This window comes from Streptomyces sp. NBC_01451 (assembly GCF_036227485.1).
GTDB lineage: Bacteria > Actinomycetota > Actinomycetes > Streptomycetales > Streptomycetaceae > Streptomyces.
In genome coordinates this window covers 575,330-632,045 of sequence record NZ_CP109479.1, presented here as the reverse complement: position 1 = coordinate 632,045, position 56,716 = coordinate 575,330, and the positions used below count along the sequence as shown (strand labels likewise).

Here is a 56,716-nt window from a genome sequence, read left to right as displayed (position 1 = left end):
CCGGGTGTAGTCGCGTTCGGCGGGCAGCACGTCCGGTACGACGGCCTGGAAGGTGGGAGTGAACGTGGCCGACGCGGCCTGGAGCAGGAAGATCAGGACGTACACCTGCCACACCTGGTCCACGAACGGCAGCAGCAGTGCGGCCCCGGCCCGTGCGAGGTCCGCCCCGACCAGCAGCGCGCGTCGCGGCAGCCGGTCGGCGACCGCGGCGACGGCCGGTGCGATCGCCACGTACGCCACCATCTTGACGGCGAGCGCCGTGCCGAGCACCGATCCGGCGTCGGTGCCGGCGAGGTCGTAGGCGAGCAGGGCGAGGGCGACCGTCGCCAGGCCGGTGCCGGTCAGGGCGACGATCTGGGCGCCGAGGAGGCGGCGGTAGGTGCGGTTGCGGAGCACGGAGAGCATGCGGCGATCCCTTGGCCGGTCGGGGAGCGGGCGCGGTCCGGCTCCACTGTAGCCATAGGTGCGCACCTGTGCACATGTCGATGCGGGAATCGGTACGCCGACAACCTCGACGGGTCCGTCCTGCCTCTACGCTGAGGTCATGCCAGCTCGCGAGACTCTCCCAACTGCGGCCGACACGCACCTGCGTGCCCCGGACAGCGCGCGTCTCGCGGAGGCGACCGAGGTGTTCGCGCTGCTGTCCGACGCCACCCGGCTGCATCTGCTGTGGCTGCTCGCGCAGGGCGAGTCGGACGTCGGCTCGCTGACGGAGCGGTGCGAGGCGTCGCGGACGGCGGTCAGCCAGCATCTGGCGAAGCTGCGCCTGGCGGGCCTGGTGGAGACGCGGCGCGAGGGGCGGCACGTCCACTACAGCCTGCGGGACGGGCATCTGCGGCGCCTGGTGATGGAGGCGCTGAGCCACGCCGACCACCGGGTCAGCGGTAAGGCGCCGCACGACTGAGGGTCGCCCCGCCGCTGACCCGGCCCTGGGGGTGCCGCCCCCGGACCCCCGTTCGCGCTGAACGCGCTCGTCCTCGACCGCCGGGCGGGCTGAAACACCGGGGGTCCGGGCTGTGTCGGCCTTGCCCGTTGTCGCCTGTTACTCCTGGGCGCCACCCCGGCGTCGTACGGCATAGAACACCGCACCCGCCGCCACGACCACGGCCGCCCCGATGCCGATCCAGGCACCCGCGGACATCCCGCCGTCGTCGCTCGTCGCCTCCGTCGCCTCGGCCGTGGGTGTCGGCGACACGGACGGAGATGCCGACGCGGACGCCGACGGAGACGCGGACGGCGACTCGGACGCCGTCTCGGTCGGCGACGGGCTGACCGGCTTCGCACCCGGCGCCGCGGCCTTCAGCTTGAGCACCGGCGCGGGCTGCTCACTGTTCTCGTCCAGTTCGATCCAGCGGTCGATCTTGCCGTCGCTGTAGGTCTGCAACGACTTGAAGGCGAGTTCCTTCACGTCGGGGAGCTGCCGTACGACGATGGAGTACTCGGCGTTCACACCGGCCTTCAGCGCCGGGCCCTTGATCGTGTAGCCGTCGTCGGCGGTCGTGAACTTCCAGCCCTTGGGGCCCTCGCCGTAGGTCACGTCGCCGGGCGCGATGCCCTTGGGCAGGATCACCCGGACCGCGGCGATCCCCGCGGTGTCGGACTCGGCCTCCGCGTCGAAGGAGATCTCGACGTTCTCCGCGAGAGCCTGGGCCTTGTCGGACTCGACCTCCACGTGGGCGGCGGCGGGCCCGGCGGTGAGAAGGACGAGGGTGCCGGCAGCGGCGACCGCGAGGGTCAGACGCCGCGCGGTGCCGTGCTGGGTGGGGGCAGTGAACATGTGTGTCTCCGGGTCTTTCCGGGCGTGCGGTGGCACGGAGCGTCCGACCTGCGTCGGACCGTTCCGGCAGGGTCAGTTGGCGAGAGCGGGCCACCCCGGCGGAGGCCCCCGCCGTACCACCACGTCCGTGAGGAGCGCGCCCCTGAGCGGCGGTGGCTCCGTCCCGGGTGGGCGGCGCACCCGCGATCCGCGCCGGGTCGGCGCCGGCCGGCCGTCGAGCAGAGCCCGTACGGTGGCGATCCGCGTCAGCACCGCTTCGACGGCCCCGGTCAGGCCGCGTGCCAGCGACCAGCAGGCCGCGTCCGCGCGGTGCAGCAGCACGGCGACGAGTACGGCGGCCACGGCATGCAGGACCGTCATCGCGGCCGAGTGGTGCGACCCCTCGGGCCAGGTCCCGTGGGCGGGCATCGCATGATGCCCGGGCATGGCCGTGGCCGTCATCGCCGGGTGGCGTGAGTGGGCGGCCGACAGCCACACATGCAGTCCGGTCTGCGCCGCCGCGCTCGTCACCACCACCGCGGCGAGCGAACGCGGGCGCCGGGTGCCGACCAGCCCCAGGGCGAGCAGCAGCACCGCCGCCGCCACGCTCGACCGCCACGGGGCGGGTCCCCCGGTGACCAGATGATGCGCGCTGACCCCGAGCACCGTGCCGACGACGGCGAACACCGCGGCCCGGAACACGGGCAGTGGCGCGGAGTGCGTCGTCGGCGTACGGAGCATGGTCATGATCCGCCCATCATCAACCATGCCGTGGCCGGGCAGGGACCGGGTCTCAGGAATTTCTCATTCCTTTCCCACGGAGGTCCCAGGCGTTGGTCACAGGATGGTCAAGTACCCAATGGGGGGTTGGGGTTCCGCACACCGGGGGTCGAGGAGGCACGGTCATGGTCCTGGTCGGTCCGGAAGTACGCCGAGTGGCCCGCGGGTTGAGGCGGCGGGTACGGCAGTTCGCGGAGCCACCTGTGCCGCAGTCGGCCCACCGGCTCGTCCCGGACCCGGTGTTCGTGATCTCCTCCGTGCGCTCCGGCTCCACGCTCCTGCGGGTCCTGCTCAACAGCCATCCGCAGATGCGGGCGCCGCACGAGATGCACCTGCGCACCCTCGCGGTCGACCTCACCAAGCCGTACACCGGCAAGGCCATGGCCCAACTCGACCTCGACCGGAAAGAGTTGGAGTTCCTGCTGTGGGACCGCATCATGCACCGGGAACTCGTGCGCAGCGGCAAGCAGATCATCGTGGACAAGACACCCGGCAACGCGGGCTTCTGGGAGCGGCTGGCGGAGGGCTGGCCGAAGGCCCGGTACATCTTCCTGCTGCGTCACCCCGCGTCGATGGTCACCTCCCTGATCAACAACCGTCCCGACCGCGACCTCGGCGCGACCGTACGGGAGGTGCGCATGTACGTCGAGGCGGTCGAGGCGGCCCGGAACGGGCTGACCGGCCTCACGGTCCGCTACGAGGACCTGACGGAGCGGCCCGAGGCGGTCACCCGGGAGATCTGCGGGTATCTCGGTGTGCCCTGGACGCCGACGATGCTCGACTACCGCAAGGGTGATCACGGCCCCTTCGTGCCGTTCATCGGTGACTGGAGCGAGAACATCAAGTCCGGGAAGATCCAGCGGGCCAGGCCGCTGCCGGACGCCGAGGACGTCCCGGAGGCGTTGCGCGACCTGGCCCGTGCCTGGGGGTATCCCTGTTGATCCGGCCGCGGGCCCGGCGACGGGGGCGGGGCGGGCCCGCACCCGTGCCCGGCGGCCCCGGGCCGGTTGTCACTCGCCGCCGAATGCCTCCAGGATGCGCTCGGCGGCGAGGGTGGCCGTCAACTTGCCTTCCCTGACCTGCTGTTCGAGGCCGGGGGCGACGGCGCGTACCGCCTCGTCGGTGTGCAGACGGCCCAGCAGTTCGTCGCGGACCATCGTCCAGGTCCAGTCGACCTGCTGGTCACGGCGTTTGGCGGCGAGGCGGCCGGTCGAGTCGAGCAGGACGCGGTGCTGTTCCAGGCGGTCCCAGACGGTGTCCAGGCCGGTCGACTCGCGGGCACTGCACGTCAGCACGGGCGGTGTCCAGGCCGCGTCCCTGCCGTGCATCAGCCGCAGGGCGCCCGCCAACTCCCGGGCGGCTGCCTGCGCGTCACGCTCGTGCGGACCGTCCGCCTTGTTGACGGCGAGCACGTCCGCGAGCTCCAGGACGCCCTTCTTGATGCCCTGCAACTGGTCGCCGGTGCGGGCCAGTGTCAGGAGCAGGAACGAGTCGACCATGTTCGCGACGGCGGTCTCGGACTGGCCGACGCCGACCGTCTCCACCAGCACCACGTCGTAGCCCGCCGCCTCCATCACCACGATCGACTCGCGCGTCGCCTTGGCGACCCCGCCCAGCGTGCCCGCGGTGGGGGAGGGCCGGATGAAGGCCGCCGGGTCCACGGCCAGGTGCTCCATCCGGGTCTTGTCGCCCAGGATCGAGCCACCCGTACGGCTGGACGACGGATCGACCGCGAGCACCGCCACCCGGTGCCCGAGCCCGGTCAGCATCGTGCCGAACGCGTCGATGAACGTCGACTTCCCGACCCCCGGCACCCCGCTGACCCCGATCCGCCGGGCCCGGCCGCTGTGCGGGAGCAGCGCGGTCAGCAACTCCTGCGCCAGCGCCCGGTGCTGGGGCCGGGTCGACTCGACGAGCGTGATGGCCCGCGCGACGATCGCCCGCTTCCCGTCGAGCACGCCCTTGACGTACGCGTCGAGATCGATCACAGGTCGTGCCCGAGGTCGGCCGAGAGCCGCTGGACGAGGTCGTACGCCGCGTCCGGGATCACCGTCCCGGGCGGGAACACGGCCGCCGCGCCCATCTCCAGGAGGGTCGGCACGTCCTGCGGCGGGATCACCCCGCCGACGACGATCATGATGTCCTGGCGGCCCTCGGCCGCCAGCTCCTCGCGCAGCGCCGGCACGAGGGTGAGGTGTCCGGCGGCCAGCGAGGACACCCCGACGATGTGGACGTCCGCCTCCACCGCCTGCCGGGCCACCTCGCCCGGCGTCTGGAACAGCGGGCCGACGTCGACGTCGAAACCGAGGTCGGCGAATGCGGTGGCGATCACCTTCTGGCCGCGGTCGTGGCCGTCCTGGCCCATCTTGGCGACCAGGATGCGCGGCCGGCGCCCCTCGGCCTCCTCGAAGGCGTCCACCAGCGCCCGGGTGCGGTCGACGGACGGGGACTCGCCTGCCTCGTTGCGGTACACGCCCGCGATCGTACGGATCTGCCCCGCGTGCCGCCCGTACACCTTCTCCAGCGCGTCGGAGATCTCCCCGACCGTCGCCATCGCGCGGGCGGCGTTCACCGCCAGCTCCAGCAGGTTGCCCTCACCGCCCGCCGCCCGGGTCAGCGCGTCCAGCGCGTCCTGGCAGGCCCGCTCGTCGCGCTCCGCGCGCAGCCGCCGCAGCTTCTCGATCTGCTGGGTGCGTACGGAGGAGTTGTCGACCTTGAGGACGTCGATCTGCTCGTCGGTCTCCACGCGGTACTTGTTGACGCCGATCACCGGCTGGCGCCCCGAGTCGATGCGGGCCTGGGTGCGCGCCGAGGCCTCCTCGATGCGCAGTTTGGGGATGCCCGCGTCGATGGCCTGCGCCATGCCGCCCGCCGCCTCGACCTCCTCGATGTGCTGCCAGGCGCGGCGCGCGAGGTCGTACGTCAGTTTCTCCACGTACGCGCTGCCGCCCCACGGGTCGATGACCCGGGTCGTGCCCGACTCCTGCTGGATCAGCAGCTGGGTGTTGCGGGCGATGCGCGCCGAGAAGTCCGTGGGCAGCGCGAGGGCCTCGTCCAGGGCGTTGGTGTGCAGCGACTGGGTGTGGCCCTGTGTCGCGGCCATCGCCTCCACGGCCGTACGCGTCACGTTGTTGAACACGTCCTGCGCGGTCAGCGACCAGCCCGAGGTCTGCGAATGGGTGCGCAGGGAGAGGGACTTGGCGTTCTGCGGGTCGAACTGCCGTACCAGCTTCGCCCAGAGCAGGCGCGCCGCGCGCAGCTTGGCGATCTCCATGAAGAAGTTCATGCCGATCGCCCAGAAGAAGGAGAGCCGGGGCGCGAACGCGTCCACGTCCATCCCGGCGTCCCGCCCCGCCCGGATGTACTCGACCCCGTCCGCGAGCGTGTACGCCAGCTCCAGGTCGGCCGTCGCACCCGCCTCCTGGATGTGATAGCCCGAGATCGAGATGGAGTTGTAGCGGGGCATCCGCTGCGAGGTGTACGCGAAGATGTCGGAGATGATCCGCATCGACGGCTTCGGCGGATAGATGTAGGTGTTGCGGACCATGAACTCCTTGAGGATGTCGTTCTGGATGGTCCCGGCCAGCTTCTCGGGCGGTACGCCCTGTTCCTCGGCCGCGACGATGTACAGCGCGAGGACGGGCAGCACCGCGCCGTTCATCGTCATCGACACGGTCATCCTGTCCAGCGGGATGCCGTCGAAGAGCTGGCGCATGTCGTAGATCGAGTCGATCGCCACGCCCGCCATGCCGACGTCACCGGTCACCCGCGGGTGGTCGCTGTCGTAACCCCGGTGCGTGGGCAGGTCGAAGGCGACGGACAGGCCCTTCTGGCCGGCGGCGAGGTTCCGGCGGTAGAAGGCGTTCGATTCCTCGGCGGTGGAGAAACCCGCGTACTGGCGGATCGTCCACGGCTGGTTGACGTACATCGTCGGGTACGGGCCGCGCAGATAGGGGGCGGCACCCGGGTACGTCGAGAGGAAGTCCAGGCCCTCCAGGTCACTGCCCGTGTAGAGCGGCTTGACCGCGATGCCCTCCGGGGTCTCCCAGAAGGCCCCGTCCGAGCCGGTGGTCGCCTTGACGGCCGTACGCCAGTCGTCGGCGCCGGCGTGGGCGGTCGGGGTCCCCAGTTCGATTCCGGAGAAGTCGGGGATTCCCATCAGGACGCTCCCATGCGGTCGAGGGTGGCGGTGAGTACGGCGACGGCGTCGCAGCCCGCGAAGACGTACGCGTCGACATCGGTGTACTGCCCGGGACGGCCGGCGAGGAACACGTGCGAGGCACCGGCGGCCTTCAGCTCCGCCGCGACGGCCGCCGCCCGCTCCTCGTACAGCGTGTCACTGGAGCAGAGGCAGGCCTCGGTGGCGCCGCTGTCCTCGAAGGTGCCCTCCGTGACGGGCTCGATGCCGCCCGCCTGGAAGAGGTTCGAGACGAAGGCCGTCCGCGCGCTGTGGGCGGCGGCCGGGCCGATGGCCGCCAGGAAGACGCGCGGCCGGGATCCGGTGGCGGCGAGGTGGGCGTCGGAGCGGGCGCGCAGCGCCTCGTACGCCTCGTCGCGCCGTACCCGGGGAAGTCCGCCGGACGGCGGTACGGGCGCCGGCTCGCGGTCCGGGAGGCGCTCGGCGAGGTTCGGGAACTCGCTGACCCCGGTGATCGGCTCGCGCCGCTTGGCCAGCTTGGCCGAGCGGGCCGCCCAGGTGACGGCCAGCGCCTCACCGAGCCGGCCCGAGCGGAGGGCGGGACCGGGACCGCCCAGGCCCTCGATCCACTGGAAGAACTCCCAGCCCGCGTGGGCGAGTTCGTCGGTGAGCCGCTCCACGTACCAGGAGCCGCCCGCCGGGTCGATCACCCGGGCCAGATGCGACTCCTCGACCAGGATCGTCGAGGTGTTGCGGGCGATCCGGCGTGCGAACGCGTCCGGCAGGCCCAGCGCGTGGTCGAAGGGGAGCACGGTGACCGAGTCGGCGCCGCCGACCCCGGCGGCCAGCGTCGCGACCGTCGTGCGCAGCATGTTCACCCACGGGTCCCGCCGCGACATCATCACCGGCGAGGTCACGGCGTGCTGCACCTGCGCTCCGGCCGCCGGTGCCCCGGACACCTCGGCGACCCGGGACCACAGCCGCCGGGCAGCGCGCAGCTTGGCGATCGTGAGGAACTGGTCGGCGGTGGCCGCGTACCGGAACTCCAGCTGTGCACAGGCCTGTTCGACGGACAGCCCGGCCTCGGTCAGCTCCCGCAGGCAGGCGACGCCGGTCGCCAGGGACGCGCCCAGCTCCTGCGCGGCCGAGCCGCCGGCCTCGTGGTACGGCAGTGCGTCCACGGTCAGCGCGCGCAGCCCCGGGTACTCCTCGGCGCACAGCCGCGCGAGGGCGACGACCGGCGCGAAGGGCAACTCCTCACCGGTGCGGGCCTCGTGGCCCAGCGGGTCGCCGCCGAGATTGCCGCGCGCCGCCTCCTTGGCGACACCCCGCTCCTCGTACAGCCGCAGCAACTCCCGCGCCGCGGGCTCGACTTCCTGTCCGGCGTCGAGAACGACGGGCGCCAGGTCGAGATAGACGCCGTCGAGGGCCCGCGCGAGCGAAGACACCGGGATCGCGTCGGGACCGACGGCCAGCCAGAGCGAGGTGACGCCGTTCTCCAGGTCCGCGAGCACCGGGTCACCGACGAGGGTCGCGTGCCGCTGCCGTACGTCCCAGCCCCCGGCGGTGTTCCCCTCGGGGCGCCCGCCGCGTACGAAGGGGGCGAAGCCGGGGAAGCCGGACTCGGGGGCCTCGTCGTGCGCCGTGTAGAGGGGGCGGACGGTGAGTCCGTCCTCCAGCGCGGTGGACAGCGCGTCCTCGGCTGTCGCGGCGGAGACCTCCTTGCCCGATTTGCGCAGGACGCCTTCCACCAGGCGCTGCCACTGTTCATGGGTCGTGGAGGGGAACTCGGCGGCCAGTGAGAGCCCGTCGTTGGGCAGGACTGTCATGCCCGGATGCTAGGGCAGAGAGGTCCGGCCGCAGCAGAGCGCCAGGCTGTGACCTTGACCTCGGCCGAACTGTGACGTCGGCCTCACGGCGGTCGCGGGCCCCGCGGGGGAGGGTGGGGGAGGCCTCCGTGGCGCTCTCCGGGCGGGATCGTCGCCTGTACCGGCCCGGCGAGTCAATGGGGCGCCGCATCGCGGAGAGGCCGCGGGACGCCGGGCGCCGGGGCCACAATCGACCTCGTCGGACTCGTACGAATCAGAGGGCACACCATGAGAATCCACCTGACCAGCGTCTTCGTCGACGACCAGGACAAGGCCCTGCGCTTCTACACGGACGTCCTGGGCTTCGTGAAGAAGACCGAGGTCCCGTTGGGCGCGGACCGGTGGCTGACCGTGGTCTCGCCCGAGGACCCCGACGGAACCGAGCTGCTGCTGGAACCCTCCGGCCATCCCGCGGTGAAGCCGTACAGGGACGCGCTGGCCAAGGACGGGATTCCGGCCACCGCCTTCGCCGTGGACGACGTGCACGCGGAGTACGACCGGCTGCGCGGGCTGGGCGTGCGATTCACGCAGGAGCCGACCGAGATGGGCCCGGTCACCATCGCGGTGCTGGACGACACCTGCGGCAACCTGATCCAGATCGTGCACCAGGCAGACCAGGCGTAGCGAGAGGGCCGCGGGGGAGCACCGGGCCCGATAATCGGTGGCGGGCGCTGTCGACGCGCGCGACCATGCCCGCATGGATTCGCGCGCGCACGACCCCGAAGCAACGGCGACCCGCTGGACGGTCGCGACCGTCTACGACGACATGTGGGTCGACCCGGACGACGACCCGCGCGAGACGGACACCGAGATCGTCGACGAACGCGGCACGCTGGTCGAGGGCCTGCGCCACTACCGGCTGACCGTCGAAATGAAGTGCGCCGGTCTCGACGCCGAACAGATGGCCCGGCGCTCGGTACCGCCGTCCACGATGTCCCTGCTCGGACTGATTCGCCACCTCACCGAGGACGAACGGCACTTTCGCCGGGTGATGGCCAATGAGGACGTCCCCAAGCTGTACCGCACCGACGACGACCGCGACGGCGACTGGAACGGCGCGGTCGCCGACCCGGCGGTCGTGGAGGCCGCCTGGAAGCAGTGGCGGACGGAGACGGAACTCACCGACCGTTTCGTCGCGGGCGTCGCCGACCTCGGCACCACGAACGCCGGCTTCTCCGACCTGGGCGCCGAGCACGGCGGGCAGCTGCAGCTCCGTGACGTCCTGGCGGCGCACGTCAACGAGTACGCGCGGCACTGCGGCCACGCCGACCTCCTGCGCGAGTGCATCGACGGCCGGGTGGGCCAGTGACCGGCTGACCGGTTCGTCGGTTCACCGACCGGCCGGTGAGACGCGGCGTCGCCGCCGAGAGGGGGCAGGGGAACAACTCGTCGCGCCACCGATGAGTTTCCGCACCAGGATCGGTCGAAAGAGGTGACAGCGTTCCCGCTCCAGGAGGTGTCCCATGACCACCGACGGATTCACCACGTGTCTCTGGTTCGACGGCCAGGCCGAGGAAGCCGCCCACTTCTACGTCTCGGTCTTCAAGAACTCGTCCCTCGGCAGGACCGGCTACTACAACGAGGCCGGCCCCGCGCCCGCCGGCGGCGTCCTGGCCGTCGACTTCGTGGCCAACGGCCAGAAGTTCGTCGCCCTGAACGGCGGCCCGCAGTTCAAGTTCAGCGAGGCCGTCTCCTTCCAGATCTTCTGCGCCGACCAGCAGGAGGTCGACCACTACTGGGCGAAGCTCACCGAGGGTGGCGGCGAGGGCGGCCCCTGCGGATGGCTCAAGGACAAGTACGGACTGTCCTGGCAGGTCATCCCGGACGGCCTGATCGAGATGATCAGCGACCCGGACCCGGAGAAGGCCGTCCGCACCACCAAGGCCATGTACGCGATGGGCAAGCTGGACATCGCGGCCCTGAAGCAGGCGTACGCGGGGGAGTAGGCGGACCCGGCCGGTGCCGAGCCGCCCCCGCCCCGGGCGGCTCAGGCCCGCCGGTCGCCGTGCTCGGCCAGGAGCTCCCTGATCACGTGGCGGGAGTTCGCCGCGAGCACCGGATTCGTGTCCCGGTAGTACGGCAGCTGGATCAGCGAGATCGACAGCGCCCAGCCGCGCCCGCGCGCCCACTCGGCGTCGTCGGCGCCGACCGCCTCGCGGAAGATGTCACGGACGCCGGCGGGCAGCAGGTTCCAGGCCACGATCAGATCGACGGCCGGATCGCCGACCCCGGTACAGCCGAAGTCGATCACGGCACTCAGCCGCCCCTCGGCGACCAGTACGTTGCCCGGTGAGAGGTCCGCGTGTGCCCAGACCGGCGGTCCGGTGTGCTCGGGAGCCCGTAGGGCGTCCTCCCACAGGGCCGTCACCGCCTCGGTGTCCACGGTCCCTCCCAACCGGGCGAGGGCCGCGCGCGTGGCCGTGTCCCGCGCCGACAGGGGAACGGCCCGGTAGTGGGACGGGCCGTTCGCGGCCTCGACGCGGCGCAGCGCGCGGACGAAGCCGGCGAGTTCCCCGGCCAGTGTGCCGGGAGCCTCCAGGGCGTCGACCGCGGGATTCCGGCCGTCCAGCCAGCCGTACACGGACCACGGCCACGGGAACCCGTCGTCGGCGCCGCCCCGGCCGAGCGGCTCGGGTACGGCGACCGGCAGCCGCGGCCCCAGCAGGGACAGCCAGCGCTGCTCGTGCTCGATGCTGCCCACCGCTCCGGGATGCCTCGGCAGCCGGACCACCAGGTCCCCGCCGAGCCGGAACATGGCGTTCTCGGTCCCGGCGGACTCCAGCCGCTCGACCGGCAGCCCGGCCCACTCGGGGAACTGCCGGGCGATCAGGCGCCGGACCAGGGAGGCATCGATCTCCACCTCGTCCGCATGCATCTTCAGGGCACACATGCCGACCATCCCAGCCGCCGCCGGGCCCGCGGTCCACCGATTTTCGACGGAACGGAAACGCGGGCGCCGGCGCGGGGCCGTCCGGCGCGAAGGCCCCGCCGCCGACGCTCAGTTCACGGCGTCATCCCGTTGGTGCACGCGGCACCGGGCTCGGGCGTCTGCTCGCCCTGGACGTACTTGTTGAGGAACTCGGCGACCCGCGGGTCCGACGCCTTGTCCACCTTGAGCTGGTGCTCCCAGGCGCTCAGCACGATCGGCGACGACTGGTCCTCGTACGGGCTCATGAAGGTGTACGACGTGTTGGTCACCTTCTCGGAGAGTGTCTCGACGTCCGCCTTGGCCGCCTTGTCGTTGTAGGTGATCCAGACGGCACCGTGTTCGAGGGCGTGCACCGCGTTCTCGTTGGGGACCACCTTGGTGTAGACCTGCCGGTCGCAGTTCACCCACACCTGGTTGTGGTCGCCGCCCACGGGCGGGCTCATCTTGTAGGTGACGGGCTCGGAGACGTGGTTCTGGGTGAGCTTGGACCAGCTCTTCACACCCGATATCGGGGCCGCTTTCGCCGCTGCCTCCGCAGCTTCCTTGTCCTGGGCCGAGTCGACGAGGAACCAGCCGCCGCCGGCCAGGCCGACGAGTATGACGGCGGTCGCGCCGAGGGTGAGCAGACGCATCCGGCGCTCACGGGCCTGCTCGGCCTTGCGCAGCTCCTCCATGTGGGCGCGGCGGGCCGCGGTCTTCGCCTTGGCGTTGGATGTACCCATGGGATGTCCTTCTCCGTGCCGTGCCCGTCCGCGGGCACGGCACTGCAAGCTGGGGTGATGGTCGTGGCTGAGCGGATCGGCCCGAGGAAGACGCGGGCCCGGTCACGGCCTAGACCCTGAGCAGTTGCAGTTCGTGGAGATCGGGAGGGCGGGCGGCGCCCGGGATCCGCGACGGGCCGAGCGGCAGCCGGGCGGGGGCGGTGCTGGTCTGGTCCAGCGCGGCGGCCCGGTCCGCGCCGATGAGCGGTGCGTGGTTGAGGACGCCGTGGTGCCCGGGGGCGTGACAGCCGTGGTGCGGGCCCTCCTGGCAGGGGTCCGGGTCGGCGATGTGCACGGCGTGCGCCGACGTCGGCCGAGCGGGCCCGGTGTCCGGCGAGGGCAGGGCGCCCGCGCAGGAGAACGCGAACGTCGCGAGGACGAGGACCAGGACACCCAGCAGGTGCGGGACGCTGCTGGCGTGCCGCGTCGCTGGGCGACGCACCCCTGCAGCGGACATCGGGACACCTGGAGGTTGTGGGGGCCGAGGAGAGACGAGCGTCGATGAAATTATCAGACCGCAGAGGTGCGTTTTTGCCGTGCCTTGTGCGTTGTTTGTTGGCTGCGGGTCCGCCGTGGCTTGTCGCGCAGTTCCCCGCGCCCCCTACGGGGCCGTCTGTAACAGCCTGGGCCGCTCGACGCGCGTCCCGGACCAAGCCTGGCTAGCGTGAGGATCCGGACCACCCGACGAGTTCGACGAGACCGGAGAGGCCGGAGCCATGGCCGTGCAACGTGAGGGAACCCCCTGCTGGGCCGACGCGATGTTCAGTGACGTCGAGGGAGCCAAGAGCTTCTACGGTGAGGTGCTGGGCTGGACCTTCGGCGAGTCGTCGTCGGAGTACGGCAACTACACCCAGGCGTACGCCGACGGCAAGGCGGTCGCCGCCGTCGTCCCGCCGATGCCCGGGCAGGAAGGGCAGTCGGCGTGGTGCCTGTACCTCGCCTCGCCGGACGCCGCCGCCACCGCCGCGAAGATCCGCGACAACGGCGGCGAACTGCTGATGGAGCCGATGCAGGTGGGCGAGTTCGGCACGATGTGCCTGGCCCGCGACCCCAGCGGTGTTGCCTTCGGCGTCTGGCAGGGCGGTGTCCACGAGGGCTTCGAGGCAGGACCGGAACAGCCCGGCGCGTACTGCTGGGCCGAGGTCTTCACACGCGAGACCGAGAAGTCGGACACCTTCTTCCAGACCGTCTTCGGCTACTCGGCCAAGCAGATGCAGGACGACGCCATGGACTTCCGCATGTACAACCTGGGCGACGACACCGTCCTCGGCCGGATGCGGATGACGGACGACTTCCCGCCCGAGGTGCCGCCGTACATCAACGTGTACTTCACCGTCGGCAACTGCGACGACGCCGTCGCCACGGCCACCAAGCTCGGCGCCGTGCTGCGCTTCGGTCCCATGGACAGCCCGTTCGGCCGGTTCGCCGCGCTGAGCGATCCGCAGGGCGCCAACTTCTCCGTCATCGACGTCACGACGACGGCGGGCGAGATGCCCAAGTCGGCGGACGTGGGCTGAGGGAGGCGGCCGACAGGGGCCGGGAGCCCGTCGCGCGCATGGCATGATCGAGCGCATGCGTGAACGTGTGGTGGCCGCGTGCGACGGGGCTTCGAAGGGGAATCCGGGACCGGCGGGCTGGGCCTGGGTGGTGGCCGACGGCTCGGAGAGCCCCACTCGCTGGGAGGCCGGGCCACTCGGCCGGGCCACCAACAACGTCGCCGAACTCACCGCGCTGGAAAGACTGTTGAGGGCCATCGCGCCGGACGTGCCGCTGGAGATCCGGATGGACTCCCAGTACGCCATGAAGGCAGTCACCACCTGGCTGCCCGCCTGGAAGCGCAAGGGCTGGAAGACGGCCGCGGGCAAGCCGGTCGCCAACCAGGAACTCGTCGTCCGTATCGACGAACTGCTCGACGGCCGCTCGGTCGAGTTCCGCTACGTGCCCGCCCACCAGGTCGACGGCGACAAGCTCAACGACTTCGCCGACCGTGCCGCCAGCCAGGCCGCGATCGCGCAGCTGTCGGCAGGCAGCGACCTCGGCTCCCCGGAACCTCCGGCCTCACCCGACACCCACCGCTCCTCGGCCCCGAAGACGTCCGGCACGAAGACGTCCGGTACGAAGACGCCCAAGGCGCGGAGCGGCAACTCCAGCCGCACCCTCAAGGCGAAGTTCCCCGGCCGCTGCGTCTGCGGACGGGCCTACGCGGCCGGCGAGACCATCGCCAAGAACGCGCAGGGCTGGGGCCACCCGGAGTGCCGTACGGCCGAGGTCTGAGCGGACCGGGCCGCAACCTCCGTCCCATGCCGGACGGCGTTTCGGCGCATCCACATCCTGCTACTCTCCGACGCGAACTGACCACCTTCCGTAATCGCTAGGGGTGTGTGTGAAGGTCGCCTGTGTCGGAGGCGGGCCCGCCGGCCTGTATCTCTCGATCCTGCTGAAGCTGCGGGATCCGTCCCACGACATCACCGTGTACGAGCGTGACCCGGCGGGCTCGACCTACGGCTGGGGCGTCACCTACTGGCGCGGACTGCTCGACAAGCTCCACGAGCACGACCCCGAGTCCGCGCGGGCCATCGGTGACGCCTCGGTGTCCTGGAACCACGGGGTCGCCCACGTGGGCGACAGCGCGACCCGGCACCCGGGCGACGAGGGCTTCGGCATCGGCCGCCACAAGCTCCTCGACATCCTCGCCGACCGGGCCCGACAGCTCGGTGTACGGCTGGAGTTCGAGCACGGGATCACCGACATCGGCGCTCTGGACGGCGCCGACCTCGTCGTGGCGGCCGACGGCGTCAACAGCTCGCTGCGCGAACAGCACACCGAACACTTCGGCGCCAACCTGAGGGCCGGCCGCAACCGGTACATCTGGCTCGGCACCACCAAGGTGTTCGACGCCTTCACCTTCGGCTTCAAGGAGACGGAGCACGGCTGGATCTGGTGCTACGGCTACGGCTACAGCCAGGACCACAGCACCTGCGTCGTCGAGTGCTCCCCCGAGACCTGGAGCGGGCTCGGTCTCGACCGGGCGAACGAGGCCGACGGTCTGGCCGTGCTGGAGAAGCTCTTCGGAGACCTGCTGGACGGCCACCCCCTGATCGGCCGCTCGGCCGACGATGGCGCCGCCCAGTGGCTGAACTTCCGCACCCTCACCAACCGTTCCTGGCACCACGGCAACCTCGTCCTGCTCGGCGACGCCGCCCACACCACGCACTACTCCATCGGCGCCGGCACCACTCTTGCCCTGGAGGACGCCCTCGTCCTCGCCGACGCCCTCCACACGCACCCCGACCTCCCCGCGGCCCTCACCGCCTACGAGGAGCGGCGCAAGTCGGAACTGCTCTCCATCCAGAGCGCGGCCCGCTACAGCGCCCAGTGGTACGAGAACCTGCCCCGCTACATCCGGCTGCCCCCGGCCCGGATGTTCGCCCTGCTCGGCCAGCGCCACTCGCCCCTGCTGCCCTATGTGCCGCCCCAGCTGTACTACGGCATCGACCGGGCGGCGGGGCGCCTCGAAGCGCTGCGCCGGTTCAAGCGATGGCTCGGCCCGAAGCTCGCCCGGACCGCGCAGACGCGCGTGCTGGCCTCCCGTACCGGGGACGGGGCCTCCGGCAAATAGCCCGGCCACGGCCGGTGCTGTTGGGTGAATGGTGATTCACCGCTATGGTGAATCGCCATTCACCGCCTTTTTGTCGCGCAGAGCGGCCGGCCGCTGGAGTGCCGATGGACCAGCCCGTACCGATACCCGCCCCACGCGGGACGTCCGCCCCGCGGCCCCTGCGCGACCGGATGACCGTTCCGGCGCTGGCGTTCGGCGGGATGCTCATGGCGGTCATGCAGACCGTGGTCGTCCCGCTGCTGCCCGACCTGCCCCGGCTGACCGGCGCCTCACCCGGCGCGGTCTCCTGGATGGTGACCGCGACCCTGCTCTCCGGCGCCGTTCTCACCCCGGTGCTGGGCCGCGCCGGCGACATGTACGGCAAACGGCGGGTCCTGATCGGGGCCCTGGGGCTGATGGTCCTCGGCTCGGTCATGTGCGCCCTGTCCTCCGACATCGGAGTACTCATCACGGCACGCGCCCTGCAGGGCGCCGCGTCCGCCGTCTTCCCCCTTTCGATCAGCATCCTGCGCGACGAACTCCCGCCGGAGCGCACGGGAAGCGCGGTCGCGCTGATGAGCGCCACCGTCGGGATCGGCGCCGCGCTGGGGCTGCCGCTCGCCGCGCTGATCGTCCAGTACGCGAACTGGCACGTCATGTTCTGGGCGACCGCGGGGCTCGGCCTGACGGGTGTGACGGCGGTGTGGTGGGCGGTGCGCGAGTCCTCCGTCCGGGAACCGGGACGGTTCGACGTCGTGGGCGCGCTGGGACTGGCCGCCGGGCTGGTGTGTCTGCTCCTCGGCATCGTCGAGGGCGGCGAGTGGGGGTGGGGCAGTCCGCGCGTCCTGGGGCTGTTCCTCGCCGCCGTCACGGTGCTCGGCCTGTGGTGGTGGCACCAACTGCGCACCCGGCAGCCCCTGGTGGACCTGCGGCTGGTGTCCCGGCCCCGGGTCGGCCTGTCCCATGTCGCCGCCCTGCTGACCGGTTTCGCCTTCTACTCCAACTCCCTGGTGACGGCCCAACTGGTCCAGGCGCCCGGGGCGACCGGATACGGGCTCGGCCTGTCCATCGTCGAGACAGGCCTCGTCCTGCTGCCCGGGGGCATCGTCATGCTGGTGTTCTCGCCGATCTCGGCCCGCGTCTCGGCGGCGTACGGGCCGCGCGTCACCCTGACCGTCGGCACGGCGGTCATGGCGCTCGGCTATGTGGTGCGCATCGCGGACAGCCGCGACCTGTGGATGATCATCGTGGGCGCCGCCGTCGTCGGCATGGGCACCACCTTCGCGTACTCGGCGCTGCCCATGCTGATCCTGGGGGCCGTACCGCCCGGCCAGACGGCCTCCGCCAACGGCGTCAACGTCCTGATGCGCACGATCGGCCAGGCCATGTGCAGCGCCGCCGTCGTCGCCGTGCTGGTCCGCCACACCAGTGCGGTCGGCGGCATCCCGGTGCCCACCCTGCACGGCTACCTGTTGGCCTTCGGGATGGCGGGCGTCGTCGCCCTGCTGGCCTGCACGGCGGCCCTGGCCATCCCCGGCGAGCCGGTCACCGGGGACACCCGGCGCGCCCGTGGCCGCACGCCGGGTGCGCGGGACGAGGCGATGGAGGGAGCATGAGCAGCGTGCGCACACCACCGCCGACCGCCCCGGACACCGAGCCGGCCCCTGCCTCCGCCCCGCGCCGGGACGCCGAGCAGACCAGGGCCGCCATCCTGCGCGCCGCCCGGCACCTCCTCGCCCGCTACGCCCAGGCGGACATCACACTCAAGGCGGTCGCCGAACGCGCCGGTGTCAGCCCGCCGTTGATCCTCAAGTACTTCGGCAACAAGGACGCCCTCTTCGCCGGCGTCATGTCCTTCGACGAGGACGCCGACGCCCTTCTCGACGCACCCCTGGACGACCTCGGCCGCCACATGGTCCGCCATCTCCTCACCGGCCAGACCGAGCGGGGCGCCGACCCCGTCCTGCGGATCGTGTTCGCCCCCTTCCAGGGCGACCGGGGCGACGTCATGCGAGCCAACTTCCGCACCCAGGTGAGCGACCGCCTAGCCGGCCGCCTCCACGGCCCCGATCCGGGCCTGCGCGCCGAACTGGCCGTCGCCACCCTGCTCGGCCTCGGCGTCATGTACGGCATCGCCCGCGGAACGCATCTGAGGGAGGCGACGATCGACGACATCGTGGACCGGTACGCGCCCAATGTGCAGGCACTGCTCACCCCTTGACGGAGAGCCGGCCGCCGCTCCTCAGCGCAGCAGCCGGTCCAGGAACGCGTTCCCGAACACGCCGTGCGGGTCGAGCCGGTCCAGGGTGCCGACCGCCTCCTGCCACACGGTGTCCCCGTAGGAGGCCGGTACCGCGGTGCCGATGACCTCCTCGTCGCTCCACCCGGCCGTGTCCGTGTACGCCCACCCCTTGGACCACTCGACCCTGGTCAGCGCGTGGCCGCCGTCGTAGGTCGCGAGCAGGAACTGTTCGAGTTCGCGGAAGAACGCCTCCGCGTACGGCGTCCCCGGCAGCGTCAGCACGTCCAGCCAGACGGCGGTGTCCCACTCGGGACGCCCGTCGACCGGTCGCAGCGCGGACAGCAGCGGGGCACGGGCGCCCGCCGAGTCGCAGTCGCCGGGACGGTCGAGTCCGGTGGCACGGATCTCGACCGTTCCGTTGACCGGGAAGCGGCCCGACGCGGCGTACGCGGCGAGGCGTTCCCGGTAGAAGGCGGTGAACTCGGCGATGACGCGCTGTACCTGGGCCCGGCTGGTCAGCACCGCGTAGCCGTTCGCCGTGACCCGCAGAGTCGTGGGCCTGACGTACAGCAGCGTGTTCTTCGACGGACCCCAGATGTCCGCCGACAGGGTCGTCACGAGCCCGAGAGCGGCCACGTCCAGCTGCGCGTTGCCGAGCACCGGTGCCATATACCAGGCCCCGTCGGACAGGATCCGCCCGACGAGGTCGGCCACCAGGGTCGGGACGTTGTCGGAGAACGGGTAGTTGTACGGCGACGTCACGCGCCGCGAGGTCAGCGGCCTGGTCGGCGCGACGCTCCACACCTTCAGCCAGGGGAACTCGGTGAAGGCGAACCAGATCGTCTCCACCCGCCCCGCCTCGTCCAGGAAGCTCGCGAAGGTCCGCCCACCGGAATCGGTGCCGGGCGCCGCGAAGAGCTCGGCCGCCGGAATGTCCGTACGGCTGACGCAGCGCAGATTGCTGTTCGCCCCCACCCGCAGCACGACCTCGACGACCAGGGACCGGCCGAGATGGGTGAGGAGCGCCGCGCAGTCCGCCTCGTCGCGGTCGAATGTGCGCAGGACGTAGGAGCCGGAGCCCTCGTCCCACACGACCGCCGTCAGCGACAGCACGAGGTTGCTGAGCGAGCCGTACGTGTGTCCGGGCAGCCGCGTCTCTCCGGCGGCCGGTACGGCGGTGCCGTGTGCGTCGACGGCCAGCGCGCCGCCCAGGGTGAGGTCACCGGGTGCGGGCGCGGCCGTGACCCCGAGGCCCCGCTGTTCCAGGTAGGTGAGCAGGGCCTCCAGGGTGACTCCGGTGCCCGCGCGCACGGCGGCCGGGCCGGTGGACTCCAGGGCCAGACCGGTGAGACGGGGAGCGGTGTCGATGAGCAGCACGGGCGCTTCGGACTCCGTACCGGCGGTGATCGTCAGGGGCGACCAGCCGTGCGCGGAGCCTCTGGCGCGGACCGTCCAGCCGTGCCGCCAGGCCCAGTTGACGACGTCGACCACCTCGGCGGGGCCGGCCGGCGCGCAGGCCCACAGTCCGTCGGCGGTGATCTCGCCGACCCAGTTGCGGTAGCCGGAGCGGTAGGGCGTGACGGCCGCCGGGAAGTCGGGAAGTTCGGCGGCGGCGACGGCCGGGTCGGCGGCGATCGCCACCAGGGTGAGGGAGGCCGCGCCGAGCAGGAAACCGCGCCGGGTCCACGCGGAGCTGTCGTCCTCGGGGGTGTCGGAACCAGCGGATCGCGCCAGGTGATCAGTCACCCGGTCACGCTAGAGGGTGACGGATCTCGAATAGTTGCCTCATTCATCAATTCACTCGTGCGGGTGAAGTGAAGGCTTGCTGGTTTGACGGGGTCCGGGTGGGCCCCGGCCGCCCGGACCTGCGGACTGATGACAGACTGACGCCATGGACGAGCGTGTAATCGGTAGGTCGGGTCAGCGGGCGTCGGTCATCGGCCTCGGAACGTGGCAGCTGGGCGCGGACTGGGGCGACGTGGAGGACAAGGACGCCCTCGCGGTACTGGACGCGGCGGTCGAGTCGGGAGTGACCTTCTTCGACACCGCCGACGTGTACGGCGACGGGCGCAGCGAACAGACCATCGCCGCCTTCCTGCGCGGCAGGCCCGAGCTGGACGTACTGGTCGCGACCAAGATGGGCCGCCGGGTCGACCAGATCCCGGAGAACTACGTCATCGACAACTTCCGCGCCTGGAACGACCGTTCGCGGCGCAACCTGGGCGTCGACCGGATCGACCTGGTCCAGCTGCACTGCCCGCCGACCCCGGTCTACTCCTCCGACGAGGTCTTCGACGCCCTGGACACCCTGGTCGAGGAGGGGCGCATCGCGCGGTACGGCGTCAGCGTGGAGACCTGCGAGGAGGCGCTCACCGCGATCGCCCGCCCGGGCGTGACCAGCGTGCAGATCATCCTCAACGCGTTCCGTATGAAGCCCCTCGCCGAGGTGCTCCCGGCCGCCGAGAAGGCGGGCGTCGGGATCATCGCCCGGGTCCCGCTCGCCTCGGGCCTGCTGTCGGGCAAGTACACCAAGGACACGGTGTTCCCCGAGAACGACCACCGCACCTACAACCGGCACGGCGAGTCCTTCGACCAGGGCGAGACCTTCTCCGGTGTCGACTACGCGACCGGCGTCGAGGCGGCGGCCGAGTTCTCCGCCCTGGCCCCGGAGGGATACACCCCGGCCCAGCTGGCCCTGCGCTGGATCCTCCAGCAGCCCGGCGTGACCACGGTGATCCCGGGCGCCCGCTCGGCCGAGCAGGCCCGGGCCAACGCGGCGGCCGCCGCTCTGCCGCCGCTGTCGCAGGAGACGCTCACCGCGATCCGGGACCTCTACGACCGCCGGATCAAGGCGCAGGTGGAGACCCGCTGGTAGCGGACCGGCGTACGCGTGTCACGGCTCCAGGAGCAGCTGCCGTTCCTGTTCCTGGTCGCCGGAGACACTGCCCCGGTCGCGGGTGGTGAACGTACCGGTCCGCGTTGCTGCCGCCGCTTACCGTGAGGGGGAGCTGCGTACCGGACATGGTCGGACCTCCCTTTCCACGTGGTCACTGGTGCACCTCGGGTAACCGCATCGTCGATCGGCCGAACCGGACGGCCGTGAACTGATCGAATCCGGCTCCACGGGGAACCCGGATCCGGACAGTTGAGTGCGGACGCGGATGCCGGGAGGAATCATGGCGGACACCGAGGGCGAGGTCGGCACGGTCGACCGGGGACGGGACGAGACCGAGGAGGAGCGGGCCGACCGCAAGTGGGGCGAGCTCATCCAGGAGGTCCGGGTCGCCCAGACGGGTGTGCAGATCCTGTTCGGCTTCCTGCTGACCGTCGTGTTCACTCCGAGGTACGAGCAGCTGGGCGACACGGAGCACACGATCTACATCATCACCGTCGTCCTGGGTGCCGCCGCCACCGGCGCCCTGATCGGCCCGGTCGCCCTGCACCGGATCGTCTCCGGCCGCCAGGTGAAACCCCAGGCGGTGCGCTGGGCCTCACGCCTGACCTTCGCCGGTCTGGTACTGCTGTTCGCCACCATGATCTCCGCGCTCCTGCTGGTCCTCAGGGTGGCCACCCACGACGGGTACGTGCCCTGGCTGGTCGCGGGGATCGCCGCCTGGTACCTGGCCTGCTGGTTCGTGCTCCCGATGTGGACGCGTTACCGCTACACGACGGACTGAGCGCGAACCGCCGCGAGCTGTCGGTCGTGGAGGCGGCTCAGCAGGAGCAGCGAGAGGGTCGCCCCGATCAGCGCGCAGAACATGTCCCACTGCGTGTCCCACACGTCGCCCTGCGTGGCCAGGAAGTCGTCGGCCGCCGCGCCGCCGATCACCGCCGCCGCCCATTCGAACATCTCGAACAAGGCGCTGAAGGCCAGACAGGCGCACACGGTCAGTGGCGCGAGCCAGCGGCTGCCGCGCAGCGGCGACGTACGGCTCAGCAGCTCCCGTACGAGCAGGGCCGGCACGAAGCCCTGCATGAGGTGGCCGAGCCGGTCGTACGGGTTGCGGTCGAGGCCGAACGTGTCGCGCGCCCAGTCGCCCAGCGGGACCTGCGCGTAGGTGTAGTGGCCGCCGACCATCAGGACGAGCGCGTGCAGCGCGAGCAGACAGCACAGGAGGTTCGTGAGCGGGAAGCGCCGCCAGGTCAGGACGAGCACGGGCAGCCCGATCAGGATCCAGACCGTCTCCAGGAACCAGGTCATCAGGTCGTGCGGCTGCCACACCGAGACGGCGAGCGCGACGGCCACCAGCCCGGCGAGCAGCACCGGAAGGTGCCGCCGCGGGGCGTCGGTGACCGTCGGGAGGGTGCGCGGGATGTTGTCGACTGCGGGCATCGGAACGCTCCTTGTGGTGGGAGCATCATCGTGGCGGAGCGTTCCGGCCCCGGGCATGAGTAGGCGTACTCAGCTCGGGGTGCCCGTGTCCTCAGGTGTCACGCGGACGGGGTGCGGGCTCCGCGCAGCGCCGTGATGCACGAGGCGATGGCCTCCTGGAGCTCCTCCAGCTGCTGGACCATGTCGTCCTCGGCGAACTCCTGGACGTCGTCGAAGGTCAGCTCCTCGAACGCCTTCGTGGCCTTCGTCAGGCTGCTGTAGAACTTCGTCCGCCGTTCCTGGACGCGCAGTTCGGGGTCGGCCTCGACGGCCTCGACGACAAGGTTCTTGAGGGTGTCGTAGGCCTCGCTCGCCCACTCGCCGGTGTCCTCGTCCTCGTCGAGCTCGTCGAGGAGCGACAGATGCCGTTCGGCCTCCTGGCGCAGGTCGACGGGCGCTTCGATGGTCTGCCCGGCGGGCGTCCTGACCTGGCCGGACTCGGCGATCTGGCGGACGTATCCGACCCGGTCCGCCGACCGGGACTCGGAGGCCACTGCCTTCTTGAGGTCGTCGGTGCGGACGATGTCGCGCGCCAACTCGGCCTGGAGATCCGGGTCTTCCTTGATCCGGTCGAGCAGTGCGTGCCGGGCCGCGCGGGCCGTCGAGGGGTCGGCCATGATCGCCGCCCGCAGCGCGGTGGGGTTCTCCGCGACCTCCAGGGCCTTGGTCGGCCGGATGCCCTCCGCCTCGGCTGCCTCGGTGATGGCGGCGCCGCGCTCCGAACCGGCGCTGGAACGGGAGCTGTAGTAGGTGAGCCACAGGTCGGCGCCGGGGAGTTCGACCTCCGCGCCCGGGGCCAGCGCCTCGAAGTGCGGGACGACACCGTCGTCGGCGGCCTTGTCCCACGCCTTGTAGTAGCGCATGACGCGCTCGGGCGAGCAGTCGGCGAGAGCGGCGAACTCCTTGGCGGACACTTTCGGGGTCTCACCGGCGGGCTGGCCACCGGGCCGCACACTCCGCGCCACCTTCAGCCCGAAGGCCCAGCCCCCGGTCCGCGCGTAGGCCCCGAACTCCTGAGCGTCGCGCGTCACGAGGGGAGACACCTCGGCGGCGTCGAGGGCCGCGTCGACGCTCCCGTCGGGCTCGGCGGACGGCTCGGACCACTCGGACCCGTCGAACTCCTCGGACACGGAGGACACGGGGGACACGGGGGACACCTCGGGTGTCTCGGCAGGCTCAGGCATCTCCGACGTTTCGGACGGGGCGATCGCTACGGTCACAGGTGACTCTCCCGGGTGGGCTGGACGGACTGCGAAGGTGCAGACAGGCAGCCTATATGGGGGCATTGGCGATGCTTTGACAGACCGGGCCCGACCCCGGTCCCGGCCCGTCACCGAGTCCGTACACCCGGTGGTGGACACGTGTCCCCGCCCATGGCTGAACGCGGTTCACTCTCTGAAGGTACGGAAAAAGGCGTCCAGCGCCTGCCTGTTGGCGGTGTCGTTCCAGTCGGCCGCCGGCGTCGTCCACCGCAGCGAGAAGCCCGTGGTCTCGCCGGTGAGGAAGCCCCGGCCGAGTGTACGTATCCGGGTGCCCTCGAAATCGGACAGCCACTCCATGTCGGCCCCGCTCCGGCCCCGGTACGTCGTCGCCCGGATCTCGCCGATCCGCTGGAAGCCGATGTCCGCCCGGATCAGACCGGGTTCGACGTCGTCGCGCCACACGGCCACGGGGTCGGAGCGGAGCCGTTGGCTGTAGGTGATGGTCAGGGTCCGCGGGTCGTCGTCGGCGCCGAACACGATGCGGTAGGCGACGTTTCCGGGGGAGACGTCCTCGCTCAGCCGCTTCCACCCCTGGGGGAGGGCGACGGAGAACCCCTCCGGGGCGTTGTACACCCGGAACCCGGCGGGCAGCGCCTCGGCGGTACCGGAGGTAGCCGAGGGAGCGGGGGTGGGCGCGGCAGACGTGGCCGGTGGCTTCGAGGGCGCCGGTGAGGGCGGTACTGAGGGAGTGGCGCTCGGTACGAGGGTCTCGTCGGGGAGGGCGGTGTTCCCGCCGGTGGCGGGCAGGGACGGAATCGGGGCGACGACCGGCGGGGTGGTGTCCGCGCCGGACGCCGAGGCGTCGATGCCGGGCAGGTTGTCCGTCGTCGCGAGGACGGCGACGGTGACGGCGGCCAGCGCGGCACCGACGAGGACGATCCTGCGGGGACCGCGTCTGTTCAGGCTCCGGCCTGCGCGCCGTGCGGCGACGGCGGCACCGCCGCCGCGCAGCCGTATCGAAGGCACCGCTTCGTCCGAGGTGTCGGGTTCGTCCCTGATCACGCGGAGCAGGGCGTCCCGTGCCACCGGAGCGGTCAGCCGTTCCCGGGCGTTCTTGCGCAGCAGCCCCTGGATGACCTGGGTGAGGGGGCCGGCGCGCACCGGGCTGCGCAGCGGCAGCCGGTCGACCGCCTTGAGCGTGGCGTCGGGCCGCCCCCGGTCACGGAAGGGCGGCCGTCCCTCGGCCATCGCGTAGAGGAGCGCGCCGAGCGCCCACAGGTCGTCCGACGGGTCGGCGCGCGCGCCGTGGGCCTGTTCGGGTGAGGCGTACGAGGGCGCGCCGACCCGGGACGCGGACGTGGCGCCCGCCAGGCCGAAGCCGGTCACCACGACCGGGCCCTGGTCCCGCACGAACACCTGGCCGGGGCTGAGTTCGGCGTGCACGATGCCCTCGCGGTGCGCGGCCTCCAGCGCGTCGAGGACTTCGAGGGCGATGCGCGCCGCCCGCACGTAGTTGAACGTGCCCTGCCGTTCGAGGAGTTCACTGAGCGGTGTGCCGTCGATCCACTGGGCTACCGTCCACAGGGTGCCGAACTCCTCGACGACGTCGATCACGACGGCCACCCGGCCGGGCAGCACCAGCCCGAGGATCTCGGACGCGCGCGTCACCCGGGCGATGGCCCGGCGGGCGGTCTGCTCGCGTGGGTCGGGCGGGAGCTGTATCTGGGTGAGGACGACCGGGCGCTCGGCTGCGGTGTCCTCGCCGTACCAGGAGACCCGGTTCGTTTCGCGATCGACGACATCGAGGAGTCGGTACCTTCCGGCCACCAACTCGTGTGTGGAGACGTGCGCCTTGACCATGGCCATCCCTCGCTGAACACCTGGCTCTCACCTTTCCCAGTGGTACGAGGGGTGCGACGGGGTCTGTTCAAATATTCCGCAACTCCCGGGACCGATTCTCCTTTTATTCATCTGCGGGGAGCAGGTGTGCGAAGAAATGGGGGCATTCACCGGCCTTGAGGCGGCGCCCCGTACACGATCTCCGCGCCGGATCCCCGCCCGCCCGCCTCAGAGCTCGCGGCGCGCCAGGAAGCCCAGCAGTGTCCGGAGTTGGTCGACCGCAGGCCCTGCCAGGGGCGGATCGGTCAGGCCGTGCTCGACCGCCGTGAGGTGCCGACGGGCCTGGGCGAGGGCCGCCGTGCGCCCGCCGGATTCCATGACGAGTGCCGCCGCCCGTCGCGCGAGATCCTCGTCGGGGGCGTCGACCGACTCCAGCAGTGCGGCGAGCCGCCGGGCGGCCGGGACCGGCGCGTCGAGCGCCGCCAGTACCGGGTACGACTTCTTGCGCTCCCGGAGATCGCCGTGGACGGGCTTGCCGGTGACGGCCGGGTCGCCCCAGATGCCCAGCACGTCGTCGACCATCTGGAAGGCGGTCCCGGCGTGCCGCCCCACCCGCTCCAGCGCGGCCGTGGTGGCCGGCGGGGCGCCGCCCAGCGCGGCTCCCAGCGAGAGCGCGCAGCCGAGCAGCGCGCCCGTCTTGCGTTCGGCCATCGTCCGGTACTCCTCGGGCCGCACCCGCTCGGGCCCGGTCCATGGGCGGTCGGCGAACAGCAGGTCGTCGGCCTGCCCGGACACGACGTCCGTGAGAGCGGCCGACAGCAGCCGCATTCCCGCCGGGCCGCCCGGGGTCCGCGCGAGGGTCTCCACGGCCAGCGCGAACAGCGCGTCGCCCGCGAGGACGGCCGGGCCGGTGCCGTACGCCTTCCACACCGTGGCGCGGCGGCGCCTGGTCGGGTCGCCGTCCATGATGTCGTCGTGCAGCAGGGAGAAGGTGTGCACCAGTTCCACCGCCACGGCCGCCGCGATCCCCGACGCCACGGGCGCCCCGGCCGCCTCCGCACCGAGCACGGCCAGCGCCTGGCGTACGCCCTTGCCGCCGGACGCGTCGACGGGCGCACCGCCCACCTCGCACCAGCCGAAGGAGTACGCGGCCATCTCGCCCAGCCAGGGATGCAGCCGTCCGACGGCCTCGGTGAGTGCCGGACGCACCAGGTCACGGCACCGGTCGAGGATCCGGGGCACGGACGGCGCTGCCGGTGCCAGGACCTGGGAGGCCCGCGGTGTCATCGTGCGGCCTCCGCGTCCGTGCCGAGGCCGAGTTCGTCCTGTGCCCGCGCCACCATCGCGCGGGCGTGCCGCAGTCCGATGCGCTCCAGCTCGCGGGCCAGTTCGGCCAGTTCGGCGGCCGTCTCGGCGCGGTCGCGGCCCAGGCGGGCCAGGGACTTGGCGAGTCCCAGGCGGGACAGCGCCTCGCCGCGCGGCTCGCTCATGGCGCGGAACTCCGCCAGGGCCCGGACGTACAGGTCGCGGGCCTCGGCGTAACGCCCGGCGCGGTAGTAGACGTTGCCGCGCATCTTGTGGTTGTAGGCCAGCGCGCTCGACAGGTTCATCGCCGTGCAGCTCTTCTCCGCCTCCGAGAGCAGGGCGAGGGCGCGTTCGGTGTCCCCGTCGCGCACGGACACGATGTCGGCGAGCCCGCGCAACGCCCAGGCGTGCCCACGCCGGTCGTCGGCCCGCGCGGAGATCTCGGCGGCCTCCTCGAACATGGCGTACGCGGTGTCGTACGAGCCGGTGTTGCGGTGCATCTGTGCGATGCCCTCCAGCGCCCACACCGTGTGCCGCGCCTCACCGCGCCTGCGCGCCTCGGCGAGCAACTGCTCGTGCAGCCGGCCGACCGCCTCGTAGTCGCCCTGGATACGGCCGGTCTCGGCCAGCCCCGCGAGCGAGTATCCGCGTACGACGATGTCGTCGCCGCGTTCGCCCAGTTCGGCAGCGAGCCCCAGCAGCCGCCGGGCCAGCGCGAACGCGCCGCGCTGGCGGGCCAGCGTGCCGCCGCTCCACAGCGCCCACGCCATCGCCGCGGTGTCCCCATCCGCCCGGGCCGCGCGGTAACTCGCCTTCCAGGCCCGGTCGGCGTCGCCCACCTGTCCCAGCCGCCGGTGCGCCTCCGCGACCGCGAGTCCGGACCGGGCGGCCTCACCGCGCCGCCCGGTCCGCTCGGCCGCCGCCAACTGCTCGGTGCCCGCGGCGAGTACGTCGACCAGGGAGGAGTTCACCGAGAGGCTGGTGAGGGCGCCCTGGTACTCCGGGGCGAATGCCTTGCCGTACATGCATCCCTTTCGGTATACGCCCAGCGTATACATGGTGTGTATAGTGCGCCGAAAGTTCGCCCCGGCCGGTCGGGCCGGGGCGGCGCCATGTTGTCGTAGGTCTCGTGGATCAAGACGGGGGCGACGGCGGTGAGGTTGCCTGTGCGACGCAGATCACGTTCCGGGACGCGAGTTCACGGTCGCCCTCAGTGCTGCTGGGCCTTCTGCGGAGTCGCCTCGCTGGGCCGCACGACGACGAACCCCTCGCCCTGGAGCATCAGTTGGGCCGCCTCGCCGGAACCGCCGCGGATCATCGAGCCGATGGACTGCGACCGGTGCAGCGACGTCTGGAGGCTGGCGGTCCAGCCCACGACCGCGTCCGTGTCGACGTACACCGGATACTGCGGCGACACCGGGATCACCAGCGGATTGCCCTCGCAGACCAGCCCCAGCAGTCCCTGCCCGGTGAAAACGCTGTTGAACAGGCCGCCGCCACTGATACCCGCCCCCTTCACCGTCTTGATCTCGTAGCTCAGCGACGCGTCGAAACACAGGACGTTGCGGCCGTTGACCGTGAAGACGTCACCAGGGTCGATCCCGACGATGAAACAGTTCTGTGCCTCGTGCGCGAACCACGCCTCACCCTGGCCGCGCACCGCCATCAGGGGCAGCCCCTCACCCGTGACCGCGCGCTTCAGCATGCCGCCGACACCCTGCCCCTTGCGCTCGAACCGGAGGTCCCCGCGGAAGGCGATCATCGAGCCCTGCCGCGCGAACATCTCGCCGTTGACCGCGTACTTGATGGACTTGGCGTTCTCGGCGGTCATACCGGGCGCTGTGGCCGGCTGCACCATGTACTCACTGGAAAACAGGTCACCCTTCATGCGGGCATCGTGTCCCGGAGGGTGGGCGTTCCGCCAGGAGAACGCGCGGAAAGGACAGAACCCGGCCAAAGGAGGCCGGAGGGCCCTTTGTGTCCCGACGGTCCGGCGGCGGCGGTGCCGTCGGCGCTACGTTGTAGCGCAGGGTCAACGACGGTTCCCCACAAGGAGGTTGCCCGGTGACGCAGGACTCGTCCGCCCCCGGCGCACGGACGCCGGAGAAGATCGACACGACGGTGCCGCACTCGGCCCGGATCTGGAACTACTGGCTCGGCGGCAAGGACAACTACCCGGTCGACCACGAGGCCGGCGACGCCTTCCGTGAGATCTTCCCCGGCATCACCGACCTCGCCGGCGACTCCCGCGCCTTCCTCGGCCGCGCCGTGCGCCTACTGGCGGGGGAGGCCGGGATCCGGCAGTTCCTCGACATCGGCACCGGCCTGCCCACGGCGGACAACACCCACGAGATCGCCCAGCGGGTGGCCCCCGACGCCCGCATCGTCTACGTGGACAACGACCCCCTCGTCCTGACCCACGCCGAGGCACTGCTCACCAGCTCCCCCGAGGGCGTGACCGACTACGTCGACGCCGACCTGCACGACCCCGACGCCGTCCTCCGGGAAGCGGCGCGGACCCTGGACCTCAGCCGACCGGTCGCCCTCACACTGATGCAGGTCAGCGGGCACATCGCCGACTACGAGGAGGCGCGGGCCATCGTCCGCGCGCTGATGGACGCGCTGCCGTCGGGCAGTTTCCTCGCCTTCAACGACAGCGTGGACACCAACAAGGCCAACGCCGAGGCCACCCGCCTCTACAACGAGAGCGGGGCCGCTCCCTACTGCCTGAGGAGCCCGCGGCAGCTCGCCGGTTTCTTCGACGGCCTGGAGCTGCTTGCCCCTGGCGTCGTCCCCATCACCGACTGGCGCCCGGAACCCGGGGCGGCCGCCGCGACCGGCGAGGTGATCGCCCTGGGCGGCGTCGCCCGCAAGCCGTAGGCGGGCGCGGACCGCAGGAGGGGGCGATCAGGCGCCGAAGAGCTGGGTCCAGTACGTGCCCGCCTTGCCGCCACCCGCGAATCCGATGCCTATGTGCGTGAACTCCCGCTTGAGGATGTTGGCACGGTGCCCGGGGCTGTTCATCCAACCCTCGACGACCTCGGCGGCGGACCGCTGCCCGCACGCGATGTTCTCGCCGATCGTCCGCCGGGAGGACCCCGCCGCGGCGGCCCGGTCCCACGGCTGGCTGCCGTCGGGCCCGGTGTGCGAGTAGAACGCGCGGACCACCATGTCCGTACTGTGCGCCTGCGCGGCACGGGTGAGCAGGGCGTCGGCGGCCAGCGGCGGCAGCCCGGCCCGGGCCCGCTCCCGGTTGGTGAGGTCCGTGACCTCGACGGCTGTTCGCGCCAGGTCTCCGGGCAGGAGGGGCCGGGCCCAGAGGGCTGTCCAGTACGTGTCACCCGTGCGGGACCCGGTGACGTACGCCAGGCCCACCTGGGTGAACGCCGGGTCGCGCAGGGTGCGCCGGGCCTGCTCGGTACGCAGGCAGTAGTCGACGAACTCCTCGGGCGTACGGGGACCGGAGACCAGGTGCTCGCCGACGGTCAGATACGTGTACCCGGTGGCGGTGACGCGCTGGTGGACGGACGTGCCGTCCCGGCTCTCGGTGCCGAGGCGGCCGGCCGAGGCCATGTCGGTGGCGTGCGCCTGAGCGGCGGCGCTGAGCCGCGGGTCGAGGGCGACGGGCGGGGAACCGGCAGCGGCCCGGGCGGAGTTGACGAGGGCGAGAAAGCCACCGGCGGGGGCGAGCGGGCCCGGTGTTCCGGCGAGGGCGGCGGGGGCCGCCGACCCCGGCCGTGCGCCGGCGGCGGACACGGCGGTCGGGTGAGCCGATCCGGCAGTGCCGGCCGGTGACGGGGCGCCCGTCGGCCGGGGCCGGCGCGAAGCCGCCGCGTCCGACAGACGAGAGGCCGCACCCGACAGCCGCGAGGCGGCATCGGCCCAGCGGGACGGCGTGCGCGAGGACCGGTCCGCCACCGGGACCGGCGAGCCGTACCCGGCCGAGGTCGAGGCCGTGGTCGAGACGGAGGAGGCGTCGTCCGCGACGTCCACCCCGAAGTCCCGGGCGAGGCCCGCCAGCCCGTCCGCGTAACCCTGGCCCAGCGCGCGCAGCTTCCAGTCCGCGCCGCGCCGGTACAGCTCCGCCAGCAGCAGCACCGTCTCCCGCTGCGGGCGCGGCGGAGTGAACCGGGCGAGCGGGCGGCCGCCGGGACCGGTGACGTGGAGTGTCGGCGCGGGCAGCGCGCCCAGCGCCGTGCCCGGGTCGGCGGCGCTGACGACCACCGTCACGCGGGTGGCGCCGGGGCGCAGGGCCGCCGGGTCGACGGTGAGGGTGTCGCCGTGCAGCCGGGCTCCCGGTGCCGTCGGCTGGTTGTAGAACACGAAGTCCGTGTCACCGCCGACCTTGCCGCCGTCGTCCGTCACGAGCGCGCTCACGTCGAAGGGGCCCGGCACCCGGAGCGTGAGGGTGCCGCCGGGGAGGGGCGTGTTGCCTCCGGGGACCATCTCGCTCATCGTGCCCGCCCTGGAATTCGCCGGTCGTGGTTCGTGCCCCGTGGGGCGTTGCCCCTGTAACGCCCGGCGAGGGCGCCGCGGTTCCCCGGCCGACGACGGCCGGCCGGGGAACAGGCCGCCTACTCCTCCTGTACGCGCACCAGGTGCACGGCCGCGCTGGACCAGTCGCCGGGCGCGAGATCGAGCCGCATCCCGTACTCGGCCAGCACGTTCGCGTGGTGGACGGCACCCGTGTGCGCGTCCCGGTACCGGGCGCCGGGCGTCAGGCCCCGCAGCCGCACCGGAATCCCCGGGAGACCGTGCCGAGGGCCGTACCGGAAGCCCAGTACCAGGGCCTCGCCCGCGTCCTCACCGACGTACTGGACGACCGTCGGCTCCTCCCCGAGCGGCGCCGACAGCCGGTGCAGCTCGCCGTGCTGCACCAGATGCCGCACCTTCTTGTACTCGGCGACCAGCGCCGCACCCTCCGCGAGCTCCTCCTCGGACCAGCGCGTCAGGTCACCGCCGACGCCGAGCAGCCCGCACATCGCCGAGTGGAAACGGAACCGCAGCGGCACCGAACGCGCCGTGAGCTGATTGGGCACGTCGGTCACCCACGCCGACATGGCACGCGCCGGATACACCTGCCCGAAGCCGTGCTGAATCACCAGCCGGTCCACGGCGTCCGTGTTGTCGGACGTCCACGCCTGGTCCGTACGGGAGAGGATCCCGAGGTCGACCCGGCCCCCGCCACCACTGCACGTCTCCACCCGCAGCCCGGGATGGTCGGCGCGCAGCCGGTCGATGACGCCGTACAGGTTCGCCACGTACCGCGTCCACAGCCGGTCGTTGCCGTCCCGCTGCCCCGGCCAGCCCGACTCGCCGAAGGCGCGGTTCATGTCCCACTTGAGGAAGTCGACCCCGTGGTCCCCGACCAGCCGGGTCAGCCAGCCGTACGCCCAGTCCGCCACCTCGTCCCGGGCGAAGTTCAGGACGAGCTGGTTGCGCATCTCGGTACGGGCCCGGCCGGGAACGTGCAGCACCCAGTCGGGGTGCTCGCGGTACAGCGCGCTGTCCGGATTGACCATCTCCGGCTCGACCCAGATCCCGAACCGCATCCCGAGCCGGTGCACGGAGTCGGCCAGCGGCCCCAGCCCCTCGGGGAAGCGCTCCGGAGTCGGCGTCCAGTCGCCCAGCCCCGCCCGGTCGCTGCGCCGCGCCCCGAACCAGCCGTCGTCGACGACGTACAGCTCGACCCCCAGCAGCGCGGCCCGCTCGGCCAGCGCCTTCTGGCTCGCCTCGTCGACGTCGAACCCGGTGGCCTCCCACGAGTTGTAGAGCACCGGCGCCAACTCCCGCGCCCGAGGCAGCACATGGGTCGTCGTGTACGAGTGCCAGGCACGGCTCGCCGCCCCGAACCCGCCGTCCGTGCACAGCCCGGCGAACACCGGCGTGGCGAACTCCTCGCCCGGCGCGAGCGGAACGCTCGTCCCCTCGTGGCCGACGCCCCCGGTGAAACCGGCCAGCCCGTCGGGGGTGCGCTGCGCGGTGATGCGCCAACTCCCGCTCCAGGCAAGGGCCGCGCTCCACACCCGGCCGTGCTCCTCCGTCGCCTCGCCCGCGTCGAGCATCACCCACGGGTTGGCGTGATGGCTGGTGATGCCGCGCCGGCTGGTCAGCACCGTCTCGCCGAACGGCAGTGTGTCGCGACGCAGCTGGCTCTCTGCCGACCACTGGCCGGTGACATGGCTGAGCCGGTAGTCGCGCAGGGGCGGCAGCGTCCAGGCGGCCGAGTCGGCGCGCAGCAGGTCGACCTGTTCGTCACCGGCGTTGCGCACCACGGTCCGCCGCTCGACGACGTCCGTGTCGGCGCGGACCGTGTAGTGCAGCGCGACGTCGAGGGGGTACAGGCGGTCGCGGAACTCCAGCACCAACTCGCTCACCCCGGGCGCCGGTTCGAGGATCCGGTGGCCGGTCGGCACCCATTCGAAGCCGCGGGAGGAGTCCGCGTACCGGACCTGGAGGGAGGGCGGGCCGTAGCGGGTGCCGCCGTCGACGGGGAGTTCCTCCCCGACCGGGGGCCGGCCCTCGAAGCTGCTCGTCATGTCCTGTGCCGGAGCGACCAGCGCGCCCGCCTCCGCCAGGGTCAGCCGCGGCCCCCACGCGAGATGACACGGCGCGCCGGTCTCGTCGATCCGCAGCGCGTACGACGTGCGCGGTGTGGTCAGCAGCCAGACCCCGGTGTCCGGGGAGTGGGAGATCAGCGGCATGGTGCCTCACGTTCGTGCAACTGGCGTTGCCCGGGGAATCCGGGCGAAACCATGGATCATGTGTCAATGGGATGCCTGTGTCGGCGTTTCGCAAGTCTAGATGCCGTTGTGGAGGTGGTTCGTCTCATCGGTGCTTCTTTCATTGACAGGGGAAAATAAGCGATCTAGGTTCCGGGCCATGCCCCCGACCATCCGTGCCGAGGTGTTTCCGGCCCGCACGCCGGCCGCCTCGCAGATCTTCACCACGGTCCTGTCCCACGGCCCCCTCACCCGCGTGGACGCGGCCCGGCGGGCGGGGCTGTCCGCCGCCGCCGTCACGAAGGCGGTCCGCCCGCTGCTCGACGCCGGCTACCTGGTCGAGGACGCGGATGTCGGGACCCGTCCTGTCCTGGGGCGCCCCGCGAACCTGGTACGTGTCGACGGGGGCCGGGCGCTGTTCATCGGCATCAAGATCACCGGCGGAGAGATCTTCGGTGTGCTCACGGACCTGTGCTGTCGCGTCCGGGTCGCCCGGGACATACCGCTGACCGGCAGCGCCCCCAAGGCGGTGCTGGCCTCCGTGGCCGAGCTGGTGGGGGAGCTGCTCACCGAGGCGGACGGCTTCGGGGTGCCGGTGCTGGGCTGCGGAATCGCCGTCGCCGGAGAGGTCGACCGCGCCGGAGGAGCCGTACGCTACTCGCCGTTCCTGGGGTGGCGTGATGTGCCGCTCGCCGAACTCGCCGCCATGACCACGGGGCTGCCCGTCACGCTCGACAACGACGTGCGGGCGCTCACCGTCGCCGAGCAGTGGTTCGGCGCCGGGGTGGGGCTGTCCGACTTCGCCGTGCTGACCGTCGGCGCGGGCATCGGCTGCGGGCTGGTGGTCCACGGGCGTGTGGTCGCGGGGGCGCACGGCGTTGCCGGAGAGATCGGGCACGTCGTCGTCGACCCGGCGGGGCCGCCCTGCCACTGCGGCAAGCGCGGCTGCCTGCAGGCGTTCGCGGGCGACGCGGAGATCGTCACCCGGGTCCGGCGGGCCACGGGAACCTCGGTCACCGACAGCGCCGAGGCCGTCGCCCTGGCCCGCGCGGGCCACCCCGGAGCGCGGGAGGTGTACGCGCGGGCCGGTGAGGCGATCGGGCGGGGCATCGCCACCTTGGCCAATCTGCTCGGACCCGAGCGCGTGATCATCTCCGGGGAGGGGCTGGCCGCGTACGAGCTGTTCGCCGGGCAGATCCGCGACGCGTTCACCGCCACCGCCTTCGGCTCCGCCGCCCGCTGCGACCTGGTGACCCGGCCGCTGCCCTTCGAGGAATGGGCACGCGGGGCGGCGGCGACGGCGATCCGGTCGTTCGTCAGAGCCGATCAGTAGCCGGTCAGTAGTGGCCGGCCGGGGCAGAACCCGGCGGTCAGCGCGAGTCCGGTGTCGGCTCCACCGTGGCCGACGTCTTCGAGGCCGAGGGGATCAGCCCCTCCCGGTAGGCGACCGCCACCGCCTCCCCTCGGCTCGCCGCGCCCACCTTCGCCAGGATGTTGGAGACGTGCACGCTGGCCGTCTTGCCGCTGATGAACAGTTCCTCGCCGATCTGACGATTGCTGCGGCCGAGGGCGAGCAGCCGCAGGACGTCCCGCTCGCGGGCGGTGAGGGGTGTGGAGGCGGCCCCGGGATCATCGGCGACGGACGGTGCCGTGAGACGCCCGCGGCGGATCAGGGCGTCCACCTCGCGGAGCAGGGGCGCCGCACCCAGACGTACCGCCGTCTCACGGGCCGCGCGGGCCTGGGCGACCGCCTCCTCACGGCGGTCGTCCGCCAGCAGTGCCTCTGCGAACCGCCTTCTGCAGCGCGCCTGTTCGTAGACCTCGCCGAAGCCGAACGCCGTGACCGCCCGCTCCCAGGCCTCGGTTTCGGGACCGGCCGTCGCGCGTGCCCACTCCGCCTCGGCGCGGGCCAGCCAGGCCAGACCCTCCGGGCCCTGCGGGGCGCCGTCGCGGCCGTGCGTCGCCCGGGACCGGGCCAGCTCCAGCAGCTCCGTCGCCGTGTCCGTCCAGCGTTGTGTCCCCGCCTCGTCGCCGGAGCGGCGCAGCTGGACGGCCGTGTCGGCGACGGCGGCCAGGGCGAGGGCGGCGAGCCGGACCGCGACCTCCGGAAGCGACCCGGCGTCGTCGGTGAGCGCCTTCACCGTGCTGTGCACACGCTCCACGGCCGCCTCCGGGTCCCCCGCGAGGGCGGCGGCGTCCGTGAGCACGATGCCCGCGACCAGCGTGGCCATCCAGTCGAACGGGCCGTCCAGGAGAGCCCGGGCGCGGTCGGCGGCGCCCAGGTCACCGCGGGCCAGTGCCACGTACAGCGAGGGCCCCGCCACGAAACCGCCTGCTGCGGGAAGCACCTCGGTGTCGGCCGCCGCCGCGAGGGCGCACTCGTCCCAACGGCCGAGCGTGTACAGCACCACGGACTGGAGGTAGCGCATCTCCAGGGGATAGGGCGAGGAGAGGAGACCGGCGCGGCGGGCCCGGTCCAGGCCCTCGGACAGCCACGGCAGGCTCTCCTCCAGCAGACCGGACTCGAAGCAGCCGATCGCGAGATTGAACAGCGCCCGCATCTCCACCGGCGAACAGGCCGCCCGCCGGGCCAGTTCGCGGGCCTCCCGGAGCTTCTCGCGGCCCTCCGGCGTGCGACGGCCCCCTGCTTCGAGCGCGGCCACGGAGATCATGAGGTCGGCCTGCGCGTCGGTGGCCTGCAACTCCTCGGCGACGGAGAGGGCCTGCCGGGCTACCCGCAGCGCGGTGTCGCTGTCGCCCATCTGCCGTGCCGCCATGACATGGGTGGCCGCCGCCCACACCCAGGTCCGCGACGGGGGCTCGGCCGGGATCAGGGCGAGCGCCTCGCTGCTGTACGCGAACGCGGCCGACAGATGGTCGATGCTCATCAGGTTGTCGGCGAGCGTGTAGCGGACACGCGCCGCGAGTTCGGTGTCCGTGTCCTGGCCGACTCCGGCGAGCGCGGCCCTGGTGAGCGACACCGCGCGGTGCGAGTCCCCGGCGTGCGCCGCGGCGGCGGACGCCCGCAGCATCAGCGTCACCGTGTCCAGGCCGTCGCCCGTGGGACGGGCAGCCGCCTCGACCGCGGGCCAGATGTCGAGGACGGCTTCCAGATGCCGCAGCTCCTCGGCGGGCGCGCCGACGCGGTGGGCGTGATCGGCGGCCTCCAGCGATGCCGCCAGGGCCTCCGCCAGGTCGTGGCTCTCCCGGTAGTGGTGGGCGCGCTCCGCCGCACTCTCGGCGGGCCGGCCCCGCCCCGTCAGGAGCCGCGCGAACGCCCCGTGCAGCCGCGACCGCTCGCCCGGCAGCAGATCGGCGTAGACCGCCTCACGGGCGAGCGCGTGCCGGAAGGAGTACGTGTCGCCCTCACCGGGGACGAGGAGCTGTCGGCCGACCGCCTCGCGCAGTGCCGACTCCAGCTCGTCCTCCGGCAGCCGGACGGCGTCGCTCAGCAGCTCGTGTTCGACACGCCGTCCGGCGACCGCGGCCGTACGCAGCACCTGCTGGGCCGTGTCGGAGAGCTGTTCGAAGCGGATGAGGAGAACGTCGGCGAGCCCGCTGGGCACGCCGCCCGACTCCGCGTCGGTGGCCGCGAGCAGCTCCTCCGCGTAGAACGCGTTGCCCTCGGCACGCTCGACGATCCGGCGGACGGTCGCGTCGGGCAGCGGCCCCGCCCCCAGGGCACGCACCAGCCGGGCCACCTCGGCGTCGGCCATCGGCCGCAGCTCCAGCCGCTCCACGGCGGGCAGCCGCACCAGCTCGGCGAGGAGCGGGCGCAGCGGATGGCGGCGATGCAGATCGTCCGCGCGGTACGACGCGAACACCGCGAGCCGGTGGCCGGGCGAACCGCCCGTGGGCCCCTGGAGCACACCCCGGCTGAGCAGGAACCGCAGCAGATCCCGGGAGGACTGGTCGGCCCAGTGCAGGTCCTCCAGCACGAGCAGCAGTGGAGCGACCTCGGTGACGGCGGCCAGCAGCCCGGCCATGCCCTCGAACAGCCGCAGCCGCCCACCGGCGTCCCGCTCCCCGTCCTCCGCGCCGCCACCGAGCAGCCGCCCGACCACGGGATGGGCGGTGAACGCCTCCGCGAACCGCCCGTCGGCCGCCAGCACCCCCAGGATCTCGGTGAACGGCATATACGGCAGACCGACGTCACCGAGATCGACACAGTGCCCCGTCAGCACGGTCATCCCCTGGTCCGCGGCCCGCCCGGCGGCCTCCGCCAGCACCCGCGTCTTGCCCACCCCCGCGTCCCCGGCGATGAGCACGGCACGCGGCTCACGGACACGGGCACGATCCAGTACGGCCGAGAGACGGGTCAGTTCGTCGTCGCGGCCGATGAGCGGGGTGTCGAACAGGTTCTGCGGCACGCATCAATCCTGGCACGCACCACTGACAGCGTGGGCCGGCCAGGTCTCAGCGCAGCGTCTGCGCCCAGTTCGCCGGGACGCGTCCGGCGGGTCCCGGGGCGGGCTGGTCGGCCGGATGGGCGGACGGGGGAGCGAGCGGCGGGCCGTCCTCGAACAGTTCGGACGTCTCGAAGTTCCAGAACCAGGCCTCGCCCGGCTCGTAACTGCGGATCACCGGATGACCGGTGTCCCGGAAGTGGCCGGTGGCGTGCTTGGCGGGCGAGTCGTCGCAGCAGCCGATGTGGCCGCACTGCGCGCAGCGCCGCAGATGGAACCACCAGCCGCCGACGGCGTCGCACTCGACGCATCCGGCACCGCTGGGCGGGACGCTGGGGTCGATTCCGGTGTCCTTGGTCATGACGGCTCCTGGGCCGGGTCGGATGCCTCGGCCGGGTCGGGGGCGGTATCGGGGTCGGCGGCGGTGAGGGGGAGCAGCACCTGGAAGCGGGTGTCGCCGGGCACGGACTCCACCTTCAGATCACCGTGGTGCTTGTTGACGACGATCCGCCAGGAGATGTCGAGCCCCAGCCCCGTGCCCTCGCCCACCGGCTTGGTGGTGAAGAACGGGTCGAAGATCCGGCCCTTGATCTCCGCGGGCACACCCGGGCCCGTGTCGCGGAACTCCACCAGGAGCCGGTCGTGCACCGCCGCCGTCCGTACGGTCAACGTGCCTTCCCCGCCCGAGCTGTTGATGGCGGAGACCGCGTTGTCGATCAGGTTGGTCCACACCTGGTTGAGCTCGGCGGGGTAGGCCGGGATCCTCGGCAGTGAACCGTCGTAGTCCTTCACGACCCTGACGCGCGAACCCATCTTCCCCGACAGCATCAGCAGCGTGCTGTCGAGGAGTTCGTGCACGTCGGCGACCTGGTAGGGGGCGCGGTCCAGCTGCGAGTACTGCTTGGCCGCGTCGACGAGGTGGGAGATGCGTGTGGTGGAGTCCTCGATCTCGGACATCAGCAGCTCGGTCTCGACCGTGTAGTTGAGCCATCCGATGGCAGCCTGGAGGATCTCCTCGTCGACGGCCGCCGCGACCTGCTCCAGCCAGTCGACGTCGAGGCCGCCCTGCACGAAGGTCGGCGCGATCTGCCAGCCGCCCTGGATGCCGTGGTCGTCGAGCCAGTCGGCGACCTCGTCCTCCCGGTCGGACGCTTCCAGCGGGCTCAGCGACTGCGCCTTGGCGACCCGCTCGGCCGTGCGCTCCTGGATGTCGACCAGCGACTTCAGGGCGTCGCGGTGGTAGGGGCCCGAGGCGATGATCCCGAGCTTCTGCCGCATATGGGCCACCCGGTCGCGCAACGACGACGTGGCCCGTACCGCTGCGGCGGCCGGGTTGTTGAGCTCATGCGTCAGCCCGGCGGACAACGAGCCCAGCGCGAGCAGCCGTTCGCGCTGCCCGATGGCCCGCTGCGCGGTCTGTGTACCGAAGAACAGCCCTTCCAGGAGGTGGACCGCCATCGGGAACCACTCCTGCATGATGGCCGCGAACGTCCCGCTGGGCAGCACGAAGAACCGCGTCGGCTCGGTGACACGCATCGAGCTCTTGTACTTCTGCGGCGTCCCTTCCTTGAGGTACGCCTGCATCGCTCCCGTGTACACCCCGGGCTGGGACGTGCGGTTCACCTCGACGTCGTCGCCGCCCACCCGGCGCGACATGACGAGCGTGCCCTCGATCATCACGTAGAAGCAGGTGGCCGGGTCACCCTCGGCGAACACCGGCCCCGGGTCGAACAGTTCGACCCTTCCCTCGCAGCACAGTCTGCCGAGCTGCTCGGCGGTCAGCTTCTCGAACAGGAACAGCGACCCGATCTCCGCGGGGCTGCACGGCATCAGCCGGCCGCTCACGACTGCTCCAGATACCGGTGTACGAGCATCACGGCCATGGCTCCCTCTCCGACGGCGGACGCGACCCGCTTGGCGGACTCCGCGCGCGCGTCCCCGGCGACGAACACGCCGGGGATGTTGGTCTCCAGGTGGTAAGGCGGCCGGTCCAGCTCCCAGTCCGCCGGTGGCCGCCCGTCGGCGGTCAGATCGGGCCCGGCGAGGATGAACCCGCGCTCGTCCCGCAGCACCGTGCCGTCCAGCCAGTCGGTCAGCGGGGCCGCGCCGATGAACACGAACAGCCACTGCGCGTCGACCAGTTCGGTCTCCCCGCTCGCCGTGTCGCGCAACGTCAGCTGCTCCAGGTGGTCGCCGCCGTGCGCGGCCTCGACGACCGTGCCGGCCCGCACCGAGATGTTCGGCGACTCGGCGATCTGCTGGATCAGATAGTGCGACATCGACGCGGTGAGATCCGCGCCGCGCACCAGCAGCGTGACCGACTTGGCGCCCCTGGACAGGTACATCGCCGCCTGCCCGGCCGAGTTGGCGCCGCCGACGATGTACACGTCGTGGCCCTGGCAGCCGGCTGCCTCGGTCAGCGCGGATCCGTAGAACACCCCGCAGCCCGACAGCTCGACGGCCCCCGGAGCCTCCAACTGCCGGTACGACACACCGGTCGCCAGGATCACGCTGTGCGCGGCGATCGCCGACCCGTCCGAGAACCGCACGAGCCGCGCCGAGCCGCTCACCTCAAGGCCGGTCACCTCGCGCGCGGAGAGGATCTCGGCGCCGAACTTCGTGGCCTGGCGCCGCGCCCGGTCGGTGAGCTGGGCGCCGGACACCCCGTCCGGGAAGCCCAGGTAGTTCTCGATCCGCGAACTCTGCCCGGCCTGCCCGCCGGTCGCCGACCGTTCCACCAGCACCGTCCGCAGGCCCTCCGAGGCCCCGTACACGGCGGCGCCCAGTCCGGCGGGCCCGCCGCCGATGACGACGAGGTCGTAGAAGTCGGCCGTGGGCGTCGTCGCCAGCCCCACCTGAGCGGCCAGCTCCGGCACCTCCGGCTCGACGAGCGCCGTACCGTCCGCCGTGATCACCACCGGCAGCCGCTGCCCGTCCTGACCGCAGGCCGCGAGCAGCCGCTGCCCCTCGGGCTCCTCGGTGGAGTACCAGCGGTACGGCACCTGGTTGCGGGCCAGGAACTCCCGTACGTCCGACGAGCGGGCCGACCACCGGTGCCCGACCACCTTGGTGCTCGGCACCGGCCTGAAGTCACTGCACCGCCAGGCCTCCAGGAGATCGTCGATGACGGGATAGAGCTTCTCCTCGGGCGGATCCCAGGGCTTGAGCAGATAGTGGTCGAGGTCGACGACGTTGATCGCGTCGATCGCCGCGTTGGTGTCCGCGTACGCGGTGAGCAGCACGCGCCGCGCGCCCGGATAGACGTCCAGGGCCTGTTCGAGGAACTCGATGCCGTTCATCTGCGGCATCCGGTAGTCGGCCAGGATCACCGCCACCAGATCACCCCGCAGCTTCAGCTCCCGCAGCGCGTCCAGCGCGGACTCCCCGGACTCCGCGCGCACGATGCGGTACGACTCGCCGTAGCGCCGCCGCAGGTCACGGGCGACGGCCCGGGACACCCCGGGGTCGTCGTCCACGGTCATGATTACACCTACGGTAGACCTCTCAGGTGCCATGGAACGACCGTACGTGACGGGGAGGGGCCATGGCGACGGCAACGGCGATCAGGGCAGCACGTGAGTACCTGCGGGTAGGCGATCACCAGAGCCACCAGCGCCCCTGATCCAGCCAGTACGCCGAAGGCGGGCGTGACCAGGTCGAACAGGGTCGACGTGCTGAGCCGCCGCTGGGGCTTGACGGATCGGGCGCCCAGCAGGTCCCGGCCGATGAAGCAGGCCGCGGCGGCTACGGCTTTGGCGGTGGTGAGGGTCATCGTGAGGGCAGTGCCGACCGGCCACAGGCGAGAGAGCGGACCTTGCAGCCGCTGCCGTGATCGCGAGTGCTCCTGCGGCAGTCGGCCATGCCGACGTGAGAGTTGCCTCCTCCCGGCTCGTGAGCGGCTACGTCTGCCACAGGAACCACCCGGCACCGGGCAGTACGAGCAGGGCAAGATCGCCGAATCTCCGTACCGTCCGGACTTCCCTGAGGCACCACCTGTGAGGCTGCCGCCGTGCACCCCCGTCGCTCTGCGATGAAGGCCACCGCAGCGGACTCTGTTCGGATGCTGCTCCAACGGTGATCGCTGCGCCAGATCCCCCTCCGGACAGGCAGAGACACGTGACCGCAAAGATCGTCCACTCCAGCCACCCCGCAACGGCCCCCGTCGTCGCCGGCGTGACGCGCTTTGTGCAAGGGACGCGGCCTCGATAGCGACAGTTCGTCCGAACAGCCGTTGAGCAGGGCCCCAACCATTACTCATGGCTGGGGCTCGGGAACCGGCGGCCACACCGCGGACTGCAATCGACCTGGTCAGGAGCGTCTCGGGTCGTAAGTGGCGGCGCATGCCGTGGCCGGGAACGCCCGGTCTTTCTGCTAGTTCTGATACACCTTGTCGTTGCCGGGGCCGCCCGAGAGCCTGTCGTTGCCCGGACCGCCGTGCAGGACGTCGTTGCCGCTGTTGCCCCACAGGACGTCGTTGCCCCGGTCGCCGTACAGGCGGTCGTTGCCCCTGCCGCCGTAGAGGTTGTCGGCGCCTGAATTTCCGCGCAGGATGTCGTTGCCGTCGCCGCCGTCCAGTCGGTTGCTGGTGGCGTCGCCGGTGAGCGAGTCGTTGCCGGCGTCGCCGTAGCACGCGGAGCACCCGGTCAGGACGTCGTTCCCGGCTCCGCCGCGCGCTCCGTTGCCCCGCTGTTCGCCCCCGCCGACGGTGCGGTCGTTGCCGTCCTGGCCGTAGAGCTCGGTCTGGCTGTTGCCCACCAGCACGTCGTTGCCCTTGCCGCCGTAGATCGTGCTGTACGCGTAGTTGTCGGCGGCGATCGACACGGTGTCGTTGCCGTTGCCCAGGTCGATGTAGTAGTCGTCGGTGAAGTCGGTGCCCACCGGGACGTGGACCGCGCAGCGGGCGACCGTGCGGTCGGTCGCCGACGGGTACACGCACTCGTAGTTTTCGGCCGCACTGCTGTCGATGGCGATGGGCGCGCGGTCGCGGAAGGTGAGGATGTAGTAGGCGTCGTTCCCACCGTCGCGGCTCTCGAACCTCATCGAGACCGTCAGCCGGTTCGTCTGACCGGCCTCGTCCTTGAACCAGAGGTCGCGCTCGCCGTTGCCCGCGACGTCGCGCAGCGTACCCGCGTCCGGAGTGGCCGCCTGGACGGCGGGAGCCGTGAGCGCGGCTGCGCCCAGGACAAGGGTGAGGGTGAGGGCGGTGGTTGTCGCGGTGGCGATCCTTCTCCGTGTACGCATGCCGAGCAGCCCCTTCGCGGGAGTGGTGCCGTGGGTTTCTGATTACCCGTTAGACAGCGCACCCGGGGCTGAGGTTGTACGCCGGAGCGAACCGGCGCCGCCCCGGTCGAGCTGGATCGCGCTGATCACCCTGCACGGCAGGGACTTCGCGTGCCCAAGGACGCTGTCTGCGGCCCGCGGCTGTTCGGCGGCACACAGTGCCTGGACGCCACCGGCAGCGCGACCACCGTGGGCACCAAGGTCGGACTGTGGAACTGCAACGGCGGCGCCGACCAGCAGTGGCGCCTGAACTGAGCGAACCGCGGGCGCTCCGCCCGTACCACCGCCTCGGCGCACCGGCCGGCGAGCGCGACTGGGCGGCACCCTCCACGAGTATCGACATGCCGCCTGAGCAGAGTGGAGGAGGTATTCGGCAAGCGCAGCGCTGGACCTCAACTGGCGGCGGCCGGCTGGAGGATCGTCTGCACGAGCACTTCGCTGCGAGAGTCCTGGGCCGTGAGTGGTTCGATTTCCGAGGTACTGCAGATCCCGTCCAGATGATTGCCCAAGCAGCGCAGGAACCGCTGCGGCAGGCTTGGCTGGTACGACCAGCTCCGCACCGGCACTTCGAAAGACTGCGCGTCCACGACAACAAGGCGCCGCGACGGGAGCCGCGAGGTGTTAGGTGACCCGGATCATCGGTCGGCCGCTGGAGAGTCACACGAGCGACGTCATTTCCCCTGCGTAGTAGCCACGGTCATGATGACCGTCCGCGTCGCGTCCGCGGCCTGTGCCATACGTCTCCCACCCCGAGCGGTCGGAGTCACCGGGCGGCGTCAGCCCGGTGCCGCGCCGCCTCGACCCATCGTATGTTCGATCGCCGAGCTTCGCTCCGGTCGGCTCCGACGCTCAGCCCTGACGCGCGCCGAGCACGCAGAACTCGTTGCCCTCCGGGTCCAGGAGCGTGGTCCAGGACTGCTCCCCCTGGCCGATGTCCGCGTGGCGCGCGCCGAGGGCCAGCAGACGGTCGACCTCGGCCTGGCGGTCGTCGGGCCGGAAGTCGAGATGCAGCCGGTTCTTGACGGACTTCGCCTCCGGGACCCGTACGAACAGCAGGCCGGGCATCTGATCCGGCGTCGGCCGGATCTCGTACTCCTCGGGGGAGTCGTCCACGACGGCCCAGCCGAGGGCCTCGGCCCACCAGTGCCCCAGTGCGGCCGGGTCCGCTGCGTCCACGATCACTTGTTCCCACTGCAAGGTCATGGGCACAGGTTAGTGAAGACTGGGTCCGGTATGCATGATCACGACACGGAGGGAACCGTTATGACGCGCCCGATCACGGCAGGGGTGGACGGAACGCCCGAGAGTCACGCAGCGCTGGCGTGGGCGGCCCGGGAGGCCGTACGCCGCAACCTCGCGCTGCGCGTGGTGCACGCCTGGGAGCTGGTGCCTGACCAGGCGTTCGGGGCCGGGACCCGGGAGACCCACGACCAGTGGGTGCGGGACGGTGTGGACGAGGCCGCGCGCGGCGTGGCCGAACGCCATCCGGAGCTGGCCGTCACCGTCGACGTGGTCGAGGGGAACGCGGCGCACTCGCTCGCCGAGGCCGCGGCGGAGGCCGAGATGCTGGTGCTCGGCTCCCGCGGGCACGGTGCCGTCGTCGGGTTCCTGCTCGGCTCCGTCGGACAGCATGTGATCGCCGAGTCCACGCGGCCCGTCGTCCTCGTCCGCGCGGAGGACCTGGCCTCCGGCGAGGCCGCGGGCCGTGAGGTCGTCGTGGGGCAGGAGGGCGACCCGGAGGAGAGCGCGCCGGCCCTGCGGTTCGCCTTCGAGGCCGCGGCGGCTCGTGGCGCCGGTGTGCGTGCCGTGCGCGCGTGGAGTCTGCCGCCGGTGTTCGCGTACAGCCCGGGTTCGCTGAAGCTCCTCGACGAGGCCGGGGGCCTGGAACCGTACGAGAAGAACGCGCTGGCCGCTGCCCTGGAACCGTGGCGCGAGCGCTTCCCCGAGGTACCTGTCACCGAGCACGTGGAGATGGGCAGCGCGGGGGAGGTGCTGCTGTCGGTGGCCGCGCGGGCGCAGCTCCTGGTCGTCGGGCGGCGTGCCCGCCGCTCGGCCGTGGGTGCGCGGATCGGCTCGGTCGCCCACGGTGTGCTGCACCACGCGCACTGTCCGGTGGCCGTCGTCCCGCACGAGTGACTCAGCCGGGCGGCGCCGCCTCTGTCTCCTCGTCCGTCGGCAGGGGCAGCGACTGCCGGGCCTTGGGCAGGATGTTGGCGATGTAGTCCTTGACCGCCGTGTCCAGGCCGATGTCGTGCTGCGCCCGCTCGGAGAGGAACCAGCGGTGTTCCAGGAGCTGGTGGTAGATCTCGGCGGGGTCCACGTTGCCGCGCAGTTCGCGCGGCACCTCCCGCACGGTCGGCCGGAACACCTCCCGTACCCAGCGGTGCGCGAGCACCTCCGGGCTGGCGCCGAGGGGGTCGCCGGGCTCGTAGTCGTCCTGGGTGGCCATCCAGCTCTCCAGGTCGCTGAGGAGGCGCCGTGCCTGGTTCTCCTCGGTGTCGAGCCCGGTCAGCCGCAGCAACTGCCGCTGGTGGTGCCCGGCGTCGACGACCTTGGGCACGAAGGTCACCGTGTCGCCGTTCGAGGAGTGCTCGATCTGCATCTCGGCCACGTCGAAACCGAGCTCGTTCAGGCGCCGGATGCGGCGCTCGATGAAGTGGTACTTGCCCGCCGGGTACACGGAGGTGCGGGTCAGCTCCTGCCACAGCCGCTGGTAGCGGGCGCAGATCTCCATGCCGAACTCGATCGGGTCCACGGAGGGGTGCAGCGCCCCGGACGCCTCCAGGTCCAGCAGTTCACCGCTGATGTTCACCCGGGCGAGGTCCAGGTCGTACTCGCGCTGGCCGTTGCTGAGCTGCGGGTGCAGATCGCCCGTCTCGGCGTCGACCAGGTACGCGGCGTACGCGCCCGCGTCACGCCGGAACAGGGTGTTGGACAGGGAGCAGTCGCCCCAGGCGAACCCGGCCAGGTGGAGCCGGACCAACAGGACGGCCAGCGCGTCCATTAGACGGTGCATGGTGGCCGGGCGCATCGTCGTCTCGAACATCGAGCGGTACGGCATGGAGCCGCCGAGGTGCCGGGTGATCAGCACCGGCTCCAGGGCGCCGCCCTCGTCGGTGGCCCGGCCGGTGACCACGGCGAGGGGGTCGACGGCCGGGATGCCGAGCCGGTCGAGGTCCCGCAGCAGCTCGTACTCGCGCAGGGCGGGGCGTTCCGCCAGCTCCTTGACGGCGATCACCTCGTCGCCGGCGCGCGCGTAGCGCACGACGTGCCGGGAGATGCCGCGCGGCAGCGGGACGAGATAGCGGTCGGGCCACTCTTCCAGGGGGAGGTGCCACGGCAGTTCGAGCAGGAGTGCGGGGTGCTCGGGATTGGTGGCGCTGATCTGCAATGCCATGGCCTGACCGTTCTCGTTCGTTCTCGTTCCGCTGGTGATCGTCACCTCACTGTAGAGCGCCGCCTCACAGGGCCCGCTCCCGCGCCTGCCGGGCAGCCGCCCGCACGCTGCCGTGGTGAACGGGCCCGTGGCCGGGCAGCAGGACATCGGCCGGGAGCTTTTCCAGCAGGTCCAGCGAGGCCACCGCGCGCTCGCGTTCACGGTGGAACATGTCGGGCAGCAGCTGCGGGCCCTTGAGCCGGGCGGTCGGGTGTCCGCTGACCAGGGCGTCGCCGGAGACCACGACCCCGGCGTCCGGAAGGTGGAAGGCGCAGTGGCCGTCGGTGTGCCCCGGGGTGTGGACGGGGACGGGCCCGCCCGGCAGGTCGAGCACCTCCGGGAACGGCTGTGGTTCGGCGACCGGCACCTGGGTGGTGCCGCCGGAGCGGATCGCGTGCACGGCCCAGGGGAGCACACCCGGCCGCCACCCGTTCCTGAGTACGTCCCCGACGGTCACCTGGTGCAGGAAGTCCCGGCGCGCGTGCGGCACTTCGGCCTCGTGCGTCAGCACCGGCGTGCCGTACACGGAGCGCAGGTACTCGGCCGAGCCGATGTGGTCGTTGTGGGCGTGCGTGACGAGTATCGCCGCGACGGCCTCCGGTGAACTGCCCACCTGCGCGAGCGAGTCGAGGACCAGCTGCCGGTCGCCGGGGTATCCGGTGTCGATCAGGGTGGCGGCGTCCCCCTCGGTGAGGATCACCCAGTTGGTGTTGCTTCCGTGTACGAGGTAAATGCCATCGGCGACTCGCTGGACGTCTGCCCGCATGATCTTCCCGTTCTGCAGTTCGCTGCCGGATGACGCACAGCAAATCAGACGGCGGCGGAGTGGATCGCGACGGGGCGTACGGTCCGGTGGCTCACTGCACCCCGCGCGGCCGGAACTGGACGCTGATCCGGGGCCCGGCGGCCCGCGCGCTCTTGGGTACGGAGTGCTCCCAGGTGCGCTGGCAGGAGCCGCCCATCACGATCAGGTCCCCGTGTCCCAGCGGACGCCGTACCGTCCCGCCCCCGCGCACCGGCCGCAGCAGCAGGTCGCGCGGTGCGCCCACGGAGAGGATCGCGACCATGGTGTCCTCGCGCGCACCGCGCCCGATCCGGTCCCCGTGCCAGGCGACGCTGTCCCGCCCGTCCCGGTAGTGGCAGAGCCCGGCTGTCGTGAACGGCTCCCCGAGTTCGGTGGCGTAGTGCGCGCCGAGCGTGTCCCGCGCCCGGGCCAGCACCGGGTGCGGCAGCGCGTCCGCCTCGCCGTAGAAGGCCAGCAGCCGGGGGACGTCCACGACGTGGTCGTACATCTGCCGGCGCTCGGCCCGCCAGGGGACCTCGGCCGCCAGCTGTCCGAACAGGGCGTCCGCTCCGTGGAGCCAGCCGGGCAGTTCGTCGATCCAGGCGCCGTGGCGCAGCGGGGTGCGCCGCATTCCGGCCAGGGTGCCGAGCCGGATTTCGTCGGTCTGGTCGAAGAGGGAACCTTGGAGATGCGCGGCCATGGCACCAGCATACTCCCAGATTCGAATACGTGTTCCTATTGGGTCAGTGGCGAAATCCCGTCCCTTCCAGCCCTTTGGATACATCGATGCATCGGATACATTCCTGTATCGAACGGAGGGCCGGACATGGCGGTCGAGGGGACGACGGGGCGGGTGACCAAGCGGCGCGTGCGGACGCGCGCCAATCTGCTGGAGGCCGCGTTCGCGGTGTTCGCCGCGAAGGGGTTCGGGCGGGTCTCGATCGAGGAGGTCTGCGAGGCCGCCGGCTACAGCAGAGGCGCCTTCTACTCCAACTTCGACAGCCTGGACGAGCTGTTCTTCGCCCTCTACGGGGAGCGGGCCGGCCTGATCGCCGACCAGGTCGCGGGCGCGCTCGCCCTGGACGGTCCCGATCTCGACGTACCCGCGGCCGTCGACCGGGTCACCGAGGTCCTGCTGCTCGACCTGGACTGGCTGCTCGTCAAGACCGACTTCCTGGTCCACGCGGCCCGGGACCCCGCCGTCGCCCGGACCCTCCTGGAACACCGTGAGCGGCTGCGGCGGGCCGTCGCGGACCGGCTCGCCCGCGCCACCGGACACACCGAACTGCCCGCCGTACTCGGCGACACCGAGGGCGCCGCCCACGCGGTGATCGCCGCGTACGACGGGGTCACGACCCAACTGCTGCTGGACAAGGACGTCGAGCACGCACGCGCGTGGCTCAAGCAGCTGCTCACCGCACTGCTCACCGACGGCAGCGACAACCCGGCCGCGCGCAGCGGCGGATGAGAAAGGGAACGGTCGCCATGGATGCGGACGTCATCGTCGTCGGAGCCGGCCTCGCCGGACTGGTCGCGGCACACGAGCTGACCAGCAAGGGCCGACGGGTCGCGCTGGTCGACCAGGAGAACGCCGCCAACCTCGGCGGGCAGGCCTTCTGGTCGTTCGGCGGGCTGTTCCTCGTCGACTCCCCGGAGCAGCGGCGGGTCGGCATCAAGGACTCCTTCGACCTCGCCTGGAGCGACTGGCAGGGCAGCGCCCAGTTCGACCGCGTCGACGACGAGGACTCCTGGGCGGTGAAGTGGGCGCGCGCCTACGTCGAGTTCGCGGCGGGGGAGAAGCGCTCCTGGCTCGCCGGGCACGGCATCTCGTTCCTGCCGACGGTCGGCTGGGCGGAACGCGGCGACCTGCGCGCCCACGGACACGGCAACTCCGTACCCCGCTTCCACGTCTCCTGGGGCACCGGCACCGGAGTCGTCGAACCCTTCGTGCTCAGCGCCAAGGAGGCGTCCCGGGCCGGGCTGCTGACCTTCTACCACCGTCACCAGGTCGACGAGCTCGTCGTCACGGAGGGCGCCGTGCGCGGCGTACGCGGCACGGTCCTCGCCGAGGACACCTCGCCGCGCGGAGTGGCCTCCAACCGCGACCGGATCGGCGACTTCGAACTCACCGCCCAAGCCGTGATCGTCACCACCGGCGGCATCGGCGCCAACCACGACATCGTGCGCCAGTACTGGCCCGAGCGGCTCGGCACGGCACCGGCCGGCATGGTCACCGGCGTGCCCGCCTACGTCGACGGGCGGATGCTCGACATCAGCGCCCGGGCCGGCGTCCGGCTGGTCAACCGGGACCGCATGTGGCACTACACCGAGGGCATCCAGAACTGGAGCCCGATCTGGCCCGGCCACGGCATCCGCATCCTGCCCGGCCCGTCCTCCATGTGGTTCGACGCGCTCGGCCGCCGCCTCCCCGAGCCCTGCCTGCCCGGCTACGACACCCTCGGCACCCTCAAGTACCTGCGCACCACCGAGGACATCGCCGAGCACGACCACTCCTGGTTCATCCTCACCCAGCGGATCATCGAGAAGGAGTTCGCCCTGTCGGGCTCCGAGCAGAACCCCGACATCACCGCCAAGGACCGCAAGGCGTTCCTCAAGGAGCGCATCCTCGGCAAGGGCGCCCCCGGCCCGGTGGCCGACTTCGTGAAGCACGGCGCGGACTTCGTGGTCGCCGACAACCTCGACCAGCTCATCGGCAAGATGAACGAGCTGACCGACAAGCCGCTGCTGGACGTGGCCCAGGTGCGGCGCCAGATCGAGGCCCGCGACCTCCAGATCGCCAACCCGTACAGCAAGGACGCGCAGGTCCAGGGCATCCGCAACTCCCGCCGCTACATCGGCGACCGGCTCGGTCGCACCGCCTCCCCGCACCGCATCCTCGACCCGGAGGCCGGCCCGCTCATCGGCGTCAAGCTCCACACCCTCACCCGCAAGACCCTCGGCGGCATCCAGACGGACCTCGACTCGCGCGCGCTGGGTGCGACGGGCGAGCCCGTCGAGGGGCTGTACGCGGCCGGTGAGGTCGCCGGCTTCGGCGGTGGCGGCGTGCACGGCTACAACGCCCTGGAGGGCACCTTCCTCGGCGGCTGCCTCTTCTCGGGCCGTGCGGCGGGCCGGGCGGCTGCACGGGCGACGGCCTAGGGTTCCCGGCCGGACGTCAGCAGTCCGGCCAGCACGGAGGCATGGCTCTGCTCAGGGGCCCTGGCGGCGGTGACGAGCGTCGTCGGGCCCTTGGCGGCCAGCTCACGCAGCGCGTGCAGGGGTTCGGCCGCCTCGGGCGCGGCCAGCTCCGCCTCGTACCGCCGCCGGAACTCCTCGTAGGTGTCGGCCGGGTCCTCCTGGGAGTGGTACCAGCGGCGCAGCTCGGTCGACGGGGTGAGGGCTTTCGGCCACTCGTGGACCTGCGCCGCGTCCTTGGACAGGCCGCGCGGCCACAGCCGGTCGACCAGGACGCGTACACCGTCGTCCGGCTCGGGAGGTTCGTAGACGCGACGGACACGGACGGTCACGGTGGCCTCCGGCTGAGTGGGGTGCGGGTGCGGTGACCGAAAGAATGATGCGTTCGCCCGTCGGGGCTCGCAACTTGACCAGAAGAAGGAGGAATTCGCGCGGTGGCGCCTTTAGGGTGAAAACCCTGAAGATGATCACACCTCATATCGTAGGAGTTCGCGTGAGACCCCCCAGGAAGTACGCAGGCACCCGCACCGCAGTCCTCCGTCGTGACGCCGTCGTCGCGACCGTGCCCGTCGCCCTCGCGGCCCTGCTGGCCGCCGCCGCACCCGCGGGAGCCGCGACGACAGGCACCTCTGGTGTCGGAGACCCGTACTTCCCGCTGTCCGGAAACGGCGGCTACCACGTCGCCCACTACGACCTGAACCTCCGCTACGACCCCGTGAGCCGCCGCCTCGACGGCAAGGCCGTACTCACCGTCCGCGCCACCCAGAAGCTGACCCGCTTCAACCTCGACCTCAGCGGCCTGAAGGTCACCGCCCTCACCGTCGACCGCGTGAAGGCGGGTTTCCGGCGCTCCGGCCAGGAACTGATCGTCAGCCCGCGCCACGCCCTGAACAAGAACCAGACCTTCCAGGTCGCCGTCACCTACAGCGGTGTCCCCAAGGCGGTCACGGACCCGGACGGCTCGAAGGACGGCTGGATCGCCACCGACGACGGCGTGTTCGTCGCCGGTGAGCCGCAGGGCTCCATGAGCTGGTTCCCCGGCAACAACCATCCCAAGGACAAGGCCTCGTACGACTTCACGATCACGGTCCCGCAGGGGCGCACCGCCGTCGCCAACGGCGTCCTCCTGAGCCAGAGGACCGCGGGCGGCAAGTCCACCTTCCGCTGGCGCCAGTCCGAGCCGATGGCCGCCTACCTGGCCACGGCCACGGTCGGGAGGTTCAAGGTCGAGCAGTACACCACCCGCGGCGGCATCAAGGTCTACAACGCCGTCGATCCGCGCGAGGCCGCCGACGCGGCGCCCGTGCTGAAGAAGCTCCCGTCCGTCCTGGACTGGGAGGCCAAGCTCTTCGGCCCCTACCCGTACAAGGCCGCCGGAGCCATCGTCGACCGTGCCCCGCAGGTCGGCTTCGCGCTGGAGACACAGACCCGTCCCGTGTACGACCAGGCCCCCGATCTGAGCACCCTGGTCCACGAGAGCGCCCACCAGTGGTTCGGCGACTCCGTCGCCCTCACCACCTGGAAGGACATCTGGCTCAACGAGGGCTTCGCGACCTACACCGAGTGGCTGTACGCGGAACAGCACGGCGGCCCGAGCGCCCAGAAGACCTTCGACGACCTGTACGCCACGGCCGCGAACGACGACCTGTGGTCGTTCCCGCCCGCCGACCCGGGCAGCGGCGCGAACATCTTCGGCAGGCCCGTCTACGACCGCGGTGCCATGGCCCTGCACAAGCTCCGCAAGGCGGTCGGCGACCCCGCCTTCTTCAAGATCCTGCGCACCTGGGCCACCGACCACCGGGACGGGCACGGTACGACCGCCCAGTTCACCGCCCTCGCCGAGCGGGTCTCCGGCAAGGACCTGGACCAGCTGTTCCTGACCTGGATCGGCACGAAGGGCAAGCCCTCCGCTCCGTAGAGCCGCTGAACCGCTGAACCGCCCGACTCCCCGGGCTGCGGCCCGGGGCGGGCACCTCACTGCTCGCGCATGCCCCACGGCGAGCCGTACGCGGTCAGCAACTCCAGGAAGGGGCGGGCCGGGAACGCCTCCGGGCCGAGGACACCCGAGCCGGACCAGGCGCCGGTGGCGACGAGTTCCAGGGCGACGACCGGATTGACGGCCGTCTGCCACACCACCGCCTGGGAGCCGTACTCCGCCATGGACCACTGGTTGTCGATCACGTGGTACAGGTACACCTCGCGCGGCGCCCCGTCCTTCGTACCCCTGACCCACGTGCCCGCGCACGTCTTGCCGTGCATGCGCTCGCCCAGCGTCGCCGGGTCGGGCAGACAAGCGGCGACGACGTCCCGGGGCGACACGGCGACCGGGCCGGTGGAGCCCGGGACGGTCACCGGGTCGGTGCGGTCCAGGCCCAGCAGGTGCAGCGTCCTGAGGGTCTGGATGAACTCCTCGCCCAGGCCGTACTTGAAGGTGACGCGGCGCGCGTCGATCCAGCGCGGCACGAGCAGCACCTCCTCGTGCTCGACGTTCACACACTCCACCGGGCCGATGCCCTCGGGGAAGTCGAACACCTCCGGCTCGCTGAAGGGCTCCGTGGTGAACCAGCCCCGGCCGGACTCGTAGACGACCGGCGGGTTGAGGCACTCCTCGATCGTCGTCCAGATACTGAAGGACGGCGCGAAGTCGTAGCCGTCGACGGTGAGGTTCGCGCCGTCGCGGATGCCGATCTCCTCGATCTCGTCGAAGAGTTCGTCGGCCGCGTACCGGGCGAACACATCGGACATGCCCGGCTCCACCCCCATGCCGACCAGGGCCAGCGCACCCGCCTGCGCCCACTCGTCCGCCGCCGCGAACTGTTCGTCGCCGAGCTTGACCCCGCACTCCGCGTACGGCCGCTCGGCGTGCGGGCGCGACAGGGACATCGCCATGTCGAGGTAGGTGACCCCGGCCGCGCGGGCGGCGCGGAACAGCGGCATCACGAAGCGCGGGTCGGTCGCGTTGAGCAGCACATCGCATCCGTGCCTGGCCAGCAGCTCCGCCACCGCCGTCTCGTCTGAGGCGTCGACCCGCTCCGCCACGAACCGCTCCCCGCCGCCGAGCGCGGCGACAGCGGCCTCGGCCCGCGCCGGGTCGTAGTCGGACACGACCATCAGGTCGAAGAAGGAGCGCCGGGCGGCGATCCGGGTGATCGCGGTCCCCACACCGCCGGCGCCCACGAGCAGCACACGCATGGCAAAACTCCCTTTTTGCGAAGGTTCCGATGCCGTTGTCCGCCGATCCAACGCCTTGCCGTCGGCTAAGGTCAATGGCGTTGGCATAAGAGTGGAAGGGGTGGCCGTGCCGAAGCAGGTCGTGCCGGAGGAGAAACGGCGGCGCCGCCGTCCCACCAGGAGCGGCACCGTGCTGTCCGAGCAGCTGATCGTCGACACCGCCCTGCGCATGCTCCGCGAACACGGCAGCACCGGTCTCACCGCCCGCCGCCTGGGCCTGGCCCTGGACGCCGACCCCAGCACCCTCTACCGCTACTTCCGCGGCATGGACGACCTGACCCTCGCCATCGGCGACGCGCTCATCGGCCAGGCGCTGCACGGCTGGCGGCCGACGGGGGAGTGGCAGGCGGACCTGCGCGCCGTCGGGCTGCGCATCCACACCGTGTACGTCACCCACCCGCAGGCCGCCGTCCTGACCGCCAGCCGTGTCACGGGCCGCGCCAACGAGCTGGCCGCCGACGAGGCGATCCTCGACGTCCTGCGCACGGCCGGCTTCCCGCTGCCGCAGACGGTACGGATCTACCACGCCTTCATCGACCAGACGCTGGCCTTCGCCGCCCTCGACGCCGCTTCGCTGGCCCTGCCGCGCGCCAGCCTCACCGCCGACGAGGACATGTGGCGCTCGACCTACGCCCGCCTGCCGCGCAGCACCCACCCCCGGATCGCCGAAGCGGCCCCGCTGCTCGCCGCCCGCATGGTCGCCAGTGCCTATCCGACGGCCCTCGACATGCTGCTGGAGAGCGCCGCCGGGACGCTCGCCGCGGAAGGCCCCGCCAGTACTTGTGATAAGGAAAGCTGAGCCGATCGGATGTAGCCGACAACCAGGACACCCGTGGACCCCAGCAACAGCAGTACCGGCAACGACTCGGAGCCCCGGCCGACCGCGCCCGCCGACGAGCCCCGCCCGCGCGGGCGCCGCTGGACCATGGACACCCGTCCCCTGCGCCGCCCCGCCTACCGCCGCCTGTGGTCCTCGACCGCCGTCACCGCCGTCGGTAGCCAGCTCACCGCCGTCGCCGTGCCCAAGCAGATCTACGACATCACCGGCTCCTCCGCCTGGGTCGGCTACGCGAGCCTGGCCGGACTCCTGCCCCTCGTCGTGTTCGCCCTGTGGGGCGGCGCGATCGCCGACAGCATGGACCGCCGCAAACTCCTGCTCATCACCAACACCGGCATCGCCGTCACCTCGCTGCTGTTCTGGATCCAGGCCCTCGTCGGCCTCGGCTCGGTGGCGACCCTGATGGTCCTGCTCGCCCTCCAGCAGGCGTTCTTCGGCCTGAACTCACCGGCCCGCAGCGCCGTCGTCGCCCAGCTGGTCCCCGAGGAGGAACTCGCCGCCGCCAACGCCCTCGGCACGACCGTCATGCAGACCGGTCTGGTCGCGGGACCCCTGCTCGCCGGCACCCTCATACCCGTCGTCGGCCTCGCCGAGCTGTATCTGATCGACGCGCTCGCCCTGTGCGTCACCCTGTGGTCCGTCGTACGGCTGCCCGCGCTCCCGCCGGGGCCGACGGCCTCCCGGAAGGCGGGCGCACGCGAGATCGTGGCCGGGTTCCGCTACATCGCCCTGCACAAGGTGCTCCTGCTCTCCTTCCTCGCGGACATCGTCGCCATGGTCTTCGGCATGCCCCGCGCCCTGTTCCCGCAACTGGCCGCCCAGACGTACGCCCCTTACGGGGAGGGACTCGCCCTCGGCCTGATGTTCGCGGCGATCCCCGTGGGCGCGGTCGTCGGCGGCCTGTTCTCCGGGACGTTCTCGCGGGCGCGCCGGCACGGCTGGATGGTGATCGGCGCGGTCGTGGCCTGGGGGCTGGCGATCACGGGCTTCGGGCTGAGCACCAGCCTGTGGGTGGCGGTGGCGTTCCTGGTCGCCGCCGGGGTGGCCGACATGGTCTCCAGCGTCTTCCGGGTGGCGATCCTGCTGTCGGCGGCGACCGACGAGATGCGCGGCCGGATGCAGGGCGTCTTCACCGTGGTCGTGGTGGGCGGTCCCCGCCTGGCCGACCTGCTGCACGGCACGACGGCGTCCGTCCTGGGCCCCCGCGCTGCCGTCGCCGGCGGCGGACTCCTGGTCGTCGCCGTCACCCTGGCCCTGACGGCCGCGATGCCTGCGCTGCGCCGCTACGTCGTCCGGTGACCGGACCGGCCTTCACCGGCCGGGCGCCCGCTTGTGCACGGAGAAGTGCTCCATCAGCCTGCCCCGGGTCAGCTCCAGCCGATGGGCGAGGATCTCGGCGATGATCCGCACCAGTTGCAGCCCGAGGGCCGGGTCCTCCTCGCAGAGTTCGAGTACCGACGCCGCGTCGAACTCGTAGGCGCGTACGGGGCTGAAGGCCTCGGCGCCGAAGTCCCACCGGTGGGGCGGGAAGAGCCAGGACCAGCCGAGCAGGTCGCCCGCGCCCAGACTGGCCACCGTCACCCGCTGCACCGGCGTCACCTGCTGGACCAGGGAGACCGCACCTGAGCGGACGACCCAGAAGCGGTCGGCGGTGTCGCCCGCCTCGAAGATCCTGAAGTCCTCGGGGAAGGACACCTCCGTTGCGAGCGAGAGCAGGCGCTCACGGCGGGGCGGGGGCAGGGCGGTCAGCAGCTTTGTCGCTTTGGTCATGAGCAGGGCTCCTCGCCGGCGATCCGGAGGGGGAGACGTCCGGCGCGGCGGCGCACTGTCCGGCTCCGGCGGCTTCCCCTCCATCCATTTCAGCCGTTGCGGACACGCAGGGCACCTCGGCGGCAGGCATGAATCTGCTTTTTGACAGAAGAAGGCCCTGGCTGGACGGGGGAGACCAGCCAGGGCCGTAGGTGGTGACACGCGGAGGGCGGTCGCCTCGCGGCGAAAGGCTCCATGGGGCTTCAGCCGAACGATCTTCCCCAT

At 71.7% G+C, this 56,716-nt stretch carries 52 protein-coding genes (1 of these 52 only partly in view); 21 read left to right on the top strand and 31 right to left on the bottom strand.

The genetic code is table 11. From position 1 onward, the window contains the following. Positions 1–405 carry the start of an MFS transporter gene (locus OG595_RS02795; RefSeq protein ID WP_329267383.1) on the bottom strand. The gene continues 978 nt to the left of window position 1, outside the view, so only the first 405 of its 1,383 coding nucleotides appear in the window; it begins with the start codon at positions 403–405; its stop codon lies off the left edge, out of view. Between the two features lie 139 nt (positions 406–544). Here OG595_RS02795 and OG595_RS02790 point away from each other — a divergent pair, with 139 nt between their 5' ends. Continuing rightward, entirely contained in the window at positions 545–904 is a 360-nt protein-coding gene (locus OG595_RS02790; protein WP_329267381.1) for an ArsR/SmtB family transcription factor, read from the top strand. Positions 905–1,042: 138 nt separating this feature from the next. On the opposite strand, the gene OG595_RS02785 is transcribed toward OG595_RS02790, so the two are convergent. Continuing rightward, entirely contained in the window at positions 1,043–1,777 is a 735-nt protein-coding gene (locus OG595_RS02785; RefSeq protein ID WP_329267379.1) for a DUF1775 domain-containing protein, read from the bottom strand. 72 nt (positions 1,778–1,849) lie between these two features. Continuing rightward, entirely contained in the window at positions 1,850–2,503 is a 654-nt protein-coding gene (locus OG595_RS02780; RefSeq protein ID WP_329267377.1) for a hypothetical protein, read from the bottom strand. 158 nt (positions 2,504–2,661) lie between these two features. Here OG595_RS02780 and OG595_RS02775 point away from each other — a divergent pair, with 158 nt between their 5' ends. Next, on the top strand, positions 2,662–3,477 hold the full coding sequence (locus OG595_RS02775; protein WP_329267375.1) for a sulfotransferase family protein: 816 nt from the start codon (positions 2,662–2,664) through the stop codon (positions 3,475–3,477). Positions 3,478–3,546: 69 nt separating this feature from the next. Here OG595_RS02775 and meaB read toward each other — a convergent pair whose 3' ends face one another. The 3 genes from meaB to OG595_RS02760 are packed head-to-tail and all read right to left on the bottom strand — an operon-like array spanning position 3,547 to position 8,503. Continuing rightward, positions 3,547–4,524, bottom strand: a complete 978-nt coding sequence (meaB, locus tag OG595_RS02770; protein WP_329267374.1) for a methylmalonyl Co-A mutase-associated GTPase MeaB — start codon at positions 4,522–4,524, stop codon at positions 3,547–3,549. Beyond that, positions 4,521–6,695, bottom strand: a complete 2,175-nt coding sequence (gene scpA, locus OG595_RS02765; protein WP_329267372.1) for a methylmalonyl-CoA mutase — start codon at positions 6,693–6,695, stop codon at positions 4,521–4,523. The genes meaB and scpA overlap by 4 nt, the downstream gene beginning before the upstream one ends. Next, positions 6,695–8,503, bottom strand: a complete 1,809-nt coding sequence (locus OG595_RS02760; protein ID WP_329267370.1) for a methylmalonyl-CoA mutase subunit beta — start codon at positions 8,501–8,503, stop codon at positions 6,695–6,697. Before OG595_RS02760 ends, scpA begins: the two co-directional genes overlap by 1 nt. Positions 8,504–8,770: 267 nt before the next feature. Here OG595_RS02760 and OG595_RS02755 point away from each other — a divergent pair, with 267 nt between their 5' ends. The 3 genes from OG595_RS02755 (at position 8,771) to OG595_RS02745 (ending at position 10,488) form a co-directional block, all read left to right on the top strand. Next, positions 8,771–9,166, top strand: coding sequence for a VOC family protein (locus OG595_RS02755; protein ID WP_329267368.1), 396 nt, complete (start codon positions 8,771–8,773; stop codon positions 9,164–9,166). A 73-nt stretch (positions 9,167–9,239) separates the two neighbouring features. Next, complete coding sequence (locus OG595_RS02750) at positions 9,240–9,851, top strand: mycothiol transferase (RefSeq protein WP_329267366.1); 612 nt, start codon at positions 9,240–9,242, stop codon at positions 9,849–9,851. Positions 9,852–10,005: 154 nt separating this feature from the next. Further along, a complete protein-coding gene (locus tag OG595_RS02745) occupies positions 10,006–10,488 on the top strand; it encodes a VOC family protein (protein WP_329267364.1) in 483 nt (160 codons plus the stop codon). A 41-nt stretch (positions 10,489–10,529) separates the two neighbouring features. On the opposite strand, the gene OG595_RS02740 is transcribed toward OG595_RS02745, so the two are convergent. The 3 genes from OG595_RS02740 to OG595_RS02730 form a co-directional block, all read right to left on the bottom strand. Next, positions 10,530–11,432, bottom strand: coding sequence for an aminoglycoside phosphotransferase family protein (locus OG595_RS02740; RefSeq protein WP_329267362.1), 903 nt, complete (start codon positions 11,430–11,432; stop codon positions 10,530–10,532). Positions 11,433–11,545: 113 nt separating this feature from the next. Further along, complete coding sequence (locus tag OG595_RS02735; RefSeq protein WP_329267360.1) at positions 11,546–12,193, bottom strand: DUF3105 domain-containing protein; 648 nt, start codon at positions 12,191–12,193, stop codon at positions 11,546–11,548. 109 nt (positions 12,194–12,302) lie between these two features. Continuing rightward, positions 12,303–12,674 (bottom strand): hypothetical protein, encoded by a 372-nt coding sequence (locus OG595_RS02730; RefSeq protein WP_329267358.1) that lies wholly within the window; start codon positions 12,672–12,674, stop codon positions 12,303–12,305. Between the two features lie 274 nt (positions 12,675–12,948). Here OG595_RS02730 and OG595_RS02725 point away from each other — a divergent pair, with 274 nt between their 5' ends. The 5 genes from OG595_RS02725 to OG595_RS02705 all read left to right on the top strand — a co-directional run bounded on the left by OG595_RS02725 (position 12,949) and on the right by OG595_RS02705 (position 18,051). After that, positions 12,949–13,749 (top strand): VOC family protein, encoded by an 801-nt coding sequence (locus OG595_RS02725; RefSeq protein ID WP_329267356.1) that lies wholly within the window; start codon positions 12,949–12,951, stop codon positions 13,747–13,749. Positions 13,750–13,792: 43 nt separating this feature from the next. Next, positions 13,793–14,506 (top strand): ribonuclease H family protein, encoded by a 714-nt coding sequence (locus OG595_RS02720; RefSeq protein WP_329267354.1) that lies wholly within the window; start codon positions 13,793–13,795, stop codon positions 14,504–14,506. Positions 14,507–14,615: 109 nt separating this feature from the next. After that, complete coding sequence (locus OG595_RS02715) at positions 14,616–15,851, top strand: FAD-dependent monooxygenase (protein WP_329267351.1); 1,236 nt, start codon at positions 14,616–14,618, stop codon at positions 15,849–15,851. Positions 15,852–15,955: 104 nt separating this feature from the next. Next, complete coding sequence (locus OG595_RS02710; RefSeq protein ID WP_329267349.1) at positions 15,956–17,446, top strand: MFS transporter; 1,491 nt, start codon at positions 15,956–15,958, stop codon at positions 17,444–17,446. Further along, on the top strand, positions 17,443–18,051 hold the full coding sequence (locus tag OG595_RS02705; RefSeq protein ID WP_329267347.1) for a TetR/AcrR family transcriptional regulator: 609 nt from the start codon (positions 17,443–17,445) through the stop codon (positions 18,049–18,051). Before OG595_RS02710 ends, OG595_RS02705 begins: the two co-directional genes overlap by 4 nt. Before the next feature lie 21 nt (positions 18,052–18,072). On the opposite strand, the gene OG595_RS02700 is transcribed toward OG595_RS02705, so the two are convergent. Then, a complete protein-coding gene (locus OG595_RS02700; protein ID WP_329267345.1) occupies positions 18,073–19,818 on the bottom strand; it encodes a cholesterol oxidase substrate-binding domain-containing protein in 1,746 nt (581 codons plus the stop codon). A 145-nt stretch (positions 19,819–19,963) separates the two neighbouring features. Between OG595_RS02700 and OG595_RS02695 the strand changes: the two genes are divergently transcribed. Next, entirely contained in the window at positions 19,964–20,947 is a 984-nt protein-coding gene (locus OG595_RS02695) for an aldo/keto reductase (RefSeq protein ID WP_329267343.1), read from the top strand. A gap of 301 nt (positions 20,948–21,248) precedes the next feature. Further along, positions 21,249–21,749 carry a DUF6328 family protein gene (locus tag OG595_RS02690; RefSeq protein ID WP_329267341.1) on the top strand — a complete coding sequence of 167 codons (501 nt, stop codon included), beginning with the start codon at positions 21,249–21,251 and terminating at the stop codon, positions 21,747–21,749. Here the strand turns inward: OG595_RS02690 and OG595_RS02685 are convergent. The 6 genes from OG595_RS02685 to OG595_RS02660 all read right to left on the bottom strand — a co-directional run bounded on the left by OG595_RS02685 (position 21,734) and on the right by OG595_RS02660 (position 28,678). Continuing rightward, positions 21,734–22,405: a DUF2238 domain-containing protein gene (locus OG595_RS02685; protein WP_329267340.1), complete on the bottom strand. Its 672-nt coding sequence runs from the start codon at positions 22,403–22,405 to the stop codon at positions 21,734–21,736. The two genes, OG595_RS02690 and OG595_RS02685, sit on opposite strands and share 16 nt — an antisense overlap. A gap of 98 nt (positions 22,406–22,503) precedes the next feature. Next, positions 22,504–23,664 (bottom strand): hypothetical protein, encoded by a 1,161-nt coding sequence (locus OG595_RS02680; RefSeq protein WP_329267339.1) that lies wholly within the window; start codon positions 23,662–23,664, stop codon positions 22,504–22,506. Positions 23,665–23,832: 168 nt separating this feature from the next. Then, positions 23,833–25,506 (bottom strand): serine/threonine-protein kinase, encoded by a 1,674-nt coding sequence (locus OG595_RS02675; protein ID WP_329282594.1) that lies wholly within the window; start codon positions 25,504–25,506, stop codon positions 23,833–23,835. Positions 25,507–25,713: 207 nt separating this feature from the next. After that, entirely contained in the window at positions 25,714–26,772 is a 1,059-nt protein-coding gene (locus OG595_RS02670) for a polyprenyl synthetase family protein (RefSeq protein ID WP_329267337.1), read from the bottom strand. Next, positions 26,769–27,815 carry a tetratricopeptide repeat protein gene (locus tag OG595_RS02665; RefSeq protein WP_329267335.1) on the bottom strand — a complete coding sequence of 349 codons (1,047 nt, stop codon included), beginning with the start codon at positions 27,813–27,815 and terminating at the stop codon, positions 26,769–26,771. Before OG595_RS02665 ends, OG595_RS02670 begins: the two co-directional genes overlap by 4 nt. 185 nt (positions 27,816–28,000) lie before the next feature. Then, on the bottom strand, positions 28,001–28,678 hold the full coding sequence (locus tag OG595_RS02660) for an AIM24 family protein (protein ID WP_329267333.1): 678 nt from the start codon (positions 28,676–28,678) through the stop codon (positions 28,001–28,003). A 176-nt stretch (positions 28,679–28,854) separates the two neighbouring features. Here OG595_RS02660 and OG595_RS02655 point away from each other — a divergent pair, with 176 nt between their 5' ends. Then, a complete protein-coding gene (locus OG595_RS02655; RefSeq protein WP_329267331.1) occupies positions 28,855–29,670 on the top strand; it encodes an SAM-dependent methyltransferase in 816 nt (271 codons plus the stop codon). A gap of 27 nt (positions 29,671–29,697) precedes the next feature. Here the strand turns inward: OG595_RS02655 and OG595_RS02650 are convergent, their stop codons facing one another. Together OG595_RS02650 and OG595_RS02645 are read right to left on the bottom strand one after the other, a co-directional pair. Next, the gene (locus OG595_RS02650; RefSeq protein ID WP_329267329.1) at positions 29,698–31,245 is read right to left on the bottom strand and encodes a CAP domain-containing protein; all 1,548 of its coding nucleotides are present in this window, start codon (positions 31,243–31,245) and stop codon (positions 29,698–29,700) included. Between the two features lie 119 nt (positions 31,246–31,364). Continuing rightward, the gene (locus tag OG595_RS02645) at positions 31,365–33,494 is read right to left on the bottom strand and encodes an alpha-galactosidase (RefSeq protein WP_329267327.1); all 2,130 of its coding nucleotides are present in this window, start codon (positions 33,492–33,494) and stop codon (positions 31,365–31,367) included. 178 nt (positions 33,495–33,672) lie between these two features. Here OG595_RS02645 and OG595_RS02640 point away from each other — a divergent pair, with 178 nt between their 5' ends. After that, positions 33,673–34,845, top strand: a complete 1,173-nt coding sequence (locus tag OG595_RS02640; RefSeq protein ID WP_329267325.1) for an ROK family transcriptional regulator — start codon at positions 33,673–33,675, stop codon at positions 34,843–34,845. 37 nt (positions 34,846–34,882) lie between these two features. Here the strand turns inward: OG595_RS02640 and OG595_RS02635 are convergent, their stop codons facing one another. From OG595_RS02635 to OG595_RS02615, 5 genes are all read right to left on the bottom strand, one after another. Further along, positions 34,883–37,882, bottom strand: coding sequence for a helix-turn-helix transcriptional regulator (locus tag OG595_RS02635; RefSeq protein WP_329267323.1), 3,000 nt, complete (start codon positions 37,880–37,882; stop codon positions 34,883–34,885). A gap of 46 nt (positions 37,883–37,928) precedes the next feature. After that, a complete protein-coding gene (locus OG595_RS02630) occupies positions 37,929–38,279 on the bottom strand; it encodes a UBP-type zinc finger domain-containing protein (protein ID WP_329267321.1) in 351 nt (116 codons plus the stop codon). Continuing rightward, positions 38,276–39,763, bottom strand: coding sequence for an ATP-binding protein (locus OG595_RS02625; protein ID WP_329267320.1), 1,488 nt, complete (start codon positions 39,761–39,763; stop codon positions 38,276–38,278). Before OG595_RS02625 ends, OG595_RS02630 begins: the two co-directional genes overlap by 4 nt. Beyond that, positions 39,760–41,433 (bottom strand): FAD-dependent oxidoreductase, encoded by a 1,674-nt coding sequence (locus OG595_RS02620; protein WP_329267319.1) that lies wholly within the window; start codon positions 41,431–41,433, stop codon positions 39,760–39,762. Before OG595_RS02620 ends, OG595_RS02625 begins: the two co-directional genes overlap by 4 nt. Before the next feature lie 856 nt (positions 41,434–42,289). Further along, positions 42,290–43,159 carry a calcium-binding protein gene (locus OG595_RS02615; RefSeq protein WP_329267317.1) on the bottom strand — a complete coding sequence of 290 codons (870 nt, stop codon included), beginning with the start codon at positions 43,157–43,159 and terminating at the stop codon, positions 42,290–42,292. Positions 43,160–43,309: 150 nt separating this feature from the next. Here OG595_RS02615 and OG595_RS02610 point away from each other — a divergent pair, with 150 nt between their 5' ends. Further along, complete coding sequence (locus OG595_RS02610) at positions 43,310–43,453, top strand: ricin-type beta-trefoil lectin domain protein (RefSeq protein ID WP_329267316.1); 144 nt, start codon at positions 43,310–43,312, stop codon at positions 43,451–43,453. Positions 43,454–43,590: 137 nt separating this feature from the next. On the opposite strand, the gene OG595_RS02605 is transcribed toward OG595_RS02610, so the two are convergent. Both OG595_RS02605 and OG595_RS02600 read right to left on the bottom strand, forming a co-directional pair. Continuing rightward, positions 43,591–43,785, bottom strand: coding sequence for a hypothetical protein (locus tag OG595_RS02605; protein ID WP_329267314.1), 195 nt, complete (start codon positions 43,783–43,785; stop codon positions 43,591–43,593). A gap of 262 nt (positions 43,786–44,047) precedes the next feature. Continuing rightward, positions 44,048–44,401: a VOC family protein gene (locus OG595_RS02600; RefSeq protein ID WP_329267312.1), complete on the bottom strand. Its 354-nt coding sequence runs from the start codon at positions 44,399–44,401 to the stop codon at positions 44,048–44,050. Between the two features lie 60 nt (positions 44,402–44,461). Between OG595_RS02600 and OG595_RS02595 the strand changes: the two genes are divergently transcribed. Next, positions 44,462–45,334, top strand: coding sequence for a universal stress protein (locus tag OG595_RS02595; RefSeq protein WP_329267310.1), 873 nt, complete (start codon positions 44,462–44,464; stop codon positions 45,332–45,334). 1 nt (position 45,335) lies between these two features. Here OG595_RS02595 and OG595_RS02590 read toward each other — a convergent pair whose 3' ends face one another. The 3 genes from OG595_RS02590 to OG595_RS02580 all read right to left on the bottom strand — a co-directional run bounded on the left by OG595_RS02590 (position 45,336) and on the right by OG595_RS02580 (position 48,118). Next, positions 45,336–46,595, bottom strand: coding sequence for a DUF4032 domain-containing protein (locus tag OG595_RS02590; protein WP_329267308.1), 1,260 nt, complete (start codon positions 46,593–46,595; stop codon positions 45,336–45,338). Between the two features lie 64 nt (positions 46,596–46,659). Next, complete coding sequence (locus OG595_RS02585; RefSeq protein WP_329267306.1) at positions 46,660–47,400, bottom strand: MBL fold metallo-hydrolase; 741 nt, start codon at positions 47,398–47,400, stop codon at positions 46,660–46,662. Between the two features lie 91 nt (positions 47,401–47,491). Next, on the bottom strand, positions 47,492–48,118 hold the full coding sequence (locus OG595_RS02580; protein ID WP_329267305.1) for an alpha-ketoglutarate-dependent dioxygenase AlkB: 627 nt from the start codon (positions 48,116–48,118) through the stop codon (positions 47,492–47,494). 126 nt (positions 48,119–48,244) lie between these two features. Between OG595_RS02580 and OG595_RS02575 the strand changes: the two genes are divergently transcribed. Together OG595_RS02575 and OG595_RS02570 are read left to right on the top strand one after the other, a co-directional pair. Beyond that, positions 48,245–48,886, top strand: a complete 642-nt coding sequence (locus tag OG595_RS02575; protein ID WP_329267303.1) for a TetR/AcrR family transcriptional regulator — start codon at positions 48,245–48,247, stop codon at positions 48,884–48,886. 17 nt (positions 48,887–48,903) lie between these two features. Further along, a complete protein-coding gene (locus OG595_RS02570; protein WP_329267301.1) occupies positions 48,904–50,577 on the top strand; it encodes an FAD-binding dehydrogenase in 1,674 nt (557 codons plus the stop codon). Here OG595_RS02570 and OG595_RS02565 read toward each other — a convergent pair. Next, positions 50,574–50,945 (bottom strand): DUF488 domain-containing protein, encoded by a 372-nt coding sequence (locus OG595_RS02565; protein ID WP_329267299.1) that lies wholly within the window; start codon positions 50,943–50,945, stop codon positions 50,574–50,576. The genes OG595_RS02570 and OG595_RS02565 overlap by 4 nt on opposite strands. Before the next feature lie 161 nt (positions 50,946–51,106). On the opposite strand from OG595_RS02565, the gene OG595_RS02560 reads away from it, so the two are divergent. After that, positions 51,107–52,531 (top strand): M1 family metallopeptidase, encoded by a 1,425-nt coding sequence (locus OG595_RS02560; protein WP_329267296.1) that lies wholly within the window; start codon positions 51,107–51,109, stop codon positions 52,529–52,531. A gap of 56 nt (positions 52,532–52,587) precedes the next feature. Here the strand turns inward: OG595_RS02560 and OG595_RS02555 are convergent, their stop codons facing one another. Beyond that, positions 52,588–53,805, bottom strand: coding sequence for a saccharopine dehydrogenase family protein (locus OG595_RS02555; protein WP_329267294.1), 1,218 nt, complete (start codon positions 53,803–53,805; stop codon positions 52,588–52,590). A gap of 106 nt (positions 53,806–53,911) precedes the next feature. Between OG595_RS02555 and OG595_RS02550 the strand changes: the two genes are divergently transcribed. Both OG595_RS02550 and OG595_RS02545 read left to right on the top strand, forming a co-directional pair. Beyond that, positions 53,912–54,643: a TetR/AcrR family transcriptional regulator gene (locus tag OG595_RS02550; RefSeq protein ID WP_329267292.1), complete on the top strand. Its 732-nt coding sequence runs from the start codon at positions 53,912–53,914 to the stop codon at positions 54,641–54,643. A 33-nt stretch (positions 54,644–54,676) separates the two neighbouring features. Further along, positions 54,677–55,981, top strand: coding sequence for an MFS transporter (locus OG595_RS02545; RefSeq protein WP_329267290.1), 1,305 nt, complete (start codon positions 54,677–54,679; stop codon positions 55,979–55,981). A 12-nt stretch (positions 55,982–55,993) separates the two neighbouring features. Here OG595_RS02545 and OG595_RS02540 read toward each other — a convergent pair whose 3' ends face one another. Next, positions 55,994–56,452 carry a Crp/Fnr family transcriptional regulator gene (locus OG595_RS02540; RefSeq protein ID WP_329267288.1) on the bottom strand — a complete coding sequence of 153 codons (459 nt, stop codon included), beginning with the start codon at positions 56,450–56,452 and terminating at the stop codon, positions 55,994–55,996. Between the last annotated feature and the right edge of the window lie 264 nt (positions 56,453–56,716).

Bases quoted from the DNA above. Each gene is read 5' to 3' on its own strand.
- OG595_RS02790 (WP_329267381.1), top strand. From the start codon at position 545: ATGCCAGCTCGCGAGACTCTCCCAACTGCGGCCGACACGCACCTGCGT.
- OG595_RS02785 (WP_329267379.1), bottom strand. From the start codon at position 1,777: ATGTTCACTGCCCCCACCCAGCACGGCACCGCGCGGCGTCTGACCCTC.
- OG595_RS02780 (WP_329267377.1), bottom strand. From the start codon at position 2,503: ATGACCATGCTCCGTACGCCGACGACGCACTCCGCGCCACTGCCCGTG.
- OG595_RS02775 (WP_329267375.1), top strand. From the start codon at position 2,662: ATGGTCCTGGTCGGTCCGGAAGTACGCCGAGTGGCCCGCGGGTTGAGG.
- scpA (WP_329267372.1), bottom strand. From the start codon at position 6,695: ATGGGAATCCCCGACTTCTCCGGAATCGAACTGGGGACCCCGACCGCC.
- OG595_RS02760 (WP_329267370.1), bottom strand. From the start codon at position 8,503: ATGACAGTCCTGCCCAACGACGGGCTCTCACTGGCCGCCGAGTTCCCC.
- OG595_RS02755 (WP_329267368.1), top strand. From the start codon at position 8,771: ATGAGAATCCACCTGACCAGCGTCTTCGTCGACGACCAGGACAAGGCC.
- OG595_RS02750 (WP_329267366.1), top strand. From the start codon at position 9,240: ATGGATTCGCGCGCGCACGACCCCGAAGCAACGGCGACCCGCTGGACG.
- OG595_RS02745 (WP_329267364.1), top strand. From the start codon at position 10,006: ATGACCACCGACGGATTCACCACGTGTCTCTGGTTCGACGGCCAGGCC.
- OG595_RS02740 (WP_329267362.1), bottom strand. From the start codon at position 11,432: ATGTGTGCCCTGAAGATGCATGCGGACGAGGTGGAGATCGATGCCTCC.
- OG595_RS02735 (WP_329267360.1), bottom strand. From the start codon at position 12,193: ATGGGTACATCCAACGCCAAGGCGAAGACCGCGGCCCGCCGCGCCCAC.
- OG595_RS02725 (WP_329267356.1), top strand. From the start codon at position 12,949: ATGGCCGTGCAACGTGAGGGAACCCCCTGCTGGGCCGACGCGATGTTC.
- OG595_RS02720 (WP_329267354.1), top strand. From the start codon at position 13,793: ATGATCGAGCGCATGCGTGAACGTGTGGTGGCCGCGTGCGACGGGGCT.
- OG595_RS02710 (WP_329267349.1), top strand. From the start codon at position 15,956: ATGGACCAGCCCGTACCGATACCCGCCCCACGCGGGACGTCCGCCCCG.
- OG595_RS02705 (WP_329267347.1), top strand. From the start codon at position 17,443: ATGAGCAGCGTGCGCACACCACCGCCGACCGCCCCGGACACCGAGCCG.
- OG595_RS02695 (WP_329267343.1), top strand. From the start codon at position 19,964: ATGGACGAGCGTGTAATCGGTAGGTCGGGTCAGCGGGCGTCGGTCATC.
- OG595_RS02690 (WP_329267341.1), top strand. From the start codon at position 21,249: ATGGCGGACACCGAGGGCGAGGTCGGCACGGTCGACCGGGGACGGGAC.
- OG595_RS02685 (WP_329267340.1), bottom strand. From the start codon at position 22,405: ATGCCCGCAGTCGACAACATCCCGCGCACCCTCCCGACGGTCACCGAC.
- OG595_RS02675 (WP_329282594.1), bottom strand. From the start codon at position 25,506: ATGGTCAAGGCGCACGTCTCCACACACGAGTTGGTGGCCGGAAGGTAC.
- OG595_RS02670 (WP_329267337.1), bottom strand. From the start codon at position 26,772: ATGACACCGCGGGCCTCCCAGGTCCTGGCACCGGCAGCGCCGTCCGTG.
- OG595_RS02665 (WP_329267335.1), bottom strand. From the start codon at position 27,815: ATGTACGGCAAGGCATTCGCCCCGGAGTACCAGGGCGCCCTCACCAGC.
- OG595_RS02660 (WP_329267333.1), bottom strand. From the start codon at position 28,678: ATGAAGGGTGACCTGTTTTCCAGTGAGTACATGGTGCAGCCGGCCACA.
- OG595_RS02650 (WP_329267329.1), bottom strand. From the start codon at position 31,245: ATGAGCGAGATGGTCCCCGGAGGCAACACGCCCCTCCCCGGCGGCACC.
- OG595_RS02645 (WP_329267327.1), bottom strand. From the start codon at position 33,494: ATGCCGCTGATCTCCCACTCCCCGGACACCGGGGTCTGGCTGCTGACC.
- OG595_RS02640 (WP_329267325.1), top strand. From the start codon at position 33,673: ATGCCCCCGACCATCCGTGCCGAGGTGTTTCCGGCCCGCACGCCGGCC.
- OG595_RS02630 (WP_329267321.1), bottom strand. From the start codon at position 38,279: ATGACCAAGGACACCGGAATCGACCCCAGCGTCCCGCCCAGCGGTGCC.
- OG595_RS02620 (WP_329267319.1), bottom strand. From the start codon at position 41,433: ATGGCACCTGAGAGGTCTACCGTAGGTGTAATCATGACCGTGGACGAC.
- OG595_RS02615 (WP_329267317.1), bottom strand. From the start codon at position 43,159: ATGCGTACACGGAGAAGGATCGCCACCGCGACAACCACCGCCCTCACC.
- OG595_RS02600 (WP_329267312.1), bottom strand. From the start codon at position 44,401: ATGACCTTGCAGTGGGAACAAGTGATCGTGGACGCAGCGGACCCGGCC.
- OG595_RS02595 (WP_329267310.1), top strand. From the start codon at position 44,462: ATGACGCGCCCGATCACGGCAGGGGTGGACGGAACGCCCGAGAGTCAC.
- OG595_RS02590 (WP_329267308.1), bottom strand. From the start codon at position 46,595: ATGGCATTGCAGATCAGCGCCACCAATCCCGAGCACCCCGCACTCCTG.
- OG595_RS02585 (WP_329267306.1), bottom strand. From the start codon at position 47,400: ATGCGGGCAGACGTCCAGCGAGTCGCCGATGGCATTTACCTCGTACAC.
- OG595_RS02580 (WP_329267305.1), bottom strand. From the start codon at position 48,118: ATGGCCGCGCATCTCCAAGGTTCCCTCTTCGACCAGACCGACGAAATC.
- OG595_RS02575 (WP_329267303.1), top strand. From the start codon at position 48,245: ATGGCGGTCGAGGGGACGACGGGGCGGGTGACCAAGCGGCGCGTGCGG.
- OG595_RS02570 (WP_329267301.1), top strand. From the start codon at position 48,904: ATGGATGCGGACGTCATCGTCGTCGGAGCCGGCCTCGCCGGACTGGTC.
- OG595_RS02555 (WP_329267294.1), bottom strand. From the start codon at position 53,805: ATGCGTGTGCTGCTCGTGGGCGCCGGCGGTGTGGGGACCGCGATCACC.
- OG595_RS02540 (WP_329267288.1), bottom strand. From the start codon at position 56,452: ATGACCAAAGCGACAAAGCTGCTGACCGCCCTGCCCCCGCCCCGCCGT.